A 54,201-nucleotide genomic window follows, 5' to 3' on the forward strand; every position below is an offset into this window, starting at 1 on the left:
CGCGAGGGATATCCGTTCATCGCCGGCTTTGCGGTCGTTACGCTGCTGCTTGGCCTGTTCTCGACCAGCCTGTTCTGGATCGGTGCGATCCTGACGGCGTGGTGCGCCTATTTTTTCCGCGATCCGGTCCGCGTCACGCCGCTCGACGACCGGCTGGTGATCAGCCCGGCTGACGGCGTGGTGTCGGCTGTGGGTCCCGCCGTGCCGCCGCGCGAGCTTGGCCTCGGCTCCGGCGAGATGACGCGCGTCTCGGTCTTCATGAACGTCTTCTCCTGCCACGTGAACCGCTCGCCGGTGCGCGGCAAGATCACCCGCATCGAGCATCGTCCGGGTAAATTCCTCAACGCCGAACTCGACAAGGCGAGCCAGGAGAACGAGCGCAACGGCCTGGTCATCGAAAGCCCCAACGGCGTGATCGCCTGCGTGCAGATCGCCGGCCTTGTGGCGCGCCGCATCGTCTGCTGGGCCGAGACCGGCGGCAACATCGGCGCCGGCGAGCGCATCGGCCTGATCCGCTTCGGCTCGCGGCTCGACGTCTTCATGCCGACGGATGCGACGGTAAAGGTAGCGGTCGGCCAGACCGCCGTCGCGGGGGAGACGGTGATGGCGGAGTTCGGCGGTGGCGCGGTTACACCGCTTGTGCGGATCGACTGATGCTGTTCCAGCCCTTCCAGCCGCATGGGCGCGGCGGACCCCGCATCCGCGAGATCCCGCTTCGCATGGTGCTGCCCAATCTCGTCACGGTGCTGGCGATCTGTGCCGGCCTTTCCGGTATTCGGCTGGCCTTCGAGGGCCGTTTCGAGACCGCGGTCGCCATGGTGCTGATCGCGGCGTTTCTCGACGGCATCGACGGCAGGCTCGCCCGCATGCTCAAGGCGACGTCGAAATTCGGCGCGCAGATGGATTCGCTGGCCGACATCGTCAATTTCGGCGTCGCGCCGGCGCTGGTGCTCTATGCCTATCTGCTGGACCGGGCGGGCTCGCCCGGCTGGATCGCGGCGCTTCTGTTCGCCATCGCCTGCGGGCTGCGGCTCGCACGCTTCAACGTGCTCGACGAGGACGTCGACAGGCCGGCCTGGCAGGCCGAGTATTTCGTCGGCGTGCCGGCCCCGGCGGGAGCGGTCATCGTGCTGCTGCCGATCTATCTCGTGCTGGCGGGCGGGCTGGTGCCCGACCGCACGCTGGCCTTCGCGGCCAGCGCCTTCACCATCATGGTGGCCTTCCTGCTGGTCAGCCGCCTGCCGGTCTATTCCGGCAAGAAGCTGAAGGTCCCGGGCGATCGGGTGCTGCCGATGATCCTCGGCTGCGTGCTGCTGCTCCTGCTGCTGTTCTCGTACCCTTGGCAGACGCTGTCGGCCTCGGTGATCGCCTATCTCGTCTTCCTGCCGCTGTCGGCGCGCGCCTATGCCAAACGCGCCAGGATCGAGAGCGAGAAGGGCGAGGGGACCGGCGAGGCCAGCGCGCACGACGCGTCCGAACTCGAACCCTGAGACGAGCGGTCAGGCCGCGATGTCGAGGCCGAGGCGCTCCAGCGCCAGGCGCCTGGTCGACACGTAATCGGTCTTGCCCGAGCCGAGCATCGGTATCTCGCCAACCTTGACGATGTCGTGCGGCACCATGAGGTCGGCAGCGCCCGCCTGCCGGCCGTACTGCCGCAGCTTGTCGGGATCCGCGTCATGCGCCGTGGTGACGAGCACGATGCGCTCGCCCTTGCGCTTGTCGGGCACGGAGACGGCGGCATGGTTCTCCTCGGGCCATAGCGCCTTTACCAGCATCTCGACGGCGCCGAGCGACACCATTTCGCCGGCGATCTTGGCGAAGCGCTTGGCCCTGCCGCGGATGGTGAGGAACCCTTCGCGGTCGACCGAGACGATGTCGCCGGTGTCGTGCCAGTTGTCGGCGAGCGGCTGCAGCTCACCAGGCCTGTCGGCGGTGATGTAGCCGCTCATCAGGTTGGGGCCCGACAGCCAGAGCCTGCCACCCTCGGGAATGCCTTCGACCGGTTCGAGCCGCATCTTCATGCCAGGCAGCAGTCGCCCGACCGTGCCGTCGCGGCCATGCGTGGCGGTGTTGACCGCGACCACGGGTGCGGCCTCGGTCAGCCCGAAGCCCTCGATGATCGACGCGCCGAAACGCTCGCGCCAGGTGGCGCGCGTCTCGGCCCGCACGGCCTCGGCGCCCGCAACGGCGAAGCGCAGGCTGGAAAAGTCCTCGTCCTTGGCGGTGCGCGCATAGGCGGCGAGAAAGGTGTCGGTGCCGAACATCACCGTCGGACGGATCTTGCGGGCGATTTCCGGGATGATCTTGTAGTGCAGCGGCGAGGGGTAGAGGAACAGGCGCACGCCGTTGACGAGCGGCAGGATGGTGCCGCCGGTCAGGCCGAAGGAATGGAACACCGGCAGCACGTTGAGCAGCTTGTCGGCCGGCGAGAAGACGATGCGCGCCTCGGCCTGCATGGCGTTGGCGAGCAGGCTGGCATGCGACAGCACGACGGCCTTGGGCGTACCCTCCGACCCTGACGTGAACAGGATGATGGCCGGCGCGGCAGCGTCCTGGCGGGCAAGCGGCAGCCGCCACAGCAGCGCCGCCTTGAGCTTCTCGACCGTACCGACTCCGGCGCGCAGGTCTTCCAGCCAGAGAAACGTAGCACCGGCCTTTTCGGCCGCGGCGACGATGTCGGCAAGCTGCGCCTTCTCGATGAAGGCGCGCGACGAGACGATGGTTCGGATGGCGGCAGCACCGATCGCCGCGCTGACGCTTGCCGGGCCGGCCGTATAGTTGATCATCGCGGCGACGCGGCCGCCCGAGACCAGCCCGAGCAGCGAGAGGACGACGGCGTTGGCGTTGGGCAGGAGCACGCCGACGGCCTCGCCGGGACGGCTGACGGCGGCAAAGCGCTGGCCAAGCACGCGCGCGCCGATGAACAGCCTGCGATAGCTGAGGGCGCCGGTGACGACGTCCTCGACGATTGTACGGGAGGGGCCGAAGCGGTCGGCGGCGTCGCGGATGGCCACGAACAGGCTGCGGTCGAGCCCGGCCCCGGCAAGGCGCACCTCCGCCATGCGGTCGAACAGGGCGTTGGCGGCCGTGGTGGTCGCCGCCCCGCCGGCACGCTCGACGAGCTGCTGCACCGTCTGCGGCTCCAGCGTCGCGATCGAGAGCTTCTGGAACATGTGGCGCGGCGCCCGGTCGGGCGGCGTCAGGGAGGAGGGCAGGTGGCGTCCGCCGGCGACGAAGATCGGCACGATCGACGCGTCGGCCTGCATGGCGATGCGCGCCACGGCGCGGAACAGCCGGAATGCCTTCAGGTCCGGCTCGATGGTGTCGGGGAAGTAGACCGCGATGCGGCCATTGCCCTTGAGCACCCGCACGAGGCGACGGCTGACGAAGACGTGCTCGGCCTTGAAGGCCACGGTACGGGCCAGTTCCCGCCACGGCTCGAGCCAAAGCGATTTCGACGAAGCTTCGTCAAGGATGTGGAGCGTGTCGTCGGGCAGCAGCGAGAGCATCAAGGCCGGGTCGATTCGCGACTGGTGCCAGATCGCGTAGATCACGGGCGCCTTGGCGCCAGCAGCCTCGCGCATCGGCGAATCGTCGATGCGATGGAGCAGCCTGAAGGGAATGTAGAGCAGCGCCTGGCGCAAGCCTGTGCCGAGCCTGAACGCGGCGTAACCGGCCAGGGCCAGCCAGACAACCAACAGGCAGAGCAGGATCGCTCCGGACACCATCATGCCGCGTCTCCCAGCCCCGCCGCCAAGCGGCCGAAGCGAGCCGCTATCAGGGGAAGGGTAGCGGATGCGGCCCGAACGTCAATGGCGCGTACGGGCGAAGAGGCAGATCAGGAAGCGGGACGCGCCGGGCGTGCGGCGGCGTTCGGCATGACCTTCTTCTTCGGCGCCGGCAGCAATCCGTCGCGCTGGGCCTGCTTGCGGGCGGCCTTGCGCGAGCGGCGAATGGCTTCGGCCTTTTCGCGGACGCGCTTTTCGGACGGCTTTTCGTAGGACTTGCGTGCCTTCATTTCACGGAAGACGCCTTCGCGCTGCATCTTCTTCTTGAGCACGCGCAGTGCCTGTTCGATATTGTTGTCGCGGACGAGTACCTGCAATTTGCTTCCTTCATGAATACATGCCGTGTCGCCTGAAGCGTGATGTCGGGCATGCGCTGGAGAGAGATGGAGGTTCGGCACGGTGCGCGAACCTGCGATTTGGTGCGCAACCTAGTGCCTGCCCCTCCGATATGCAACCGCTTGGCGGTTTCTTTTTTGTTCGCGCGGCGGCCGGAAGCTGGCAAGAAGGCTGGCGATATCCTGACAGCACGGTGGCAGGACCGCATGCCTAGGGTGCCGACGGGGAGCCTCGTTCCGTGAAGGATTTCGCGCCGATGAACGACATACCCGAACAGTCGGCCGAACGGATGCTCGGCGTCCTGCTTGTCGCACTGTCTGCGGCGGTTTTCGGCCTGGCGGGCGTGCTGACCAAGTCGATTGCCGCCGACCCGCTGGTCATCACCTGCTGGCGCGGGCTGTTCGGCGGGATCTTCATCGGCATCTACGTGCTGTGGCGGCGGTCGCGCAATGGCGCGAGCCTCGCCCTCGGTTGGCAGGGCTGGCTGCTTGCCCTGATCGGCGCCACGGCCAGCATCGCCTTCATCGCGGCCTTCAAGGCCGGCATCGTTGCCAATGTCGCGATCATCTACGCCACGGTTCCCTTCGCCGCGGCGCTGTTTGCACGCTTCCTGTTCGGCGAGCGCTTCCGGCGCCAGACCATGCTGGCCGCGCTCGCCTCGCTGGCCGGCGTCGCCGTGATGGTCTCTGCCGGAATCGGCGGCGGCAGCGTGAGAGGCGACGCGCTGGCGCTGGTCATGATGATGCTGAGCGCGCTCTACATGGTCCTGGTGCGGCGGTTCAGGGCAACGCCCGCGGTCTGGGCGGCAGCGGTCTCGGCGTTCCTGCTCTTCGGATTCGGCTGGCTGGCGGCCGATCCGCTGGCGGTAAGCGCGCGCGACATGGCGCTGTGCGTCGCCTTCGGCCTGTCCTTCGCGTTCGCGGTGATTCTGTGGACCGAGGGTGCGCGGCTGATTCCAGCGCCGGAGGCCGGGCTGATCGGCTCGGCCGAGGTGCCTTTCGCGATCATCTTTGCCTGGCTGATCCTGGCCGAACAGCCGCCGCTGGCAAGCGTGGCGGGTGGCGCCATCGTGCTGGCGGCCGTGTTTGCGCATGGCTATTTCGACTGGAGGCGGGGCCGCAGCGGCGCAAGACAGGCGCCGGTGGTGCGCGAGCCGGCCTGACGGACAGCGTTGAATCCGCGCCGCCCGTCAGGCAGAACGCTTCCGCACGAACGGAGATTTTCGCATGGCCGCCCCGCGCCTGACCACGATCGGTTTCGATGCCGACGACACGCTGTGGCAGAACGAGCATTTCTACCAGCTTACCCAGGCCCGCTTTGCCGAGCTCCTGGGCGATCATGCCGACCCGCAGGACCTGTCCGCCCGCCTGCTGGAGGCGGAGAAGCGCAACCTCAGGCTCTATGGCTTCGGCATCAAGGGTTTTACGCTGTCGATGATCGAAACGGCGATCGAGGTGACGGGCGGCAGGGCGCCGTCCTCGGTGATCGCCGCAATCCTCGCCGCCGGCCGCGAGATGCTGGAGCACCCCGTCGAGACGCTGCCGCATGCGCGCGAGACGCTGGAGGCGCTGGCCGCCACGCACCGGCTGGTGCTGATCACCAAGGGCGACCTGTTCGACCAGGAGCGCAAGGTGGCGCAATCGGGTCTCGGCGAATTGTTCGAGGCGGTCGAGATCGTCAGCGACAAGACGCAGTCGACCTATGAGCGGATCTTCGGCCGGCATGGCGACGGGCCGGAGGCCGCCATGATGGTCGGCAATTCCATGAAGTCGGACGTCCTGCCGGCGATCGGGGCGGGAAGCTGGGGCGTCTACGTGCCGCACGACCTGACCTGGTCGGTCGAACATGGCGAGGCGCCGCAGGATTCGCCGCGCTTCAGGCAGATTGTCGATCTCGGCGAGTTGCCGGCGCTGGTCGAGGCCATCGCAAGGGGGTGAAGGCAGGGCCCACGACGGGCCTGTCCGCTATTCGGGTTGGCGGTACGCGACGAAGCGGTCTTGGCTGGCCTGGTAGATCAGCCCCGTCTCGGTGAGATCCGGGCTGGCGAGCGGCAGCAGCTTGGCGGCGACCTCCGAGGGATGCGGCAGCGTGTTCGGATCCTCGCCGGGCACTGCCTGGGCGCGCATGGCGGTGCGGGTGCGGCCGGGATCGAAGGCGTTGACGCGCAGCGCCATGTTGCGGGACTCGTCGGCCCAGGACCGGGCGAGCGTCTCGACGGCGGCCTTGGAGGCGGCGTAGGGCGCCCAGAAGGCGCGGGCCGAATGGGCGGCGTTCGAGCTGACGATGATCGCGCGCCCGGCGTCGGAAAGGCGCAGCAAGGGATCGACCGAGCGGATCAGCCGCCAGGTGCCGGTGACGTTGACGGCCATCACCTTGTCGAAGGTCTTCGCCTCGACATGGCCGATCGGCGAGATTGTGCCGAGCACGCCGGCATTGGCGACGAGGATGTCGAGCTTGCCCCAGCGTTCGTGGATGGCGCCACCGAGGCGGTCGATGCCCTGCATGTCGGTCAGGTCGAGAGGCACCAGCGTGGCGTCGCCCCTGCCGGTACGGGCATGCTCGGCCTTGATCTCGTCGTCGAGCTCCTCGAGGCCGCCGACGGTGCGGGCGACGGCGATGACATGGGCGCCGGCCGCGGCCATCTGCCTGGCGACGAAATAGCCAATGCCGCGCGAGGCGCCGGTTACGAGCGCGATCCGGCCGGAAAGATCTGGGGTCATTTCAGAAACGGCAATCCTAATGTCCGCCGGTGGCCAGCAGCGAGAGCGTACGGACATTGTCCGAACCCTCGTGATCGGCCAGCCGCGTCGGGTACTGGGCGGTAAAGCAGGCGTCGCAGAATTGCGGCTGCTCGTTGTTGCGGGCGGTTTCGCCGACCGCGCGGTAGAGGCCGTCGATCGACAGGAAGCCGAGCGAATCGACGCGGATGAAATCGGCCATGTCCTCGACCGTCATGCGCGAGGCGAGGAGCTTCGACGTTTCGGGCGTATCGACACCATAGAAGCACGAGGAGCGCGTCGGCGGCGAGGCGATGCGCATGTGCACCTCACGGGCGCCGGCGTCGCGCACCATCTGAACGATCTTCTGGCTGGTGGTGCCGCGCACGATGGAATCGTCGACCAGCACGACACGCTTGCCCTCGATCATCTTGCGGTTGGCATTGTGCTTGAGCTTGACGCCCATGTGGCGGATCGAATCCGACGGCTGGATGAAGGTGCGCCCGACATAGTGGTTGCGGATGATGCCGAGCTCGAAGGGCAGGCCGGCGGCCTGCGCGAAGCCGATGGCGGCCGGCGTGCCTGAGTCGGGGACGGGCACGATGATGTCGGCGTCGACCGGGCTTTCCAGCGCAAGCTCGGCGCCGATGCGCTTCCTGACGTCATAGACGTTGCGCCCCTCGACCGAGGAGTCGGGCCTGGCGAAATAGACATATTCGAAGACGCAGAAGCGCGGCTTCTGCGGCTCGAAGGGGAAGAAGCTCTCGATGCCCTTGCCGGTCACGACGACCATCTCGCCGGGCTTCAGGTCGCGCACGAAGCGCGCGCCGATGATGTCCAGCGCGCAGGTCTCGGAGGCGAGGATCCAGGCGCCGTCGAGGTCGCCCAGCACCAGCGGGCGGATGCCGAGCGGGTCGCGGCAGCCGATCATCTTCTTCGACGTCAGCGCGACCAGCGAGAAGGCGCCCTCGAGCTGGCGCACCGCCTCGATGAAGCGCGAGTTGACATCCTTCTCGCGGCTGGTGGCGACGAGGTGGAGGATGGTCTCGGTGTCGGAGGTCGAGGAGAAGATCGAGCCCTGCTTCTGCAGGGTCCGCTGCACGGTCATGGCGTTGGTGATGTTGCCGTTGTGCGCGACGGCGAAGCCGCCGTCGGCGAGTTCGGCAAACAGCGGCTGCACGTTGCGCAGCCCGGAACCGCCGGTCGTGGCGTAGCGCGTATGGCCGATGGCGCGGTTGCCCTTGAGACTGTCGATGACGGCCTGCGTGGTGAAGGTATCGCCGATCAGGCCGATATGGCGTTCGACGTGGAATTGCGACCCGTCATAGGAGACAATGCCCGCCGCCTCCTGGCCGCGATGCTGCAGCGCGTGCAGGCCGAGCGTGACGATGGCGGCGGCGTCCTGACGCCCGAATATGCCGAACACACCACATTCGTCGTGGAAATGATCGTCGGCCTCGGCCAGCAAGGGAGCGTTTGCCATTGGGCGTTCTCGCGTCAGAAAGGACGACATATAGTGCAGCGCGGTCCGCCGCGCCACCTTCTGTCACATGCCGACAGACAATATTCGGTGTTTGCCGCCTAGTTGGCGGGCTGATCTTCCGCCGGTGCTTCGGCCGGGGCCTCGTTGGACGGGGTTTCCAGTGCGGCATCCGGGGGCGAAGAGCCCGGGGTCAGGCGTTTCAGGATCGAGTTCTCCGGATCGTCCGGCAGCATTCTCTCGAGGGTCGCGCCGATTGATTCCAGCAGCGGGCGCGACTTGGCCTCGGCGATCCATGCCGGCGGGTTGGTGCCGACCAGCCAGTTGAAGAAAAGCAGCGCCACGGCGACGACGAGAATGCCGCGTGCCGCGCCGTAGAGGAAGCCGAGCGTGCGGTCGAGCGCACCGATCCGCGAATCGATGATCCAGTCGGCGATCTTCATGGTGATGACGGTGACGATGATCAGCGCGATGATGAACACCACGCCCGCCGCGGCGACGATCGCGATCTGCTTGTTGTCGATGTAGGGCTGCACATAGGGCAGGACCAGCGGGTAGAGCAGGTAGGCGGCAACCGCCGCCGCCGCCCAGGATGCTATCGACAGGACTTCGCGCGACAGGCCGCGCACCATGGCGAGCATTGCGGAGACCAGGGTGAAGCCGACGAGAATTCCGTCAAGCAGCGTAATCGGCATGTTTGCGGCCCCACTCCATGATGACCGGTGTCAGTCGATCTCTTCAGCGCGGCTGCGCTTCGACCCGGCTATTCGAATTACGAGGTCCGTCAGTGTCGCAGGCTGGAAGGAGCGCCCAGCCATCGCACCTGTCGGTTCCTCGCCCCCCTGCGGCAAGATCGCTTGCCCGAACCCCAGCTTTTCGGCTTCCTTCAGGCGTTGCTGCGCATGCGCTACAGGCCTGATGGCACCCGAAAGGCTGATTTCGCCGAAATAGACGCAATCGGCGGGAAGGGCAAGGCCGGTGAGCGACGAAACCAGCGCCGCGGCCACCGCGAGATCGGCGGCCGGCTCCGAGATGCGGTAGCCGCCGGCGACATTGAGATAGACATCGTGGGTGGCGAAGCGGACGCCGCAATGCGCTTCGAGCACGGCAAGCACCATGGCGAGCCGCGGCTGGTCCCAGCCGACGACGGCGCGGCGCGGCGTGCCGAGCGGCGAGGGGGCAACGAGCGCCTGTATCTCGACCAGCACGGGACGCGTGCCCTCCATGCCCGCGAATACCGCAGCGCCCGGCGCCTTGGCGTGGCGCTCGCCGAGAAAGAGTTCCGACGGATTGGCGACCTCGCGCAGGCCCTTGTCCGACATTTCGAAGACGCCGATTTCGTCGGTCGGGCCGAAGCGGTTCTTGACCGCGCGCAGGATGCGGAAGTGATGCGCGCCTTCGCCCTCGAAATAGAGCACGGCATCGACCATGTGCTCGACGACGCGCGGACCGGCAATCTGGCCTTCCTTGGTGACATGGCCGACCAGCACGACCGCGGCACCCGTCGATTTCGCGTAGCGGATGACGCTTTGCGCCGAGGCGCGCACCTGGGTGACGGTGCCGGGCGCCGAATCAGCGAGGTCCGTCCACAGCGTCTGGATCGAATCGAGGATGACGAGGTCGGGCCTGCGCCCTTCCGAAATGGTCGCCAGAATGTCCTCGACATTGGTTTCGGCGGCGAGTTCGACAGGCGCGGAGGCCGCGCCAAGGCGCTGGGCGCGAAGCCTGACCTGCGCCACGGCTTCCTCACCCGACACGTAGACGACCCTGTGCCCGGCCTGGGCCAGAGCGGCGGCCGCCTGCATGAGGAGCGTCGATTTGCCGATGCCAGGATCGCCGCCGACGAGGATGGCCGATCCGCGCACGAAACCGCCGCCGGTGGCGCGGTCGAGTTCGGCGATGCCCGAGGCGATGCGCGGCGCGTCCTCGATGTCGCCGGACAGCGTTGTCAGCGCGACGATCCGGCCCTTGCGCGCCGACCGAAGGCTCTGCGGCCCGCCGCCGATACCGCCGGTGATGCCTTCCTCGACCAGCGTGTTCCACTCGCCGCAGGAATCGCACTTGCCGGCCCAGCGCTGGTGCGCCGCGCCGCAACTCTGGCAGATGAACTGGGTGCGCGATTTAGCCACGACGTGCTGCCGCCACCATGGCTACCCAAGTTCTTACGTGGCGCAACTTCTACGCAGCCGTCGGTTCGGCAGTTGAAAAGGGGTCGGGCTCATCAATGACTGGGATCGACTTTTCATCCGGCAAGATTTCGATTCTAAGTGGAGTCCGAGCAAATTGTGTTCCAGCGAACGTTTCACTCACCCCCGTCGGCCACAGCGATGTGAACACCTCACGAAGCGGTGTTTCCGCGCTCAACGTGAATGATCTCACGACTGAAGGCTCACCGGCGTAGTGCGCCATTACGACAAACGACGTGGCTTTTTGCGAATACTTATGCATTTCGGCGCTCCATCAATGCTACTCAAAGCGGTCCGGCAGGTGGTGCTCCTCGGCCAGGTCCGAGAACTGCGTGAACTCGCCGACGAAGGCCAGGCTGACGGTGCCGGTGGGACCGTGGCGCTGCTTGGCGATGACGACCTCTGCCTTGCCCCGCGCCTCGTTCATGTCGTTCTCCCACTGGACATATTCCGGCGTGCCGGGCTTCGGCTCCTTGTTCTTGAGGTAGTACTCCTCGCGATAGACGAACAGCACCACGTCGGCGTCCTGCTCGATTGAGCCGGATTCGCGCAGGTCGGAGAGTTGCGGGTGCTTGTCGTCGCGGCTTTCGACCTGACGCGACAGCTGCGAGAGCGCGATGATCGGCACGCCGAGTTCCTTGCCGAGCGCCTTCAGCCCGGTGGTGATCTCGGTGATTTCCTGGACGCGGTTCTGCGAATTCTTCGAGGAACCCTGCATCAGCTGGATATAGTCGATGATCATCACGTCGAGGCCGCGCTGGCGCTTCAGCCGCCGCGCGCGTGCCGCCAGCTGGGCAATCGAAATGCCGCCCGTGGAATCGATGTAGAGCGGGATTTTCTGCAGCATCTGCGTGCAGTGGACCAGCTTCTCGAAATCCGTCTCGGTGAGGTCGCCGCGACGGATTTTCGAGGACGGAACTTGCGCCTGCTCCGAGATGATGCGGGTGGCGAGCTGTTCCGACGACATTTCGAGCGAGAAGAAGCCGATGACGCCGCCGTTCTTAGCCTTGATGGTGCCGTCCGCCTGCTGGTCGGGTTCGTATGCGTTGGCGATATTGAACGCGATGTTGGTCGCAAGCGACGTCTTGCCCATGCCCGGCCGGCCGGCCAGCACGATCAGGTCGGAGGGCTGCAGCCCGCCCATCTTGGCGTCCAGATCGCGCAAGCCCGTCGAGATACCCGACAGATGGCCATCGCGCATGTAGGCGGCGCTGGCCATGTCGATCGCCATCTTGACCGCGTCCGAGAAGCTCTCGAAGCCGCCATCGTAGCGGCCGGTTTCGGCGAGCTCGAACAGGCGACGCTCGGCGTCCTCGATCTGCTCCTGCGGCGCCATGTCGACCGGCGCGTCATAGGCGATGTTGACCATGTCCTCGCCGACGGTGATCAGCGCGCGGCGCGTCGCGAGGTCATAGATCGCGCGGCCGTAGTCGCCGGCATTGATGACGTTGACCGCCTCGGCGGCAAGGCGCGCGAGATAATGGGCAACCGTCATGTCGCCGACCTTCTCGTCGGCCGGCAGGAAGGTCTTGATGGTCACCGGGTTGGCCATCTTGCCCATGCGGATGAGCTCGGCCGAGACCTCGAAGATCTTGCGGTGCAGCGGTTCGTAGAAGTGCAGGGACTTCAGGAAGTCGGAGACACGGTAGAAGGCGTCATTGTTGACGAGAATTGCGCCAAGCAGCGCCTGCTCGGCCTCGATGTTGTTGGGAGCCTCGCGATAGAGCGGTGTCTCCGCGACCTCGAATTTTCGCGCTGCTTCTGCCATGTCGTCCCCGTCTTGTGCCCGGACCATGCCGTATCAGAGTCGGCATGTGGCGGGTGAAGAAATACCCGCCGTGCCCGCGATTCACAGCCCGGAGATTTCGGTGGAAAGAATCGCGGTTGACTCGAATCGCAAAACTACACCAGCGCGAAATGGAACAAAACGGGAAAATGCAGCGCGACGCGCCTCAGCGCCGTTCGCCGCGGATATAGCGCCTGTACCAGCCCGACATGAGGGTGCGGGTGCGCGTGCGGGCCGACATCGGCATGATGAAATAGAGATATTTGTGCTTCGGCCCCGTCATCAGGGCGGGCGGTGGGGGCTCCTGCCGCGCGACCGCCTCGAAAAGCTCGCTCATCAGCGCGGCAAGATCCGGCAGCTCCAGACGATTCGCCAGGCCGATCAGCCGGTCGCCGATGGTGGAGACTTCGTCGGTTACCCAAGAGGCGTCGCCGAAATAGAGCACGCTCTGGTCGAGATACTTTTCGCAGTAGTCGGCGAGTTCCAGGGCAAGCAGGTAGCGGTCAGTCTGACCGAGGCCGTCGAATTCGGCCTCCATCCTGGCGATGCTCTTGCTGGTGATCCGGCGGTCCCTGAAGCGCTTGACCAGATCGGCTACATCCGGCCCGACGGCGTCGACAATGACCGCGTTGCGGTAGGTCGAGTAGACATGGCTGCGCCCGTCGCCGAAATTGCCGTTGCTGTAGACATTGTGAACGAGGCCGAGCGCGATGATCTCGGCGGGCATGCGCAGCAGCGCCAGAATTCCGGCCACTCCCACCGTGTGCAGCACGAAGGGCCGCCCGTCGCTCTGGTAATAGCCGCTGTAGAGCCTCGTTGCGAGCTCGTAGGCCGCCTTGACGAGCGCCAACTCTTCTCCGCTGCGGCCCTGTCGCCGCAACTCATTGTAGAGTTGCAGATTGTTACGAGCAATCGCCTGCATGTGCATTGGCGCCGACGCCCTCATTCCGGACGAGGCGGGCCTGGCAGCGTCATCCGGTTCTGGGTACGAACAGGATCACGGAAGCCCCGGCGATGCAAATCAGGGCGCCCGTGAGGTCCCAGCGATCGGGGCGGATGCCCTCGACCATCCACAGCCAGCCGAGCGACGCCGCGATGTAGATGCCACCATAGGCCGCGTAGGTGCGTCCGGCCGCTCCGGTGTCGACCAGAGCCAGCAGCCAGCCGAACAGCATGAGCGAAAGCGCGCCGGGAACCAGCCACAGCGCAGAGGCATCGAGACGCCACCACGCCCACAGGGCGAAGCAACCCGCGATTTCGGCCAGAGCCGCAGCGGCGTAGATCGGTAGGGTCAAGGTCCGGTCCTCGTGGTTTCGAGTGCCAGACTTCAGGCAAAACGCGGCCGATGCAAGCCGGCTGGCGCTACTTTGCAACCTTGCGGCGACGGGCGCCGACCGGCTTGTCCTTCTTCGGCTGGGCCCGCGCCGGCTGCTCGTGCAGGGCGAGGGCCTTTTCACACTTCTCGATGTAGCCGCGCGTCACCGGCAGGGTGTCGTTGCGGCGCGTCAGCTGGACCTGGAAGACGACGAGATCCTGCCACCGGAATGCGGCTTCGGAAGCGGCGAGGTAGAAATCCCACATGCGGCAGAAGCGCTCGTCGTATATCTCCTTCACGCGCTCGCGGTTCTCGAGGAAGCGGCGGCGCCAGTGCATCAGCGTGTCGGCATAGTGCAGCCTGAGCACCTCGACGTCGGTCACCACGAGGCCGGTCTTTTCGATGGCCGGCATGACCTCCGACAGCGCCGGGATATAGCCACCCGGGAAGATGTATTTTCGGATGAAGGCGCTGGTCGCGGCCGGTGGGCCACTGCGACCGATGGTGTGCAGCAGCATGACGCCGTCGGGCTTCAGCAGCGTGGAGCATTTGTCGAAGAAGGTGCGGTAGTGGTTGATGCCGACATGCTCGAACATGCCGACCGAGACGATCCGGTCGAAACGCTCCGACAGGTCGCGGTAGTCGCGGATTTCGAAATGCACGTGGTTGTCGAGACCCTCCGCCTGGACGCGCTCGCTCGAGACGGCGTGCTGTTCGGTGGAGAGCGTGACGCCGAGCACCTCGGACTCGAAGGTGCGGGCGAGGTAGAGGCCGAGCCCGCCCCAGCCGGAGCCGATATCGAGAACCGACAGGCCGGGCTTCATCTTGAGCTTGGCCGCGATGTGCCGCTTCTTGGCCGCCTGGGCCTGCTCGAGCGTCATGGAGGGCCGCTCGAAATAGGCACAGGAATACTGCATGTCCTCGTCGAGGAAGAGGCGGTAGAACTCGCCGGAGAGGTCGTAGTGGCGCTGCACGTTGCGCTTGGCGCGGCCGGCGGTGTTGACTTGCTGCAACCGGCGGAACGCGGTGCGCGCGGCCTCGATCGCCTTGGTCCAGACCGCATCGACGCCGCCCGGCCCCATGTTCTGGAAGACGATGCGCAGAAGGCCGAGCGTGTCGCCCACGGTGATGTCGAGATCGCCGTCCATGAAGGCTTCGGGGGCGGCCAGCATCGGGTCCAGGGCAATCGCCCGTTCGGCGCGCGCGCTCTTGACGACGAGGTGAACCGGGTCTCCGCTGCCATCGCCGAAAGAGTGTGTCCGCCCATCCGGCCCGGTGATCGAAAGGTTCCCGGTGCGGACCAGGCCTGCGACAACGCGTTGTAAAAGTGAGTTCATGACAACAAACTCCACCATGTGAACGGCGGCATATTGTGACGAACTTCAACCGTTTTGAAAAGTTCCGGCTGGTCCAATATGTCTCGAGTTCGTCGGACCAGACGGCTATTGCGCAAGGATTCCGGGCGAATTCGTAACCTTGTGCGGAGGGGAAGGCGCCTCGGCGGAGCACAAAAAAAGCCCGGGCTGTGCGCCCGGGCTTGGATATCGTCGGCGAAAAGCCGAGCTATCAGTTCTGCTCGTCTTCGCTCCCGGCGGCTTCAACTTCCTCACCGGTTTCCCCGGCGCCGTCGTCTTCCTCGCCCTCTTCGTTAGGATCGAAGAAGGCGTCGGGACGGGCGTTCTCGTTGATGTCCTCGCCGTAGATGGCCTCGGCGGTGGTGAGCGTCTCGCCACGTGCCTGGCGCTCGGCTTCGTCGGCCGTGCGGGCAATGTTCAGCGTGATGGTCACGTCGACTTCCGGATGAAGCGCGATTGCCACGTTGGTGACGCCGATGGTCTTGATCGGGTGGTTGAGCTGGATCTGGTTGCGGTTGATCGAGAAGCCTTCGGCCGTGATCAGATCGGCGATGTCGCGCGTCGAGACCGAACCGTAGAGCTGACCGGTCTCGCCGGCCGAGCGAACGGCGATGAAGGACATGCCGTCGAGCTTTTCGGCGACCTGGCTGGCTTCCGCCTTGCGCTCGAGGTTGCGGGCCTCAAGCTGGGCGCGCTGGCCTTCGAACTTCTTCTTGTTGGCTTCGTTGGCGCGCAGCGCCTTGCCCTGCGGCAGCAGGAAGTTGCGGGCGAAGCCGTCCTTGACCTTGACGGTGTCGCCCATCTGGCCAATGCGGGAAATGCGTTCGAGAAGAATGACTTCCATGGTCTTTTCCTTTCAGTGCCCGAATGGGCTGATTCAAAGGACGAGGTCAGGAAGCAGTGGCGTTGCCGCCGATGTCGCTGTCCTGCCTGTCGCGGCAGTTAGGGTCGTTGCCGACCCAACCCGGGATTTCTGGTCGCCCCGTCCCGCGCCCGTCGCGGAGGGGTAGGTGCGGCGCGGACAGGGCCCGCGCCGCGAAGGGTGCTACTTGACGATATAGGGCAGCAGGGCAAGGAAGCGGGCGCGCTTGATCGCCTTGGCGAGCTCACGCTGCTTCTTCTGCGAGACTGCGGTAATGCGCGAAGGCACGATCTTGCCGCGCTCGGAAATGTAGCGCTGCAGAAGGCGTACGTCCTTGTAGTCGATCTTCGGGGCGTTGGCGCCGGAGAACGGGCAGGTCTTGCGACGGCGGTGGAACGGGCGCCGCGTTGGCATCTGGCTGACGTCGACCATTATTCCTGTCCTCCTTCGGCACCTTCACGCGGACGGCGCGGGCCACGGTCTCCACGATCACCGCGGTCGCGGTCGCCGAAGCTGCGCGGACCACGGTCACGATCACCGAAATTGCCGCGATCGGAGCGCTCTTCGCGCTTCTGCATCATGGCGGAGGCGCCTTCCTCGTGGGCTTCGACCTTGACGGTCATGAAGCGCAGGATGTCTTCGGAAAGACCCATCTGGCGCTCCATCTCGTTGAGCGCTGCCGGCGGGCAATCGAGGTCCATCAGCGTGTAGTATGCCTTCCGGTTCTTCTTGACCCGGTAGGTGAGGGACTTCAGTCCCCAGTTCTCGACCCGACCGACCGAACCGCCATTAGCGGAGATGACGCCCTTGTAGCTTTCTACAAGCGCATCGACCTGCTGCTGCGACAGATCCTGTCGGGCGAGAAACACATGTTCGTATAGAGCCATAGTTTCTGCCTTTCGTTTCACTCATCTGTCCGGACCCGCGGCAAAAGCCTCTGCAACTTGTCTGATCCGTGAGGGGCCAGTTGGCCGCCCAGGAGAAGAAAGGCGCAAATTCGAGACGGTCGAGAGCGGAGACACGGGAAGCGGAAGCATCTCTTGGCTTCACACGAAGGCATCCTGCGACACCTCCGGCCCTCCGTTCAGCCCCCAGCAGGACCGGCAGATTGCGGCGGTCTCTACAGGGGAAGGCTCGGTAAGGCAAGTCCCATCGCAACGAGAACTTCTAGACGCCTGCCGGTTTCGGCAGGTTCGGGAAAAAGCGTCGCATCGTCCGCTGGTGGCCGAACATCGAATCGTACTGCAGCAGACGGAAGTCGTTGATCAGCGGATCGATCCTGTCCTCGCGGGACCAATCGGCAATCTGTCCCGTCCGCGAGACGAGAAGGTGACGTTCGATCACGTCGTAGCTCCTGTCGATCCGGCCGAGGAAGCCGGTGTAGTAGGGATGCTCGATGCCGGCGGCCTGAAACAGTTTCAGGGGAATGAGCGACGGGCTGATCGAGCCGACATCCTTCATGGAGCCGGTACGGTTCGACCAGATCACCAGCGGCGTCTCTCGGTGTGCGGCAAGCGCCTCGGGCGGCTCGCGTCGCTCTGGCACCGGCTCCTTGAGGAAGCCCGTCTCGGTGTAGCCCTTGTTGAGCGGGGGCAGGTGATCGCCGAAGAAGACGATCAGCGTGTGCCTGTCGCGGGTCGCCGCCCAGTCGACCAGCCGCTTCAGGCTGCGGTCGGCATCGGCAATGCCCTCTGCGAAGGAGCGGATCGACTGGCCAGTCGTATAGCTGGCGACCGTGTCGACCTTCACCGTCGCATCGCGGTAGCGGTTCGGCTCGTAGGGACCGTGCCCCTGCAGGCTGACGGCGAAGGTGAAGAAGGGGCGTTCGGTCGCATCGGCGCGCCGGATGATTTCCTCGGTCAGCGCATCGTCCGACACCAGCGGTCCGCGCGAAGCCATCGGCGGCAGCTTCTCGATGCTGAGGAAGCGGTCGAAGCCGAACGATTCGTAAACGTGCTCGCGGTTCCAGAACCAGCCTTCGAAGGGGTGGATCGCAGTCGTCTCGTAGCCCTCGGCGCGGAAGAAGCTTGCCAGCGATGGCACCGGACCGCGCACATACTGCTGATAGGGAATGCTGCCATAGGGCAGGAAAGCATTGGAGAAGCCCGTCAGCGCCTCGAATTCGACATTCGCCGTCATGCCGCCGAACTCGGGCGAGAACATCGAGCCGGAGCGCAGCGCGCGCACGGTAGGCATGGGGTCGGGCGTGACGGTGGTGCCGGGCAGGAGCGTGGGGTCCCAGAAGGATTCGCTCATCACCACGATGACATCCGGCCTCTCCTGCGGCATCGAGACGGCGCCCTGCGCCGGGCGGATCGCGTCAAGGACATCGTCCTCGTAGCTCGGCGGCGCCTTGACCTTGGCCATCGGCATGTTGAGCGCAAAGGCGATGGCAAAGCCGTTGGAGGCGTAGTTCTCCTTCTGGTCCCACATCATGGGAATGATCTGCAGCCTGTCGCGCGTCCACGAGAAGGTGGCGAAGTCCATGATGGAGACGAAGAAGGCGAGCGCCGGCAGCACGACCACCAGGCGGGCGAGGCGAAGTCGCGGCCGGATCGGCGCGAAACTGCGCGCATGGCGCCAGAGCGCGACCAGAAGGATGACGGCCGCGATGCCGCCGATTGCGAGAAGCACGGCAAGAAGCGGACGCTCGGCGACAAGCAGCGGCATCAGTTCCAGTATCTGTCGCGCATAGAGGAAGTCGGCCGGATAGAGCGGGTCGCCGAGATAGAGCGACTTCTGATGGCCGATCGCCGCGAGCAGCAGCACGACGGGCGCAACGAGCAGGATGCCGTTGTGACGCCGGCCGAGCAGGGCATCGAGGCCGGTCAGGAGCAGCGTGAACAGCGCAATGGTCGTCCAGCCCGGCCGGAACGGCTGGCTGAAGAACTCGACGGTCGAACCCAGCGATCCGCGAAAGATCCACTCGACCGTAAAGACCAGCAGCGCTGAAAAGAGGATCGTGACGGCAAGCGATAGCGTGCAGCGCACGAGCGGACTCCGGGCAAGACGCCCGGCGCCCTTGCGTGCATCAGGCGCGCAAACAATCCCTGCCTGCGTGACAGCGTTATGCTTTGCCAACTCAAAACCCTCGATACGCGGAAGAACTGTCATGCCTGTGTCATGGTTCCGTCACAAAAAGCCAGAGCCTGTGGCGAAAGTGAGAAGCTTTGGCCGCCTTGGAGGGTATTTTTTCAGTGTGGCGCTGCGGCAGCTGTTTCCCATGCCGCCCTTGACTTGAGCCGCCGGCTTGGCCAGAGGGCAGTCGCAAACCAGACCGGAGACCCGCAAATGGCCATCGCATTCACCTTCCCGGGGCAGGGCAGCCAGGCCGTCGGCATGGGCAAGGATCTTGCCGACGCCTTTCCAGAGGCCCACGAGGTCTTCGCCGAGGTCGACGATGCGCTGGGCGAAAAGCTGTCGCAATTGATGTGGGATGGCCCTGAAGAGACGCTGACGCTGACCGCCAACGCGCAGCCTGCACTGATGGCAGTGTCGATGGCGGCGATGCGGGCGCTCGAGGCGCGTGGTTTGGTGCTGCAGGACAAGGTCGCCTATGTCGCCGGGCATTCGCTCGGCGAATACTCCGCGCTCGCGGCCGCCGGCATGTTCTCGATCGGCGATGCGGCCAGGCTGCTGCGCATCCGCGGCAACGCCATGCAGGCCGCCGTGCCGGCAGGAGAGGGCGCTATGGCGGCGATCATCGGATTGGACGAGGCAGAGGTCGAGGCCGCCTGCGTCGAGGCCGCCGCCGGCTCCGTCTGCCAGATCGCCAACGACAATGGCGGCGGGCAGCTGGTGATCTCCGGCGCCAAGCCTGCCGTCGAGCACGCGGCGCGGCTGTGCACCGAAAAGGGCGCAAAGCGCGCCCTGATGCTGACGGTTTCCGCCCCCTTCCATTCGCAGATGATGTCGCCCGCCGCCGAGACGATGCGCGAGGCGCTCGCGGGCGTGCAAAAGAACCGGCCGGCGGTGCCGGTGGTGGCGAACTTCGTCGCCCAGCCGCTCTCCGACCCGGATGAAATCGCGGCCCGGCTCGTCGACCAGGTGACCGGGCGCGTTCGCTGGCGCGAAACGGTCGAATGGTTCGGGGCCAATGGGGTGACTTCGCTTTACGAGGTCGGCGCCGGCAAGGTCCTGTCGGGGCTGGCGCGCCGCATCAACCGTGACATTTCCACCGCGGCCGTCGGCACGCCCGCCGAGGTCAAGGCTGCACTGGCAGCTCTTTCCTGATACATCAATCGCCATTCCGCCCCCATCGGGCGTTCTCTGGAGTCTGAACGAATGTTTGATCTGAACGGCCGCAAGGCGCTGGTAACCGGCGCAACCGGAGGCATCGGCGAGTCGATCGCGCGCGTACTTTACGCCAGGGGCGCAACGGTCGGCCTGCACGGAACGCGCGTCGAGAAGCTCGAGGCGCTGGCCGGCGAACTCGGTGAACGCGTCAAGATCTTCCCCGCCAACCTTTCGGACCGCGACGCGGTCAAGGAACTCGGCCAGAAGGCCGAGGCCGAACTCGAAGGCGTCGACATCCTCGTCAACAATGCCGGCATCACCAAGGACGGGCTTTTCGTGCGCATGTCGGACGCCGACTGGGATGCCGTGCTGGAGGTCAACCTGACCGCGGTTTTCCGCCTCACCCGGGAACTGACCCATCCGATGATGCGCCGCCGCCATGGCCGCATCATCAACATCACCTCGGTCGTCGGCGTGACGGGCAACCCGGGCCAGGCCAATTACTGCGCTTCCAAGGCCGGCATGATCGGCTTCTCAAAGTCGCTGGCGCAGGAGATCGCGACGCGCAACATCACGGTCAATTGCGTGGCGCCCGGCTTCATCGAGTCGGCGATGACCGACAAGCTGAACGACAAGCAGAAGGAAGCGATCATGTCGGCAATCCCGGCCCGGCGCATGGGTACGGGCGACGAAGTCGCCTCCGCCGTGGCCTATCTCGCGTCGAACGAGGCGAGCTACGTGACCGGCCAGACCATTCACGTCAACGGCGGCATGGCGATGATCTGATTGCCGGCGGGCACGCCACAAGTGCCCGGTTGCAGCGCAAACATGCGTGGATGAGCCCGAAAATTGGGCCGTTTTCGCCTTGGACGCGCGGGATTTTTCGTGTAATGCGCCAGCAACCCGGGGTTCAAGACCGGATTCCCGCCGGCTTCACTGGAACCGGCAATGAACATCTTTCAGCTTGATTAGCGCCATTCCGGCGGCTAACGAAGGCAGATAAACACAGGACGAGGATGCCCAAATGAGTGACACCGCAGAGCGCGTCAAGAAGATCGTTGTCGAACATCTCGGTGTCGATGCCGAGAAGGTTACCGAGCAGGCGAGCTTCATCGATGATCTTGGCGCAGACAGCCTCGACACGGTCGAACTCGTGATGGCTTTTGAAGAAGAGTTTGGCGTCGAGATTCCCGATGATGCCGCTGAGACCATTCTCACGGTCGGCGACGCCGTGAAGTTCATCGACAAGGCTTCGGCCTGACCGCCACGCCTATCGCCGGCAGATCGGGAGGACCAGCGATGCGGCGTGTCGTTGTGACAGGCATGGGGCTGGTTTCGCCCTTCGGCGTCGGTGTGGAACATGGCTGGAAACAGCTTCTTTCGGGGCGCAGCGCTGCGTCCCGAATCACTGCGTTCGACGTCGAGGACTACGCCAGCAAGATCGCCCACTCGATCCCGCGCGGCGACGGCTCGAATGCGACTTTCAATCCTGAAGCGTTTCTTGAACCCAAGGAACTGCGCAAGATCGGCGACTTCATCCTGTACGGGATTGCGGCTGCCGACGAGGCGCTGAAGAATTCCGGCTGGGAACCGAAGACCGAAGAGGAACGCTGCGCGACCGGCGTCATGATCGGATCGGGCATCGGCGGCATCGAAGGCATCGCCGAAAACGCGCTCATCCTGCAGGAACGCGGCCCGCGCCGCATCAGTCCTTTCTTCATCCCCGGCAACATCATCAACCTCGTCTCCGGCCAAGTCTCGATCCGGCACGGCCTCAAGGGTCCGAACCATGCCGTGGTGACGGCCTGCTCGACCGGCGCGCACGCCATCGGCGACGCGGCCCGGCTGATCATCTTCGGCGACGCCGACGTGATGCTGGCGGGCGGTACGGAAGCACCGGTCACGCCGCTGGCGCTTGCCGGTTTCGCGGCCTGCCGCGCGCTGTCCACCGGCCGCAACGACACGCCCGAGAAGGCTTCGCGCCCCTATGACGCCGATCGAGACGGCTTCGTGATGGGCGAGGGCGCCGGCGTCGTCGTTCTCGAGGAACTCGAGCACGCCAAGGCACGCGGCGCCACGATCTACGCCGAGGTGACCGGCTACGGCCTCACGGGCGACGCCCACCACATCACGGCACCCGCCGAAGACGGCGACGGCGCATTCCGCTGCATGACGGCCGCGCTGAAGCGGGCAGGCCTGTCGGCCGCCGACATCGACTACATCAACGCGCACGGCACCTCGACGATGGCCGACACGATCGAACTGGGAGCGGTGGAGCGTCTCGTCGGCAATGCGGCCTCGAAGATCTCGATGTCCTCGACCAAGTCGTCGATCGGCCATCTGCTCGGCGCCGCGGGTGCGGCAGAAGCGATCTTCTCGGTCCTCGCCATCCGCGACAATATTGCGCCGCCGACCATCAACCTCGATAATCCAGAGCGCGAGACGGCTATCGATCTGGTGCCCAACAAGCCGCGAGAGAGGCAGATCGACGTCGCTCTTTCCAACTCTTTCGGCTTTGGTGGCACCAACGCGTCGCTGATCTTTCAGCGCTACAACGGCTGAAGCCGCGGCAGCGCCGCGAATTTTGCCACATTCGAACTTAGTCTCGCGGCAGTTCTCTCAGCGCAGAGTTCGTCCGGAAGGCAATGTTGAGGCGACATGAACATGAACCCGGGAGATCGCGATTTCGGCCGGCGGGACGCACCGCCACAGCCGATTGTGCCCAAGACCGCCAGCGAGGCGCTGCGGCCCGAGAAGGGCACGCCGCCGCCGAAGCGCTCGCGCCGCTCGCGCAGCCAGATCATCGTGTTCATGAATTTCGTGGTCTCGTCGGTGATCCTCGTGGTGCTCGCCGCGGGAGTCGCGGTGTTTCTGGGCAAGTCCGAATTCGACGGACGCGGACCGTCGCAGACCACGGCCAACTTCCTGGTCAAGCCGAGCACCGGCGTCGCCGAGATCGCCGAGCAGCTGGAGCGGCGCGGCCTGATCAGCGACCAGCGGATTTTCCGGCTCGGCGTGCGCGCCTACGGTCATGACGCCAGCCTGAAGGCCGGCGAATACGAAATCCAGGCCGGCGCGTCGATGCGCGACATCATGATACTGCTGGAGAGCGGCAAGTCGGTGCTGGCCTCGCTGACCATCCCGGAGGGCATGACGGTCGAGCAGGCCTTCCAGAGGATCGCCGAGCACGAAGCGCTGACCGGCGAAATGCCGACTGAAATGCCCCCCGAGGGCAGCCTCATTGCCGATACGCAGCGCTTCACGCGCGGATCGACGCGCAAGCAGATCGTCGAGAAGATGCTGGCCGACCAGCAAAGGCTGGTCGAGAGTATCTGGAACCGTCGCGTGCAGGGGCTGCCCCTTGCCAACGTCAATGAGTTCGTGACGCTGGCCTCGATCGTGGAGAAGGAGACCGGCCGCAGCGACGAGCGCTCGCGCGTCGCCGCCGTCTTCATCAACCGCCTGAACAAGGGCATGCGCCTGCAGTCCGACCCGACCATTCTGTACGGTCTGTTCGGCGGCAAGGGGAGGCCGGCCGACCGGCCGATCTACCAGTCGGACATCGACAAGCCGACGCCCTACAACACCTATGTCATCGACGGCCTGCCGCCCACGCCGATCGCAAATCCGGGGCGCGCGGCTCTGGAAGCCGTAGCGAACCCTTCGAAGACCAAGGACCTCTACTTCGTTGCTGACGGCACGGGAGGGCATGTCTTCGCCACGACGCTCGACGTCCACAACGAGAATGTTGCGCGCTGGCGCGCTGCCCAGCGCAAGCTGGCGCAGGAAGCAGCCAAGGCCGAGGCTGAGAAGGCGGCATCCGGCGAGCCGGCGACCAGCGCCGAGTAGGCGCCGGCAGTCTGCGCGGCGTCAGGGGATGAGTTTTGAGGCCGGCGCTTTCCGCGCCGGCGCAGGGGGCGCGCCGACAGATGAACCTGCAAAGCATGACCGGCTTCGCGCGGGCCACGGCGGACCATGACGGCGTTTCGATCGCCTGGGAGCTGAAGTCCGTCAACGGCAAGAGCGTCGAACTGCGGCTAAGGCTGCCGACGGGCTTCGATCGCCTGGAAGCGTCGCTGCGGCAGGCAGTTCAGAAGCGCTTTGCGCGCGGCAATTTCCAGGCAACCCTGACCATTGGACGCGCGCCTGGAGCGCAGGCGCAGCCCGTCGTCAACGAGGCCTTCCTGAAGGACGTCGCAGGTCTTGCCGTCAGGCTGCAGGAGCAGTTTGGCGTGACGGCGGCGAGCGCCGACGGTCTGCTTGCTTTACGTGGCGTGCTCGAGGTGCCGGAAGCGATCGAAAGCGAGGAGACGCGTGCCGGGCTGGACGCAGCCATCGTCCAGGCCTTCGCCGAAGCGCTCGACGGGCTTGAGGCCGCCCGCCAGAGCGAGGGCGAGGCGCTGCGTGCGCTGCTGCTCGGCCACATCGACACCATCGAGGCCCTGGTAGTTCGAGCCGAGGCGGATCCGTCGCGTGAGCCGGCCGCGATCCGCGACAGGCTTGCCGGCCAGGTCAGGCTGCTTCTCGACGCCGCGTCCAATCTCGACGAGGCGCGCCTGCTCCAGGAAGCCGCCCTGCTCGCCACCAAGGCCGATATCCGCGAGGAGATCGACCGGTTGAACACGCATGTCGCTTCCGGGCGCGCCCTCCTGCAGAATGGCGGTGCAATCGGCCGGAAACTCGATTTTCTTGCGCAGGAATTCAACCGCGAATCGAATACTCTGTGTTCCAAGTCCAACGCAGCGGCCATTACGGCGATCGGCCTGGAACTGAAATCGGTGGTCGACCAGTTTCGCGAACAGGTCCAGAATCTGGAGTAGCGCATGAGCGCCGATACGAGCCCGATCCGCATCCGCCGTCGCGGGCTGATGCTGGTCCTGTCGTCGCCCTCGGGGGCCGGCAAGTCGACGATTGCCCGCAACCTGCTCGAGACGGATCCCGGCCTCGAGCTCTCCGTCAGCGTCACGACGCGACCCAGGCGCGGCAGCGAGATCGACGGCGTGCACTACCATTTCCAAACGCAGCGCGAATTCGACCGGCTGCGCGACTCCGACGCGCTGCTGGAATGGGCCGAAGTACACGGCAATTGCTACGCCACGCCCCGTGAGCCGGCGGAAGCCGCGCTGGTCGACGGGCGCGACATGCTGTTCGATATCGACTGGCAGGGCGCGGCTCAGCTCCGGGAAAAGATGCCGGTCGACATCGTCTCGATCTTCATCCTGCCGCCCTCCATGCGGGAACTTCGGGAGCGGCTGAAGCGGCGCGCCGAGGACCAGGATGCAGTGATCGACGCGCGGCTGAAGAACGCCAGGGACGAGATCGAGCACTGGCGCGACTACGACTATGTCGTCATCAATGACGACCTTGACCGTTCGTTCGCAGAGGTACGCTCGATCGTGACCGCCGAACGGTTGCGCCGCGACCGCAGGCCGGGCCTGTTCGATTTCGTCTCGGGATTGCTCGACGAAAAGGCCGGCTAGCTCAGGCTCCGGTGCCGGGCGCGGGGGTCCCTGCGGGCGCGTGGTGTTCGATCACCTGGACGATGTCGCCCCATTCGATCTCGGGATAATGCTCGCGCATCCCCTCCAGCATGACCTCGCGCGGCCACTCCGCCTCGCGGCCGAGAAACCGCGCAGCCTCCGACAGGGGCATGTCCGTGCAGCGGACGACCTCGACGATGACGGTGCGGTCCGGGTCGCCTGCGCAGACATAGCGCATCGGGCCGGGCGCGATGCGCGCCTCGCCAAACCGGACCGTCGCGGTCTTTTCGCCGCTGAGGATGAGGGGAAAGAGCCGGGCCACGACCGCCAGGCTCTGGATCGGAGGCGCTTCAGATGGCATTGGCGAGCGCCACGAACTCCGCGATCTCGAGCGTTTCGGCGCGCCGCGTGGGATCGATGCCGACCGCGGCGAGCAGTGCCTCGCCGCCCAGGCTCTTGAGGCTCTGGCGCAGCATCTTGCGGCGCTGCCCGAAGGCGGCCTCGGTGACGCGGGCGAGCTTGCGCACTTCGGCCGGCAGCGGCGCCGGGCGGGGCATGATGTGCACCACGGACGAGGTCACCTTCGGCGGCGGCGTGAAGGCCTGCGGCGGGACGTCGAAGGCAATGCGCGCTTCGGTGCGCCAGCCGGCGAGAACGCCCAGCCGGCCGAAGGCGTTGTCCGAGGGCTTTGCCACGATCCGCTCGGCAACCTCGCGCTGGAACATCAGCGTCATCGACTCGTAGAAGGGCGGCCACGCCGGCACGGTCAGCCAGCGCACGAGGAGCTCGGTGCCGATATTGTAGGGCAGGTTGGCGACGATCTTGACCGGCTGGCCGGCCGCGAGCGCCGCGAAGTCGGTTTTCAGCGCATCGCCCGACACGATCTCGAGCCGGCCCGGATAATGGTCGGAGACTTCCGCGAGCGCGGCCAGGCAGCGCTCGTCACGTTCGATGGCGACGACCCGCCGCGCGCCGTTCATCAACAGGGCCCGCGTCAACCCGCCGGGGCCGGGGCCGACCTCGATGACGGTCGTCTGCGAAAGGTCGCCTGCCGTGCGCGCGATCTTTCCTGTGAGGTTGAGGTCGAGCAGGAAATTCTGGCCGAGCGATCTCTTGGCACGAAGCTCATGCCTTTCGATGACCTCGCGCAGGGGTGGCAGGCCGTCGAGGCTCATGCGGCGAAGCTCCCGGTGTCGGCCAGCATACGCGCCAGTCGCAACGCGGCAATGAAGCTGTCCGGTTGCGCCGTTCCCGTGCCGGCAATCGCGAATGCGGTTCCGTGGTCGGGGGAGGTCCTGACGAAGGGCAGGCCGAGTGTCACATTGACGGCTTCGTCGAAGGCCAGTGTCTTGGCCGGGATCAGCGCCTGGTCGTGATACATGCAAATGGCCGCGTCATAGCCGGCGCGGGTGCGCGGGTGAAACATCGTGTCGGCCGGGAGAGGGCCATAGGCATCGATGCCTTGGGAGCGCAGGCTTGCGACCGCGGGTGCGACCAACGCCTCTTCCTCGCCACCCATCGCACCGCCTTCGCCGGCATGCGGGTTGAGGCCGGCAACCGCAAGCCGCGGATTGGCAATGCCGAAGCGCGCCGCCAGATCCCGCGCTACGACTTGCGCCGTTGTGACGATCAGTTCGATGCTGAGCGCGGCTGGCACCTCGGCCAGCGGGATGTGGATGGTAACCGGCACGCTGCGCAGGTCAGGACCGACCAGCATCATCACGGGGGTCTGCGCAAGGCCGGTGGCCTCGAAGGCGAGATGCGCGAGATATTCGGTATGGCCGGGAAAGCCGAAGCCCGCATCGTAGAGCGGCTTCTTGGCAATGGGGCAGGTGACGACGGCGGCAGCGCGGCCCGACATGACGTCGGCCACGGCCCTGTCGATCGCTTCGATGATGCCTGGCGCATTGGCGGCCGACGGCAGGCCCGGCGTATCGACGAAGGCAGCCTCCAGCGGGACCACCGGCAGGGCATCGGAAAATGCGGCCGCGGAGCCGGAAGGCGAGGTCTCGGCCAGCGGCGTGTCCAAGCCGATTTGACGGGCGCGTGATGAAATCAGCGCGGGGTCGGCAAGCAGGTAGAAGGGGGGCAGGGACAGCTCGACGCGCCGCTGCCAGGCGGCAAGCGCTATCTCCGGGCCGATGCCTGATGGATCTCCCACCGAGACGGCAAGCGGCAGCGCCGCGGCTGGATGACGCGGCATGTGCTGTCAGCGCTTGACGATATTCGCCTTCTCGCGAAGCTCTTCGGTGTATTTCTTGCTGAGGTCTTCCGCCTTGTCGTCCGTGGCGCCCTCCAGCTGGAACACCATCTTGGCGACACGGTCGTCGGAGACTTCGCGGCTGGAACAGATGCCGATGAACTCGACGCCGAGGTTGGTTTCCCGCACGCCCGTCGCGCCCCCGACCTTGGTCTTCTTGATCTGCTCGGCCCATTCGGGCGGCAACTCGGGTCCGAACTTGCGGCCGAGATCGCGGACCGTCACGTCGACCAGGCCCTTGGCGAAGTCACGCGTGCGTTCGCAGCCGGAAAAGCGGGCGCGCATGGCCTCTGCTTCGCGCTTGCGGCTCGCCATCTTGCCGCGCTCACTGGCCGGAACCACGAAGATGATATGCTGCAGCATGTATTCGGTGGCGGTAGGCTTCGTGCCGCCCTGCTTGAGCATGCGCTGAACGACGTCCTGCTCGCTCATGCTGCGAACTTCGCTGCGGTTGCGCGCCGCGAGTGCCTGGTTCCAGGCCATCTGCGAGCGGATGAATTCCTTGAAGTGCGCCTTGGTCACGCCGGACTGGGACATGATGCCGTCAAGCTGCTTGACCGTCATCTTGTTGCCTTTGGCGAAGCGGTTGTAGGCTTCCGTCACCGCGTCGTCGGTAATCCGGACACCGAGCCGCTGGGCTTCGGCATTGTGCAGCGCCTGATCGACCATGGCCTGTTCGGCCTCAGCGTTGAGGTTGCCCTTGCGGCGCTGCAGCTTGAGGAAAGCGACACGGCGCTGGATGTCGTAGGTGGTCACCGGAACCCTGTTGACGATCAACTTGATTTCGCTAGCCGCCGCCGGACCCGCCAGCGTCGTCAGTGACCCTATTGCCCCGACGGCGAAGAGCGCGAGGCTCGTCGATATGAGGCATTTCCTAACCGAAAGCATCCGATCCAATCCCGTCCTTTACCCTTCTGCATAGAATAGCGACGGATTCCTGCCCCCGCTATGCGGCGAAACGATGTCGGCACCTGCCCCGCCTCAGAGGTCGGCGGCAACAGAATTGCTGGAGGAGCCGAAATCGCCGATCGTGCGGAACGAAAGGTTGAAGCCGATGCTCTGCGACCGCTCGCGTGACTCGACATCGGTATTCTGGCTGTAGGTCATCAGATAGGTGAAGCACTCGTCGTCATAGGCAAAGCCGATCGAGTTCTTGACCATCACGTCCGACTCGAAGTCGTAGGTGCCGGAGCCGAAGACGCGCCAGGTTTCGAACAGCCGGGCCGAGGCGCCGAGCGAGAGTTCCCTGCGATCGTGGTCGAAGCCATAGAGCGGCTGCGCCTGGATGTAGGTGTAGCTGCTGGTCAGCGAGAAGATGTCGGTCGAATAGCCGGCCTTCAACTCGCCGCGGCGCATTTCCAGCGTCTGTTCGTCAAGCCGCGCGCTCAGCGAGGCAGAAACGCCATTGGGCGACGCGAAGCCGAACAAGCCGACGAAATCCGACGTATCCGTCTCAAGGCCCGAAGAGGCGCCGACATTGACGAGATCGGGCTGGGCAAACGAGTTCTCGCCCGCCACGTGATAGGACTGGCCGACGAGGCCATTGGTGGTCCAGCCGTTGGCGAAGGATCCGGAATAGCGGAAGCCGAAATTGGCGCGCGTCCCGCCCTCGATCCGGTCATAGCCGGAGAACTTGTCGCGCTCGAAAAGGGTGGAGGCGTCGAAGACGAAGCTCTGCGCATCCTCGTTGGGAATGCCGAGCGTGCTCTGATAGGCCGGATCGTTGCGCGCGAAGATCTGCGCCATCGGCTCGAGAACGTGGTTGGCGCTGGTCGAGGAGAACAGCACCGGGAAGCGCAGCTCCAGCCCGGCCGTCGCCAGGAAGCGGTGATAGGCCGAGCGGATATCGGAAGCGACGCCGATATCGGGGTTCGACGCCATCGAGTTGATGGCCGTTACGGAGTCAGAGCTGTAGTTCACCTGCATCGTGTCGGCCTGGAAGGCCAGGAGCGGCGTCATCACGAGGCCGCCATCGGTGGTGAAAGAGCGCTTCCATTCGGCTTCGGCCGTGATGCGGCTCGACGTTCCCTCGATGCCGCCAACCCGCTCAACGTTGGGGTAGGTCTCGGAGTAAGTCTCGTCCAGCGTGCCGCGGTCGATGACGCGGGCGTTGACGTCGAAATTCAGCTCGCCGCCGAAGACCGACTGGTCCGGCGTATAGGCGTAGTCGAAGCTCGGCAGCACCCAGGGCTGTTCGTCTGCGCGAGCGCCGGGCTCGTCGTCGAAGGCCTCTTCCTGCACCTCGAAATGCATGGCGCGCAGGTCGAAGAAGTTCCGGTCGTCGAGGCCGGTCAGGTAGACCTGCGAGGTGTGCACGTAATCATTGTAGCCGGCGATGCCGTAGGTGTGGGAAAAGTTCTTGTCGGACTGCAGCAGGACTTCCCAGCCAAAGTCCCAGCGTTCGTTGATGGCGAACTGGCCCTTGGTGCCCATCATGCCGCGCAGCCGGTTCAGGTCGCCATCGCGTCCGCGGTCAACCGTATCGACGTCGAAAGCCTTCGGATCGATTTGGTTGATGCCGGCGAAGTGAATGCTGTACTCGCCGTTGTTGAAACGCTGGCGCCATTCAGCCTCGGCCAGGAAACCCTGGGTGGTGAAGCCGGTGCCGGTCAGCGTCAGGTCGTAGGTCGGCGACAGCGCCAGATAGTAGGGGATCGATACGCCGACGCCGAGATTGCTGCCGTACCGGATGCCCGGCATCAGGAAGCCCGACTTGCGCTTGACCGTCGGGTCCGGAATCTCGAATGCCGTGATGTTGCCGAGCGGAACGCCGAGGAACTCGAAGGCGGAGTTCTCGAAGCGGATCGTCTTGGCCTTGCTGTTCCAGATGATTCGCTTGGCCTTCAGGCGCCAGACCGGGGCCTTGTCCGGCTGTTCCTCGCAGGGCTCGCAGGCAGTGTAGACGCCGTTGTTGAAGGTCGTCAGGAAGCCTTCGCGGCGCTCGGCGCTTTCAGCCGCGAAGTAGGTCTTGTCGACCGTCTCGACGCGCAGCGCATTGACGAAGCCGTCGCCGAAATCGTCGGTGACGTCGATCCTGTCGGAATAGATCTTGGTGCCGTCCGACTGCACGATCTCGACGTTGCCGATGGCGACCAGCCGGCGCGACGGACGATCATAGGTGATCTGATTCGCCACCAGCTTGTTGCCGCCATAATTGATCCGGACACCGCCGGTTGCGGTCACGCTGTCGTCGTTATTGTCATAGATGAGGGTGTCGGCTTCGAGCAGCATCTCGGAACCTTCCGGGATGCTTGGCGACAGATCGGCGATGGACTGGGCGAAGGAGGGTGCAGGGCTGAAAGCGCACGCAAGGACGCATGCGAGCGCTGTTGCGCCCATCAATTGCGTCACCCTTGTCGTTCTGCGGTCCAGCAATGCCGCAACCCCCACCTAACCGTCCTCCTTATAAAGCAGGAACGTCACACCGAAAAACATTGCCACTACGACTGGGATCCAGACCACGATGAATGGCGGCACGAATCCCGCGTTGCCGAACGCCTTCACAAGCACCGAGACCACATAAAGCAGAAACCCGGCCAAGACGCCACCCAGAATCATCGTCGCCGACTGGCCCATGCGCGCGAAGCGCATCGACACGGTTGCTGCGATCAGCGTCATCGCGACGAGAAGGAACGGCAACGCAAGGAGCGTATGGAACTGCGTGGCGAAGCTGTTCGCCCGCAGGCCGAACGATCGTGCGACCTCGATCTTCGCGGGCAATTCGTAGAACGGGATCGTATCCGGCCGCGCCAGCCGCTCCTGAACGAATTCGGGCCGCAGATTGGTGTCGATTCGGTCGGTCGCGACGACCGGCAACTGCTTGCCGTCGACGAGGCGACTCACAGTGTGGAGTTCCCAGTAGCCATCGCGCAGATACGCGCGGGCGGCGTCGCGACGCTCGACGATGTTGCCCTCCGCATCGAGCGAGAAGAAGACCACGTCGGACAGTTGCAGTCCGTTGTCGAGAACCGCCCGCGCACCGATGATGGTATCGCCGTCGGCGGTCTTCTGGCGCAGCCAGGGCGCCGTGAACGCCGAGACGGAATTCGAGTTGCCGGACCTGAACTGCGTTTCCAGCGCCTCCGACCGGGAGAAGGCATAGGCGGCGAGGGGGTTGAGCACGCCGACGGTCAGAATGCCGAACAGCAGGGCGCCGATCATGCACGGAAGCAGGAACTGCCATGCCGAGATGCCGGCCGAGCGGGCGATGACCAGCTCGTACTTGCGGTTCAGCGAAACCAGTGTGGCGATTGCCGAGAGCAGCCCGATGAAGGGCACCGTCTGCTGCATGATCATCGGCACCCGGAGCGCGGAAACCGCGAAGGCGAACTTTACCGTGAAACCGGGAAGTCCCGAGGTCCGGCTGGAGAACTCGGTGAAATCGATCAGCATGACGAGGGCGTAGATGCCGACGAAGTACCATGCCGTGATGGCGGCGTAGCGGGAAAAGAAATAGCGTCCGAGGGTCCAGCCCATTAGAGCGCGCCTCCCGACGAGGCGTCGCCGCCGGATCGCCAAAGGCGCATGAACATCATCCGGTCGCCCAGCCGGCGCAGCGTCGAAACCAGGCGGTCGACCAGCGCGACCGGCAGTTCCATTGTCCGGTTCGTCCTGATGAACCATGCCGATATCGCCATCGCCGCGAAGGGAATGGCATAGACGGCCGGCCACAGCCAGGCGCGTGTCTGCACCTGATTGGCCGCGAAATAGCCCATCCACCGGACGATCAGCGCGATGCCGATTGCCGTTACCAGCGGATTGATCCGGGCTTCCCGGTGAGAGCGGGCGTCACCGGCGACGGAGAGCGCGATCAGAGCAAATACAAGGGGATAGATCCATTCACTGAATCGACGGTGCAACTCGGCCCTGAAGGATTGCGGAGCGCGCTTGTAGACCGGGTCGTTGATATCCGGGTCCAGCAGGTAGCCGATCGTCTGGTCCTTGGGATAGAGCCGCGTCGCGCCGGACGCGGCCGAGAAGACAGAAAGATCGAAGGCGTAGGAATCGAAGTGGATGATGGATATGTCGCCGCCGGCAAGCTTCCGCTGGATTTCGCCGTCATTCATGACGAGCACGTCCTGGTCGTTGCGTTCGACCACCGCACCGGTCTTTGCATAGTAGATCAGGTCGGTTCCCTCGACGCGGGAATCGGCGACGAAGATTCCGCCGAGCCGGCCATCGGCCATGCGCTCGCCGATCTGGATGAACAGGCCATCCTCGATCTTGCGGAATGTGCCCTCCTGGATGACAAGCGAAAGCAGGTCGCCGCGCGCCGATGCCACCATTTCGCGGCCGCGCTGGCGCGCATAGGGATCGACCCCGTTGTCGACCGCGAAGGACACGATGCTGGCCAGCAGCGCGAGGACCACGACGGGGCGGATCGTCGTCCAGCGCGACGCACCGGAGGCGCTGATAACCACCAGTTCCGAATCGGTGTTCATCACGGAGAGGGTCTGCGCCACGCCGATGATGATGGCGAATGGCATGACGATCGGCAGCACCGAGGGCAGGATCAGCGAGGCGATCTCGAAGAAGGCGAGTGCCGACTGTCCGCTGTCGGTGACGAGATTGATTCGGGCCAGCACCTGGGTGGTCCAGACGATCGCCAGCGTCCAGATCAGCGACGCAAAGAAAAGGACCAGCGCGCGACGGAAAATATAGCGTTCAATGATTTTCATGAAGTCCGGACTTCGTCCCGGGGCTGTCGTGCCCGTTCGCACTGTTCACGCAAAGCGACCGAATGCAAGTAACCGCCCGGCGCCGCCGAGACAACCCGAGGCGGCCGATGCGGCACTCGTCGAGCAGATCGAATGTCGCCCCGAATGGCTAACGAAGCGGTAACGGGCGCGGTTAACAGTTCCTTGCCGCAGCCTGCGCTGTCCGTTTGCCGGCTCGTGCCTTGCAAAACAAGACAAAACCGCCAAATGTCCGTCAGCTACCACCTCATCCAGCAACGACAGGTCCGCAGATGACGCCGCAACCATCCATCAGTTTTGCCAAGATCGCTCCTTCGAAGAAAGGCAGCGCTGTCCTGCTCGCTGCCGAGAAAGGGGCAGTTAGCGATGCGGCCAAGGCCTTCGACCCATCCGGCGCGCTGAAGCGTGCTTTCGCGATAACGGCGTTTTCCGCGAAGCTCGCCTCGGTCGTGGAGGTCCTGGCGCCTGAAGGCTCGCCGCTCAATCGGCTGGTCGCGGTGGGCGTCGGAAAGGCCGACACCATTTCCGAACACGACTGGCTGAAGCTCGGCGGCGCCGTTGCCGCGCATTTTCGCAAGGCCGACGAAGTCGCTGTCGTCGTCGACCTGCCGGGCGCCAAGGCGAGTGCCGAGGACGCCGCGCGCCTTGCCGCCGGCATCAGGCTGCGCGCCTACACTTTCGACAAGTACAAGACCAAGAAGGACGAAAGCGACGGCAAGACGGACGACAACAAGGCGTCGAAGTTTACGATATTGTGCGCAAATCCGAGCGCGGCGAAGAAGGCGTTCGCAGCGATGGACGCCGTCGTGGATGGCGTGATCCTGGCGCGTGATCTCGTCAACGAGCCCGCCAACAAGCTCGGGCCGGTCGAATTCGCCGCGGAAGCCAAGGCGCTCGAGAAGCTCGGCCTGAAGGTCGAGATCCTGACCGAGAAGGAGATGACAAAGCTCGGCATGGGCGCCCTGCTGGGCGTCGCGCAGGGTTCGCCGCGCGGTGCCCGCATGGCGGTGATGCAGTGGAACGGCGGCAAGGCCAAGGACAAGCCGATCGCCTTCGTCGGCAAGGGCGTCACCTTCGATACAGGCGGCAACTCGATCAAGCCCGCTGCCGGCATGGAAGACATGAAGGGCGACATGGGCGGCGCGGCCGCCGTCGTCGGGCTGATGCGGGCGCTTGCCGGCCGCAAGGCCAATGCGAATGTCGTCGGCATCGTCGGCCTGGTCGAAAACGCTGTCGACGGCAACGCGCAGCGTCCAGGCGACATCGTCACGTCGATGTCCGGCCAGACGATCGAGGTGCTCAACACCGACGCCGAAGGCCGTCTCGTGCTGGCCGATGCGCTCTGGTACTGCAACCAGCGTTTCGAGCCTAAGTTCATGATCAACCTGGCGACGCTGACGGGGGCGATCATGGTCGCGCTTGGCCAGAGCCATGCCGGCTTGTTCTCCAACAATGACGAGCTCGCCGGACGGCTGACGGAGGCCGGGCAGCTGACACAGGAGAAGGTCTGGCGCATGCCGCTCGGACCCGAATATGACAAGCTGATCGATTCCAAGAATGCCGACATGAAGAACATCGGCGGGCGCTACGGCGGCTCGATCACGGCGGCGCAGTTCCTGCAGCGCTTCGTCAAGGAGACGCCGTGGGCGCATCTCGACATCGCCGGCACCGCGATGGGGTCGCCGACAAACGAGATCAGCCAGTCCTGGGCATCCGGCTACGGTGTCCGGCTGCTCGACCGGCTGGTCCAGGATTATTACGAGGGATAGCGCATTGACGCATTGGCGCAGCGATCCGGGGCAGCCAGGCCATGGCTGAGGTGCTGTTCTACCACCTGACCGAGTCGACGCTCGAGGACGCCTTGCCGGGCCTGCTCGAGCGCAGCCTTGCGCGCGGCTGGCGCGCCGTCGTGCAGTCCGGCACGGAGGAGCGGCGCGATGCGCTGGACGTTCACCTCTGGAGTTTTCGCGACGACTCCTTCCTTGCGCACGGCACCGACCGCGAGCCGCATGCTGCCGAGCAGCCCGTGCTGCTGACCATCGGGGCGGAGAACGCCAACGACGCGCAGATCCGCTTCTTGGTCGATGGCGCGGTCCCGCCCGACATCACCGGCTATGAAAGGGCCGTCTTCCTGTTCGACGGGCATGACGCATCGCAGGTCGAGGCGGCACGCGGCCATTGGAAGACCATGAAGGCCGGCGGCAACAGCGTGACCTACTGGCAGCAGACGCCCGAGAAGAAGTGGGAACGCAAGGCGTGACAGGCTTTAAGCGTAGCCGGACGGCCGGGCAGGGCTGACAATGCGGACGATCTTTCTCATCATCCTGCTCGCAGGCGTCGGCGCCGGCCTCGTCTATCCCTGGGCCGTGTCCAACTTTTCGGGCAGCGAGATCGGCAGCTGGCGCGTCCATGATCGCGGCGAGGGTTTCAAGCCTGTCGTGGTCCGGCTTTCGCCTGATATGGAGCCTGTGCGGGTTCTGGTCGACATGACCGCGATTGCCCCGCCGGAATTCGCCGCGGCAAGCACGGTTCTCACCCTTACCGCCACCAACGGTACTGGCACGGTGCTGGCCGACCGGCTGACCTTCGCTGAGGCCAAGCCGCAGGAGAGAAACCCGCAATTGCGCGAGAGGATCTACCGCGACGAGGCAGGCGTGATCGACGGGATCGAAGCGGGCGAATACACCTTCGTGGTCGGGCAGGGCGATGCCGAGGACATCCAGATCAAGTCGGTCGACCTCATCCTGCGTGGTGGCGCGGCAAGGCTCGACGCGCGGGTGCAGCCTGTCGGTTTCACCCTGGCCGCGGTCGGCTTCATAGGCCTGGTGCTGGCAATTCGCCGGCGCCGGCGCGTGCGCCGCCCAGCAGCTCCCGCGGCGACGCGCTGGGGCCGGAACGGCAATGGCGATGCCTGAGTGCGCGACATGAACTACCGCCACGCCTACCATGCCGGGAATTTCGCCGATGTGGTGAAGCACGTCGCGCTGACCCGGCTGGTCGAGTATCTGAAACAGAAGGACAAGGCGTTTCGCGTCCTCGACACGCATGCCGGCGTCGGGCTGTACGACCTGTCCTCCACTGAGGCCCAGAAGACCGGCGAGTGGCGCGACGGCATCGGCCGCATCCTGGATGCCACCCCCGGCCCGGCCGCCGCGGCGCTGCTTGCTCCCTATCTCGACGCCGTCCGGCAGCAGAACCCCGGCGGCGGCCTTGCCCGATACCCGGGATCGCCGAAAATCGTGCGCAGCCTGCTCCGGCCGCAGGATCGGCTATCGGCGATCGAACTCCATCCTCAGGATGCCGCCAGGCTCAAGGACAATTTCGCCGGCGACTTCCAGGTGCGTGTCATAGAACTCGACGGCTGGCTGGCGCTCGGCGCGCATCTGCCGCCGAAGGAAAAGCGCGGCCTCGTGCTGATCGATCCTCCCTTCGAGGAAGGCGGCGAACTCGAGCGCATGGTTGAAGGCCTTGTCCGGGCGTACCGGCGATGGCAGGGCGGGACCTACGCGCTGTGGTATCCGATCAAGGACCGCCGGGCCGTCTCTCATTTCAGGCAGATGCTCGCCGAATCAGGCGTGCCGAAAATCCTCGACCTCGCTTTTTCGGTCCGCGCTCCGTCGCATGAACCGCGCCTCGACGGCTGCGGGCTGGTCGTGGTCAATCCGCCCTATACGTTCGAGGCCGAGATGCGCGCCATTCTGCCGGTGCTGAAGCCTTTGCTCGCAGAGGGGCCGGGCGCCGGCTGGCGGCTCGACTGGCTGGCCGGTGAGCACAGGCCAGCTTGACCGCAACCTGGTGATTCCGCACAGTGGATTCCCTGATCAGACGAGGCCGACATGAAACGATTCCTCTCTTCCGCTCTTGCAGCCTTGATCGGCATAGGCGGGCTGTCCATCACGACCGTGACGAGCAGTGCGGCCGATCTGGGTACATATCGCGACGATTCGGGCATATGCGGCGAGCGCTGGGTGCTGAACAAGATCAGCAACCGCTTCAGCTATCAGGTGCGCCACGTGCCGCATCTGCCGCAGGTCCGCATCGACGACTTCTACTCGATCCACCAGCACCGCTACCTTCCGGCCCAGGACGACCGGCCGATCGGTCGCCGCTATTGCGGCGCCAAGGTTGCACTGTCGGACGGCCACAGCCGTGACATCTGGTATCTGATCGAGGAAGGTCTGGGGTTTGCGGGCGTCGGCGACAACGTTGAGTTCTGCGTCTCCGGCTTCGACCGCTGGCACGTTTATAACGGCCGCTGCCGCATCCTGCGCTGACCGGCCGGATGTGGCGCAGGGCTGCACGGGCCGCAGCCTTTCAGCTGGTTCTGCTCGTCGCGGCCGGCTGTGCGCCGGACGCGCAGGCGCCTGCCCAGGCGTCCGCCGGCGACGTCGGTCATCCGGTCGGTTCCGGCTTCGATTTCTACGTCCTGTCGCTTTCCTGGTCGCCGAGCTACTGCGAGGCCGAAGGCGAGGAAGCCAACCGGCAGCAATGCGGATCGGCTAGGCCCTACGCCTTCATCGTGCATGGCCTGTGGCCGCAGTTCGAGCAGGGCTATCCGGAAAGCTGTCCGACAGCCGAGCCAGACGTCGACAGGGCTACCCTTCGAACCCTCTACGACATCATGCCCTCGTCCGGGCTGATCCGCCATCAATGGCGCAAGCACGGCAGCTGCGCGGGCCTGGCGCAGCCCGACTACTTTTCCATGCTGCGGGCTGCGCGCAATGCGGTCGCCATACCGCCGGCCTATGAGCGGCTTGCCGACTACAGCTCGCCCGATCCGGACGATGTTGAAGCCGCCTTCATCACCGCCAATCCGGGACTGCCGCCCGACGGCGTGGCCGTCACCTGCGACCGGCGCTATCTGCGCGAGGTCAGGATCTGCCTGACCAAGGAGCTCGAGTTCCGATCCTGCCCCGAGATCGATCGGCGGGCGTGTCGCCGGGACAAAGCGGTCATGCCGCCGGTTCGTGGCGGATAGAATTTCACCGGCCTGTCCATTGTGGCTGCAATGGTCGTCGCCTAGCTTTCCCGGGCAAGCCTGCCCCTTATCCATGGAAATCAGTTCATGCCCAGACTTCTCTACGCTCCTGCCTCTCCCTACAGCGCCAAGGTCCGGATGGCGGCACACTATGCCGGCATCCCGCTGGACGCCGTCACTGTCGAAACGTCGGCGGAACCGGCCGAACTGATCGGCGCCAACCCGCTCGGCAAGATACCAGTCCTGGTCACCGACGAGGGGGAAGCGGTCTATGACAGCCGCGCCATCGTGCAGTATCTCAACCGGGCGTCGGGCGGCCGCCTGTTTTCGCGCAGCTTTGCCAAGCGGACCGAGGCCGAACGCCTCGAGGCGCTGGCCGACGGCATCGCGGACTGCGCACTGGCGCATGTCTATGAACGCCGCTCGCGGCCGGAGGCGGTCGTCCATCAGCCATGGCTGGACAAGCAGTGGACAAAGGTCCTGCGGGGGCTCGATCACCTCAACGCCAACCCGCCCTCGCTCGGCAAGAAGCTGACGGCGGGACACATCGCTCTTCGCTCGACGCTGGCCTATCTCGACCTGCGCTTTGCCGGAAAATGGGAGAAGGGCAGGGGTCGCCTGCGCCGCTGGGCGGCACGTTTCGACCAGAAGTTCCCGGAACTGAAGGGCCTGTTGCCGTCCTGACCGGAGGCCGAAAAAAAAAGCCCGGGCGATGCGCCCGGGCTTTTTTGCAAAGTGCTGATCGTTCAGATCAGAACTTCATGCCGAGACCGAGAAGGACGCGGTTGTCCTTGTCGCTGACCTCGGAGCCGTTGAAGGTGTCGCTGCCGAAATCGGTGTAGCGATACTCGACGCGGCCGAAGACATTGTCGGTGACCATGATGTCGGCACCGCCGCCGGCCGTCCAGCCGATCATGGTGTTGCTTTCGCTAACGCCACCGGTGGTGACTTCCAGGTCCTTTGCCGCGCCACCTGCCGTTGCGTAGAGCAGAACGGTCGGCGAAACGACGTAGCCGAGGCGAGCGCGCAGCGAGCCCTCGACGCCCGAATCGGAGGTCGTGCCGGCATTGGCGCCATCCGCCCAGCTGTAGCCGATGTCGGCTTCGGCACCGGCAACGATGTTGCCGACCTGGTAGTTGTAGCCAACGAAGCCGTTGAGTAGGAAGCCATCGGTGTTGATGGTGTTGGGGACGCTTTCGTCTTCGGTGCGGCCCGAGAAGGCATAACCGCCGGTCAGACCGGCATAGGCACCCGTCCAGGTGGCGACGGGCGGCTCTTCCATCGGTGCGGCCGGAAGCGGTGGCTCTTCCATCATGACGTCGGCTGCGTAGGCGGGCATTGCGCCCATCAGGGCAACGAGCCCAATCGCCGCTGCCACGGGTCGCAAGTTCTTGAGGTGATCGTACATTCGTTTACTCCATGGCCACAAACACAGTGTGGGTTCGATGAGACGCCCCATGCCGTCCGGGAGGGTGAACGGCATGGTCGCCTGACAGTTCCGAATGTCGTGCTGAAATGTGGCTCGAGAGCACCTGAAATTGGGTCTTTGGCCGGCGCCAATGAGGCTGAATGTTGACGTTGCCATTCGGCCACAGGCGATGTCAGGAGTATGGCTGTCTGATCCCGCCAAGCCGCTTGGTATATGGGGCGGAGCGCCCTATATCTTTGCTTCGGGTGCGGTGCGGCCGGAACCACGGGCGGGTCGCCACGACGCGATCGCCACAATGTTGCCCGAAGCGCGAACGGATCTTAACGAAGCTGCCGCCACCAAAGCGGTCGGCGCCTTCCGGTCGAACAAGGAACGCTGATGACGCAAGCCGCTGGTACGGCGCTGGTTACGGGTGGGGCAAGGCGGATCGGCGCGGCAATCGTCGAGGATCTGGCCGCGCACGGTTTCGCCGTGGCGATCCACTGCAACAGCTCACGGGACGACGCCGACCGCCTTGCCGCGAAGATCACCGAATCCGGCGGCCGCAGCGCCGTGGTGCAGGCGGACCTGACGGACATGGAACAGGTCGACGCGCTCGTCGCCGAAGCGGCGGCAAAGCTCGGTCCGATCGACCTTCTCGTCAACAGCGCGTCCGTCTTCGAGGACGATGCCCTCGAAAACTTCGACCCTGTCGTCTGGGAGAGGCACTTTGCCGTGCATCTCAAGGCGCCGGCGCTTCTGTCTCGGCACTTCGCGGCGGGTCTGCCCGCCGGCGCAAGGGGCCTGATCGTCAATGTCATCGACCAGCGGGTGTGGAAACCGACGCCGCGCTACTTCTCCTACACGCTCTCGAAATCGGCGCTGTGGACCGCCACCCAGACGATGGCGCAGGCGCTCGGCCCCGATATTCGCGTCAATGCGCTCGGACCGGGGCCGACCCTTCCCAATGCCCGGCAGGGCAGCCAGGACTTTGCCGCGCAGGTGGACGGGCTGATCCTCAAGCGCGGGCCGGACCTCGCGGAGTTCGGCGCCACGATCCGGTACCTGTGGCAGGCGCAGTCCGTGACCGGCCAGATGATCGCGCTCGACGGCGGCCAGCATCTTGCGTGGCGCACGCCCGATGTGACAGGCATGGTGGAATGAGCGGAGAGGACGCAAAGAAGCTGCAGGGCGCCGGCGCCGCGGACGACGATGTCGCGGGCTTCGTCGAGGGCGACGGGGCCGACGACGACGCCGTCCAGCCCGACGAGGCCCCGGAGGCGCTCGCGCCCGCGCCGGACATGCCTTTCACGGCGATCGACTGGACGGCGCATGTCGGCGATGCCGACGGCATGGTCGGGGCCGAGGTCATCCAGACCCTTGTCAAGCAACTGCCCAATGCGCCCGGCGTCTACCGGATGATGAACGCCGCCGGCGACGTGCTCTATGTCGGCAAGGCGCGCAGCCTGAAGAAGCGCGTGACCAACTATGCGCAGGGCCGCTTCCACACCAACCGCATCGGCCGCATGGTGCGCCAGACGGTGACGATGGAGTTCGTCGTCACCCGCACCGAGATCGAGGCGCTGCTTCTCGAGGCGAACCTGATCAAGCGGCTGAGGCCGCGCTACAACGTGCTGATGCGGGACGACAAGTCGTTCCCCTACATCGTTCTCACCGGCGACCATCCGGCGCCCGGCATCTTCAAGCACCGCGGCGCGCGCTCGCGCAAGGGCGACTATTTCGGTCCCTTCGCCTCGGCCGGCGCCGTCGGCCGCACGATCAATTCCCTGCAGCGGGCGTTCCTGCTCAGGACCTGTACCGACTCCGTGTTCGAGAGCCGCACGCGACCCTGCCTGCTCTACCAAATCAAGCGCTGCTCCGGCCCCTGCACGGGCGAGATCGCCGCGAAGGATTATGCCGAGCTGGTGCAGGAGACGAAGGACTTCCTGTCCGGCCGCAGCCAGAAGGTGAAGACCGAGATTTCGCAGCAGATGCAGCATGCCGCCGAGGATCTCGATTTCGAGCGCGCCGCCGTCTACCGCGACCGCCTTGCCGCGCTGTCGCATGTGCAGAGCCATCAGGGCATCAACCCGCAGGGCGTCGAGGAGGCGGACGTCTTCGCCATCCACCAGCATGGCGGCCAGGTCGGCATCCAGGTCTTCTTCTTCCGCACCGGCCAGAACTGGGGCAACCGCGCCTATTTCCCGAAGGCGGATTCGGCACTCGACGCGTCGGAGGTGCTGGGCTCGTTCCTTGCGCAGTTCTACGACGACAAGCCGTGTCCGCGCCTCCTGCTGCTGTCGCACAATGTGGACGAACAAGAGCTGCTGGAGCAGGCGCTGAGCACCAAGGCCGGCCACAAGGTGTCGATCCTGGTGCCCAGGCGCGGCGAGAAGAAGGACCTGGTCGACCATGCCGTGCAGAATGCGCGCGAGGCGTTGGGACGCAGGCTGGCCGAAACCTCGACGCAGACGCGGCTGCTGGCCGGTTTTGCCGAGACCTTCGGGCTGGACAGCCCGCCGCGCCGCATCGAGGTCTACGACAACTCGCACATCATGGGCACGAATGCCGTCGGCGGGATGATCGTTTCAGGCCCCGAAGGCTTCGTGAAGAACCAGTACCGCAAGTTCAACATCCGCTCGACCGACATCACGCCGGGCGACGATTTCGGCATGATGCGCGAGGTCATGCAGCGCCGCTTCTCGCGGCTGATCAAGGAACATGGCGACGCGCCGGCTCTGGTCGAGGGCGACGACAGCGAAGAGTCGGCATTCCCGGCATGGCCCGATGTCATCCTGATCGATGGCGGTCAGGGCCAGATGTCGGCGGTAGAGACCATATTGGCCGAACTCGGCATCACCGACAGGGTGACGGCCATCGGCGTCGCCAAGGGTCAGGACCGCGAAGCTGGTCGCGAGCGCTTCTTCGTCAGGGGCAGGCAGGCCTTCACGCTGCCGGTGCGCGATCCGGTGCTTTATTTCGTGCAACGCCTGCGCGACGAGGCGCACCGCTTTGCCATCGGCTCTCACCGCGCCCGCCGCAAGAAGGAGATGGTGCGCAACCCGCTCGATGAGATCAGCGGCATCGGTCCGGGGCGCAAACGAGCGCTGCTGCTGCATTTCGGGACCGCCAAGGCGGTCAGCAACGCGGCCATCGACGACCTGACGGCAGTCGACGGGATTTCCGCATCTGTCGCGCGGCTCGTCTACAATCACTTTCACGACAACTGACGGAAGACCGCTGGGATTCGACTGTGCCACATTCTTCAGGCAGTTGACCCTCAACAGTGCCTTCTGATTTCAGTACAACTGACAACGAGCTGCGGGAATTCATGTCCAAACACGCTTTCAACCTGCCGAACATGCTCACCTACGGACGCATTCTCGCTGTCCCGCTGGTGGTATTGTGCTTCTTTCTCGAAGGCCGGCTGCAGTCGAGCGACTTTGCCCGCTGGAGCGCCTTTGCCATTTTCGTGATCGCCAGCATTACCGACTACTTCGACGGTTACCTTGCGCGCGCCTGGCAGCAGCAGTCGAACATCGGCCGGATGCTGGACCCGATTGCCGACAAGCTTCTCGTCTCGACCTGCCTGCTGCTTCTGGCCGCCGACACGGACCGCACCATCGCCGGCTGGTCGCTGTGGGCGGCGATCATCATCCTGTGCCGGGAGATTCTCGTTTCGGGCCTGCGCGAATACCTCGCCGCACTGAAGGTCAGCGTACCGGTCACGCAGCTCGCCAAGTGGAAGACCGCGATCCAGATGCTGGCCATCGCAGCGCTTCTCATCGGGCCGGCCGGCCACAAGATCGTGCCCTACTGGACGCAGATGGGCATCGCCATGCTCTGGGTGGCCGCCATCGTGACGCTCTATACGGGCTATGACTATTTCCGCGCCGGCGCCAAGCACATCATGGACGAATGACGATGACCAAGCTTGTCTATTTCGCCTGGGTTCGCGAGCGCATCGGCAAGCCTGAGGAGGACGTGGTCGTGCCCGCCGGCGTCGACACAGTGGCCGACCTGCTGGTCTGGCTGAAGTCGCGTGGCGACGAGTACCAGACGGCGCTCAGGCATCCGGAGGTTATCCGGGTCGCCATCAACCACGAGCATGTCGACCACGCGACGCGGATTGCCGGGGCCGGCGAGATCGCGCTGTTTCCGCCCATGACGGGCGGTTGACCGCCATGGCTGGTCCGGTCCTTCCCGTGGTCCGCCTGCAGGCCGAAGACTTCGACATCGGCGAAGAGATCGCGCGGCTGACGACGGGCAATTCCGACGTCGGTGCCGTGGTGACCTTTTCCGGCCTATGCCGCGGCGAGCAGGGCTCGCTTTCGGCGCTGGAGCTCGAACACTATCCCGGCATGGCAGAGGCGGAGATCGCGCGCATCGCAAAGGAAGCCACCGGACGCTGGCCGCTGGCCGGGCTGACGGCCATCCACCGCTACGGCAAGATCAGGCCCGGCGAGAACATCGTGCTGGTCGTCGCCGCCTCCGCGCACCGCCAGGCTGCCTTCGAGGCCGCAAGCTTCCTCATGGACTTTCTCAAGTCCCGGGCGCCCTTCTGGAAGAAGGAGCACCATGCCGATGGCTCCGAGGGCGGCTGGGTCGATGCCAAGGAATCGGACGACGCGGCGGCCGCGCGCTGGAAACCCTGAAAGCGCCCACGAAGAGCCACGGAAGCGACTCAATCCTCTGGTGACTTTCGGGTCGGAACAGGAGGAACGGGTCATGCACGCAATTGCCGAACTGCTCATTTTCGGGCTCGCGCCCTTGCTCTTCGGAGGGCTCGTCATGCCGCAGCCCGTTTCCGCCGAGGAAAAGACGATCGTCGGCGAGGTTACCTATGACGAGCGCATGGCGCCCCCGCCGGGAGCCGTGCTGACCGTCCGGCTGACCGGCCTGGCCGGCGCGGACGAGGCGGAAACGGTGGTGGCGCAACAGACGATCCGCGACTTCGGCGAGGTGTCGGCCGGTTTCGCCGTCACCTTCGATCCCGCCACCCTGCAGCCGGGTGCGCGCTACCGGCTCCATGCCGAGGTGAGCGTCGACGGGCGCGTCCTGCTGTCGGAGGATCTGTCGGACCCGGCCGAGTTGCAAGGGACCGGCCCGCTGCGGCTGAAGCTGGTGCGGGCGCAGGCCTGAGGCATAGCCGGCGACGAAAAGAAAAAGCCGGGCATGACCCGGCTTTTCTTTTGAACTCAGTCGCTTGAGGCGACCGGCGGACTCTTTGTCTCAGCCGACGATTTCGGTATCCGAGAACCAGTACTTGATCTCTGCGGCAGCGGTCTCCGGCGCGTCGGAACCGTGCACGGAGTTCTCGCCGATCGACAGGGCGTGGACCTTGCGGATGGTGCCTTCCTCGGCGTTGGCCGGATTGGTGGCGCCCATCACTTCGCGGTTCTTCGCGATGGCGTTCTCGCCTTCCAGGACCTGCACGATGGTCGGCGCCGACGACATGAAGTCCACCAGTTCGCCGAAGAACGGGCGGTCCTTGTGGACGGCGTAGAAGCCTTCCGCCTCGCGGCGGCTCATCCAGACGCGGCGCGATGCGACGACGCGCAGGCCGGCGTCTTCCAGCATCTTGGTGATGGCGCCGGTCAGGTTGCGCCGGGTTGCGTCCGGCTTGATCATCGAAAAAGTGCGTTCGAGCGCCATGGTCATTCCTTCTGGGGATTTGGGATTGGTTCGTGGCGCGCTCTATACAAGCGGGCTGCGGCCTTGCCAAGGCCCGGACGGCTGACCGCCACCCGAACGCTTACGCGGCCTCCACCCGGCGGCCGAGGCCACCGTGCAGATCAAGGCAGCGCTCGAACCAGTCCAGCACCGGGTCGTCGGATGCCAGCAGCGCGAAGGGCGAGACGACGCGGACCCACTGGAAGGCGCCGAAAACGATGTAGTCGGCAAACAGCGGCGATGTGCCGCCGATGTACGGCTGGTAGTCGAGCATGCTCCTGAGCGGCGCCAGGGAGGCGCGGAACGCCTCCAGACCCGCCTCGCGCGCCGCCGGAACATCTTCCAGGCGCCTGCCGAACCTCCTTTCGCGGCTCTCCCGGAAGTAGGCCTGGTCGACCGGCGCCAGGCTGTCATGAATATCCACGAGGGCCGCAGCTCCGAGATAGCCGTGGATCGTGCCCTGCGACCAACGCTCGATGAAGCGTGCCATGGCCTGTCCGCCGGGCCCCCCGAACAGCGACGGCCGGTCCGGGTAGGTCTCGTCGAGATAGACCGCTATGTCGAAGGAATCGGCGATCACCCTGTCGCCGTCGCGGATCACCGGCACCGTTCTCGAAATGCTGCCCTCGACCTCCGGGACACCGGTGAAGGGGACCGGCACGCGGTCGAAATCGAGTTGCTTGTGGGCCAGCGCCATCGCTGCCTTCCAGCAATGCGGGCTGAAGGGTCGCGCCGGGTCCTTGCCGACGAGTTCGTAGAGCACAATGGTCATTGGCGCATCATCCGGTTGCGGTTAGGTAGTGGCCATATTCCGCAGACGATCGGCGAAGGGAAGTCCTTGAAACAGCATTTCATGATGTTCGCGGCCTATAATGAGTGGGCCAACCAGCGTGTCTACGAGGCGGCTGAAAGTCTGACCCCGGACGAGTGGCACCGCGATATGGGCGCCTTCTTCGGGTCGATGATGGCCACGCTGAACCACGTGCTGGTCGCCGACCGTATCTGGATGAAGCGCTTCACCGGCGAGGGCCAGGCGCCGGCGAGCCTGGACACGATCCTGTTTGCTGAGTTGGCAAAGCTGCGCGCTGCGAGGGAGGCCGAGGACAGGGGGATTGTCCGATGGGTGGGTTCCCTCGGCGAGAAGGCGCTTTCCGGACGCTTCACTTACATGACGGCGACCGACATGCGCACGATCTCGCAGCGGCTGGCGCCGGCGCTGGCACATTTCTTCAACCACCAGACGCACCACCGGGGCCAGGCGCACACGATCCTTACAGCTCTCGGAAAGCCTTCGCTGCAGCTGGATCTGATCTACTTCCAGCGGGCGGAGGAGGGCCGGGCATTCGCCTGAGCGCAGAGGCCGGCATATCGAGAACTTTCGACAGTTTTGAACGTATAAAATGATATAAAAATTCTACAGTACAGATTTACATTGAATACATAATAAAAGATTCAGAGAGCATGGGAACTGTACTCAATATCGCTGGTTGTGTTCTCAATCACCTGTTGAAAGTGAAAAGGTGAGACACAACAAAGAGGCGAAAACAATGACCTATTCCAAGAACATCAAAGCTATCCTTTCCATGGGTGCCGTGGTTGCTGCGCTGAGCATGCCGGCTTCGGCGCAGGGCATCGGCGTCGGTGCCTCGATCGGCGGCAGCGACGGCGTGAGCGCAGGCGTCGGTGCTTCGCTTGGCGGCGGCAATGGCGTCAGCGCGGGTGCCGGTGCGTCCATCGGTGGCAGCGACGGCGTCGGCGCCGGCGCGGATGCGTCCTTCGGCGGCGGCAGCGGGGTCGGCGCGGGCGTCGGCGCATCGATCGGCGGCAGCAGCGGCGTCAACGCCGGCGCAGGCGTCGGTATCGGCGGCGACGACGGCGTCAACGCCAGGGCCGGTCTTGGCGTTGGCGACGACGTTGGTGTCGGCGTCGGCATCGACACCGGAGCCACCACCTCGTCAACCGGCAATGCGACCAACAGCGGTCTTGCCGCGGTGGTGAACAACATGTCGGCGAGCGAACTGGCGCAGACGAAGAAGCGCTGCCAGCAGGTGCTCGGCAACAGCGCCCGCTTCGGCAGGGATCTGGTGGCGCTTTGCAGGCTGGTCCGGACGGCGAGCCGCTAAAGCCTCCGAACGCAGTTGGGACGGCCCGCCCCGGCGGGCCGTCCTTCGTCAGCCGGCCTTTCCACACAGCCCTTGCAGTAGGGCCCTGACCCGTGCAAAAGCCGGGCCATGCTGATCATCGACGACCTTTCCCTCCGCATCGCCGGACGTCTCCTTCTCGACCATGCCTCGCTGACCCTGCCGGCCGGCACGAAGGCGGGCCTTGTCGGCCGCAACGGCACCGGCAAGACGACGCTCTTCAAGGCGATCACCGGCGACCTGTCGTCCGAGACCGGATCGGTCAGCCTTCCCAAGCAGACCCGCATCGGCCAGGTGGCGCAGGAAGCGCCCGGCACCGAGGAGCCGCTGATCGACATCGTGCTCAAGGCCGATGTCGAGCGCACCGCGCTGATGGCGGAAGAGAAGACGGCCACCGATCCCAACCGCATCGCCGAAATCCACATGCGGCTGGCCGACATCGACGCCCACTCGGCAGAATCCCGCGCCGCGACCATACTGGCCGGCCTCGGCTTCGACGCCGAGGCGCAGCAGCGGCCGGCCTCGTCCTTCTCGGGCGGCTGGCGCATGCGCGTGGCGCTCGCCGCCGTTCTGTTCTCGCAGCCCGACCTGCTGCTGCTCGACGAGCCGACCAACTACCTCGACCTCGAAGGCACGCTGTGGCTGGAAACCTACGTTTCCAAGTATCCCCACACCGTGCTCCTGATCTCGCATGACCGCGACCTCTTGAACCGCGCGGTCAATTCCATCGTCCATCTCGACAAGCAGAAGCTGACCTTCTGGCGCGGCGGCTACGACCAGTTCGAGCGCCAGCGCGCCGAGCAGGCCGAGTTGCAGGAGAAGGGCCGCGTCAAGCAGGAGGCCGCGCGCAAGCACCTGCAGTCCTTCGTCGACCGTTTCCGCGCCAAGGCCTCCAAGGCGCGCCAGGCGCAGTCGCGCATCAAGGCGCTGGAGCGCATGAAGCCGATCGAGGCCGTTTCCAGCGACAGCGTGCGCCCCTTCAGCTTTCCCGAGCCGGTCAAGACCGTCGCCTCGCCGATCATCGCGCTCGACCACGTCAATGTCGGCTACCAGGCGGGAAAACCGATCCTGAAGAACATGACGCTCAGGATCGACGCCGACGACCGCATCGCGCTGCTTGGCGCCAACGGCAACGGCAAGTCGACCTTCGCCAAGCTCTTGGCCGGACGGCTGAAGCAGGAGACCGGCACCATCACCGTCGCGCCGGGCCTCAAGGTGGCGATCTTTGCGCAGCACCAGCTCGACGATCTGCGCCCCGACGAGAATGCCTACGAGCATGTCCGGCGCCTGATGCCCGATGCGCCCGAATCCAAGGCGCGGGCGCGCGTCGCGCAGTTCGGCCTGTCGACCGAGAAGATGAACACGCCCGCCAAGGACCTGTCGGGCGGCGAGAAGGCGCGCCTCCTGATGGGCCTGTCCGCCTTCGACGGCCCCAACCTCTTCATCCTCGACGAGCCGACCAACCATCTCGACATCGACAGCCGTGAATCGCTGATCCACGCCCTCAACGATTTTCCAGGCGCCGTGATCCTGATTTCGCATGACCGCCACCTGCTCGAGGCGACGGCCGACCGGCTCTGGCTGGTCAAGGACGGGCAGGTCAATCCCTATGACGGCGACCTCGCCGATTACCGCCAGCTGGTCACCGGCGGGGCGGGCGACCGCCGCGAGCGCCGGGAGGCGGACAAGGCCTCGAAGGCCGACCGCAGGCGCGAGGCGGCGCAGCGGCGCGCCGCCATGGAGCCGGTGGCCAAGGAAATCCGCGCCACCGAGGCGCTGATGGACCGTATCCGCAAGCGCATCGACAGCATCGAGGACGAGCTCGCCGACCCGGCCGTCTACGAAAAGGACCCCTCGACCGCGACGCAGCTCGCCAAGGAGCGCTCGAAGCTCACCGCCTCGCTCGCCGGCCACGAGGAACGCTGGCTGACGCTGTCGGCGGAATACGAGGAAGGCACGGCGGAATAGCGCGGCGCCTGTCGCAGGCACCAGCCTCAGGGGAATCCGGGCCATGGCATGGAAACTTGACGAGACAGTCGAAACCTCGGCCGGTCCGGTCGCCGCCGGGTCCGCCGGCTCCGGCCCCGCGCTGGTGCTGGCGCATGGCTGGCCATGGTCGTCCTTCTCCTGGCATCGCGTCATCCCGGCGCTCGCCGAACGCTACAGCGTCCACTGGTACGACATGCCGGGCTATGGCCGTTCCGGCAAAACGCCCGATCAGCGCACGTCGCTCGACGTGCAGGGCAAGATCTTTGCCGAGATGCTCGCCCACTGGCGGCTCGACCGGCCGTCCGTCGTGGCGCATGATTTCGGCGGCGCCACCACGCTGCGCGCGCATCTGCTGCATGGCTGCGACTTCGCGCGCCTGGTGCTCATGAACGTCGTCGCGCTGCGGCCATGGGGCTCCGACTTCTTCGACCATGTCGGCCGCCACGTCGAGGCCTTCTCCGGCCTGCCGCCGCACATCCACAAGGCGGTCGTGGAGGCCTACATCCAGGGCGCGCTGGTCTCCGATATCGACGCGAGGGATTTTCGCGGGCTGGCCGATCCCTGGCTCACCGGGGAGGGGAGCGCCAGCTTCTACCGGCAGTTCGCGCAGGCCGACGAGAAATACACCGCCGAGATCGAGCCGCACTTCGGCGAACTGCGCTGTCCGGCGCACATCCTCTGGGGCGAGGACGATCCCTGGATACCGCTGGCGCGCGGCAGGGCGCTGCATGCGCTGATGCCGGGTTCGACCTTCGAAACCCTGCCCGGCGTCGGCCACCTGCCGCAGCTCGAGGCGCCCGAGCCATTGCTCGAGAAATTGTTCGCCCACTTGTCGCCGCGGCGCTAGGGCAATCCGCGCGCTGGCGTGTCGAGACAACTCCCCGCCATGCGGTACCGGAGTGCCTTGCCTTGTCCGGTCGCTTGGCTACGATCTCCCGGATACGAAGACCGGAGGGGATGCGGACGATGGATTTTCAAACCTTCAAGGACACGCTGGAGGACAGCGCCCCGCCGGCCAGCGTCGGCCTTGCGCTCGAGGCGCTGTGGTGGGACGCCCGGGGCGACTGGGAGAAGGCCCACGAATGCGCCCAGCAGCGCGATGATGCCGCCGGCGCCCATGTCCACGCCTATCTGCACCGTAAGGAGGGCGACCAGCCCAACGCCAACTACTGGTACCGCCGCGCCGGGGCCACGCCGTCGACCCTGACGCTGGACGCGGAATGGGAAGAACTGGTGCGCAAGCTTCTGGCCACGGCCACGTGAGCAGCCGGAGCCACCGCGATGCGACCTCTTCTCTACTCGATCAACGTGACGCTCGACGGGTGCGTTGACCACAACGCCATACCGGCGGACCCGACCCTCGCTGATCGGCACCTGCGGGCCGTGCACCGCCACGCCACCGAGAGCATCGGCCGGGCCGACACCCTGCTGTTCGGCCGCGTCACCTATCAGATGATGGAGGACGCCTGGCGGCTCGACACGCGCACCGTGACGATGCCCGATTGGACGGACCCCTTCGCCCGCACCATCGATGCGATGAAGAAACACGTGGTGTCGAGCACGCTCGACCGGGTCGACTGGAATGCCGAACTGGTCCGTGGAGATCTGGCCGAGGCCGTCCAGGCGCTCAAGCAGCAGCCGGGCAGGGCGCTGTTCACCGGCGGCGTCACACTGCCCAGGGCGCTGGCGGAACTGAACCTGATCGACGAGTACGAGTTCGTCGTTCAGCCGCTTGTCGCGGGCCATGGTCCGACCCTGTTCGCCGGCCTTTCCAGGTCAGTCGACCTGGAACTCACCGACCGGATCGAGCTGGACTCGGGTGCGATGGCGTTGCGCTACAGGCCGAGAGGCTAGGCCCGCCCGCCGCGGCCCGCATCGAGACATCGTGCGCCGTCCTCTCCGCCGGCCGATCTCCCCCTTGAGGGGGGTGAGCAGCCGGTTCGCGGAACGCGAAGTCACCATGCCGGTGGCATAGTGAAAGGCCGGCGAACGCCGGGACGCTGCGCAGCAGCGGGGACCCGGCCGGGCCCGGCAGGGCAGAGGGGGGCGCTGTCCCGCTGCGTCTTAATTGTCCTCGTCTTCGCGCGGTTGCCTCAGAACTTGGGTTCCTCGCCCCCACAAGGTGGGGGAGCGGTGCCGAGCGCAGCGAGTTGGTGAGGGGGCTCTCACGGACATCGTTGTTGGCGGCGAGGCCGGACGTTGAGCCGGTTTGCGACGTAACCGAAGGCCGTCGCATCTTAGCAAGTGTTGAGTGGCAGCAAAGGGGTGGGAAGCGGACAGTCAGCTCTTGGTGAAAAGTCTGGCAGAGCAACTGAATGAGCCGGGATTTCGGACTGGCGCTGTAGTGACGGCCTAAAAGACTCGGAAGCTACTTGGCTGCAGCATCGTCATAGATCTCCGTGCCCTGCCAATTTCTCCAGTCACCGCGACGACACGCCCATTACGATGCGCGTCGACGGCAAGAAGATAGTCCTCAGCGGAAAGACGGACCCTCAAGACGATCGAGCCAATCTCGCTGCTCGTGCCTTCAAGGCCGATCTCATATCGCCCTTCATCCAGCAAATTCGCGGGTATCTCCCTCGTCTCGAGGCGCACCACTTGCCCCACCACCGTAATCAGGGCCGGGCCTGCTGTCGGCCTAAGCTGAGAAATGGCGCTATCGAGAAAGGGAAGTGCCGCGTCTTCGATCTCAGCGCTCAAACGGATGTCTGGAGATGGTGCCCACGCCGGCGTAAGCGTTATGTCATATTTGATTTTGCTCGATGACGTGTCTGCTACCCACGTTGTGAAGTCGTTCAGCATATTGAAATTGAAGCCCTCGGCAGCGCCAATCAAAAGCGGCTCAGCGCTCTTCAAGGTGGTGGCTTTCTCCACGATCGTAAGGCCCCGTGCAATTCGTTCGATGACACGCCTTTCAAGCGGCGCAGGTGGAATATCGCCGTCCAAAGTCTTCACCCCAGGTCCCGCTGGCGACTCGATGGTGAACCCGAAACTGCCCTTAAACGTGTGTCCAAACCGACAGCTGTTCGCGTACTCTCCGCCTGCGCTTTGGTTGTCCGAAACCACCAAGGTCTTACGAATTTCGGCAGCAGCCGCAGAAGTCAAAAATTTGCGGGCATTGACGATGAATTTTTCGGCGACACGTATGTGGATGGATTCTCTAAGCACCACGCTGTCAGGCAACGTGGCGCGGAGCAGATCAAAATCATACATGGAAATGTCGCGAGCGAGCCGTTCGACCTCCATTCCGGTTACGGTGGAAAGCGTTCGTAATGCCTGCAATATCCGCCGCTCGATATCCTCGGACTCACGATTGCTTAGCACAATTTCTGGCGAACTATCTTTGTCAGGACCGAGTGTGAAAAGTTCCAGCGCGCCGCCACGGAGGCTCGACATTTGCCACCGGTTCGCAAGCAGATAACGGCGCATAAGTCCTAGAGGCGGGAGAGAAACAGCGTGGGGGTCAGACATAATCTTGTTCGCCCCGCTGGTAAGCCTCAGCGCTGTTCAAAAGCGCTGTTAGCCCCGCCGCATTGAGGTGGTTGCCCCGCGGGATGCGAACCCTCTTTTTCGAAGAATTGGCAGTAGGGTTGCCGGGCGCTTGCCAGTACCAATAGCACGATCGCGTAAGTAGCAGCGCCCGTTCATTCTGGCGTAGCCATGAAATTTCCTGCGCGGGTAGACACAGCAGGATCAGCACGAGCGGGACAGCGGCAGGGTCTCGCAGCGCCATTTTGTTGAAGGCAGTTGCCTCCATGTCGTACACTATGAAGCGGTCATCGACTGTCCAATTCACCGTAGCCTTGAGTTGGTATTCCAGAGTGAACCCCGTTTCGGTGCGCCCTGCGATCGTGTCTTTCACCGGATGGAAGGTGCCGTCGACGCCGTAATCATGCAGAGCGCGAGTCACATTAATGCCCACACGCCCCGCGATTGCGTCGACGTAGGCCATGGACAGCCTTTCCTTTATGTGCGGTTCGAGTATCACGAAAAAGACGCTTCCCAAAAGCTCTAGCATTTTGAGGATACTGGCTGAGAGGAAGTCAATACTTCGTTGAGCATCCCATGAAGCCTTTGCCGCACCCGTTCCAATTGATATTTGGGTAGCGTGTCAACGTCAGCCTTTAGGAACCTGCGGAGTCTTAGCGGATGACCGCAATGGGGTCGCAACCCGCCATGTCAGCGATTCCTGAATGCGTCCGTTTTTCGATTGCCCCCCATTTCATCCACACCCTCCGCACCCGCGCTAAAATCCCGCCGCCCTTAACGGAGGGACGGCGATGGACTGGGACCTGGCAATCGAGAAGAACCGAGCGGCGCTGATGCGCGTGCTCGCCATGCTCGTCGCCATGGCCGGATGCCTGACCTCTCCCCTTGCGGGCTTCGAGGCCCGATCTTTCGGTCGAGCCAGTGGCTCGACCGTCGGCCGAGAAGGCCGGGGAGATTGCGAAGCAATCGGGGTCCCCGGCAATGTGCGCGAAGCCGAGGCGCCGGCCGATCCTGGAGAGGGGGCCT

58 protein-coding genes (2 of these 58 cut by a window edge) are annotated in these 54,201 nt (G+C 65.0%); 31 read left to right on the plus strand and 27 right to left on the minus strand.

Going from position 1 to position 54,201, the window contains the following annotated elements; all coding sequences use genetic code 11:
- A protein-coding gene (locus ACT2BZ_RS15245) for a phosphatidylserine decarboxylase (RefSeq protein ID WP_457935980.1) crosses the window boundary here: on the plus strand, positions 1-654 show its 3' portion. Its footprint begins 45 nt before the window's first position; the window shows 654 of its 699 coding nt (coding positions 46-699); its start codon lies beyond the left edge, outside the window; the stop codon is at positions 652-654.
- Positions 654-1,490, plus strand: coding sequence for a CDP-alcohol phosphatidyltransferase family protein (locus tag ACT2BZ_RS15250; protein WP_457935981.1), 837 nt, complete (start codon positions 654-656; stop codon positions 1,488-1,490). The genes ACT2BZ_RS15245 and ACT2BZ_RS15250 overlap by 1 nt, the downstream gene beginning before the upstream one ends.
- A gap of 9 nt (positions 1,491-1,499) precedes the next feature.
- Here ACT2BZ_RS15250 and ACT2BZ_RS15255 read toward each other — a convergent pair whose 3' ends face one another.
- Complete coding sequence (locus ACT2BZ_RS15255; protein ID WP_457935982.1) at positions 1,500-3,731, minus strand: AMP-binding protein; 2,232 nt, start codon at positions 3,729-3,731, stop codon at positions 1,500-1,502.
- 107 nt (positions 3,732-3,838) lie between these two features.
- Positions 3,839-4,105, minus strand: a complete 267-nt coding sequence (gene rpsU / locus ACT2BZ_RS15260) for a 30S ribosomal protein S21 (RefSeq protein WP_457935983.1) — start codon at positions 4,103-4,105, stop codon at positions 3,839-3,841.
- 275 nt (positions 4,106-4,380) lie between these two features.
- On the opposite strand from rpsU, the gene ACT2BZ_RS15265 reads away from it, so the two are divergent.
- Both ACT2BZ_RS15265 and ACT2BZ_RS15270 read left to right on the plus strand, forming a co-directional pair.
- Positions 4,381-5,286: a DMT family transporter gene (locus tag ACT2BZ_RS15265; protein WP_457935984.1), complete on the plus strand. Its 906-nt coding sequence runs from the start codon at positions 4,381-4,383 to the stop codon at positions 5,284-5,286.
- 64 nt (positions 5,287-5,350) lie between these two features.
- Positions 5,351-6,061: an HAD family hydrolase gene (locus tag ACT2BZ_RS15270; protein ID WP_457935985.1), complete on the plus strand. Its 711-nt coding sequence runs from the start codon at positions 5,351-5,353 to the stop codon at positions 6,059-6,061.
- Between the two features lie 27 nt (positions 6,062-6,088).
- On the opposite strand, the gene ACT2BZ_RS15275 is transcribed toward ACT2BZ_RS15270, so the two are convergent.
- From ACT2BZ_RS15275 to ACT2BZ_RS15335, 13 genes are all read right to left on the minus strand, one after another.
- Positions 6,089-6,844 (minus strand): SDR family NAD(P)-dependent oxidoreductase, encoded by a 756-nt coding sequence (locus ACT2BZ_RS15275; RefSeq protein ID WP_457935986.1) that lies wholly within the window; start codon positions 6,842-6,844, stop codon positions 6,089-6,091.
- A gap of 16 nt (positions 6,845-6,860) precedes the next feature.
- The gene (gene purF / locus ACT2BZ_RS15280) at positions 6,861-8,324 is read right to left on the minus strand and encodes an amidophosphoribosyltransferase (protein WP_457935987.1); all 1,464 of its coding nucleotides are present in this window, start codon (positions 8,322-8,324) and stop codon (positions 6,861-6,863) included.
- A gap of 98 nt (positions 8,325-8,422) precedes the next feature.
- On the minus strand, positions 8,423-9,016 hold the full coding sequence (locus ACT2BZ_RS15285) for a CvpA family protein (RefSeq protein WP_457935988.1): 594 nt from the start codon (positions 9,014-9,016) through the stop codon (positions 8,423-8,425).
- A gap of 30 nt (positions 9,017-9,046) precedes the next feature.
- On the minus strand, positions 9,047-10,450 hold the full coding sequence (radA, locus tag ACT2BZ_RS15290) for a DNA repair protein RadA (protein ID WP_457935989.1): 1,404 nt from the start codon (positions 10,448-10,450) through the stop codon (positions 9,047-9,049).
- A gap of 49 nt (positions 10,451-10,499) precedes the next feature.
- Positions 10,500-10,769 (minus strand): hypothetical protein, encoded by a 270-nt coding sequence (locus ACT2BZ_RS15295; RefSeq protein ID WP_457935990.1) that lies wholly within the window; start codon positions 10,767-10,769, stop codon positions 10,500-10,502.
- A gap of 18 nt (positions 10,770-10,787) precedes the next feature.
- Positions 10,788-12,275 (minus strand): replicative DNA helicase, encoded by a 1,488-nt coding sequence (locus ACT2BZ_RS15300; protein WP_457935991.1) that lies wholly within the window; start codon positions 12,273-12,275, stop codon positions 10,788-10,790.
- Positions 12,276-12,459: 184 nt separating this feature from the next.
- The gene (locus ACT2BZ_RS15305) at positions 12,460-13,215 is read right to left on the minus strand and encodes an HD domain-containing protein (protein WP_457935992.1); all 756 of its coding nucleotides are present in this window, start codon (positions 13,213-13,215) and stop codon (positions 12,460-12,462) included.
- 49 nt (positions 13,216-13,264) lie between these two features.
- Positions 13,265-13,588 (minus strand): YnfA family protein, encoded by a 324-nt coding sequence (locus tag ACT2BZ_RS15310; RefSeq protein WP_457935993.1) that lies wholly within the window; start codon positions 13,586-13,588, stop codon positions 13,265-13,267.
- A 67-nt stretch (positions 13,589-13,655) separates the two neighbouring features.
- Positions 13,656-14,945, minus strand: coding sequence for a class I SAM-dependent methyltransferase (locus tag ACT2BZ_RS15315; RefSeq protein WP_457935994.1), 1,290 nt, complete (start codon positions 14,943-14,945; stop codon positions 13,656-13,658).
- 229 nt (positions 14,946-15,174) lie between these two features.
- On the minus strand, positions 15,175-15,807 hold the full coding sequence (rplI, locus tag ACT2BZ_RS15320; RefSeq protein WP_457935995.1) for a 50S ribosomal protein L9: 633 nt from the start codon (positions 15,805-15,807) through the stop codon (positions 15,175-15,177).
- 201 nt (positions 15,808-16,008) lie between these two features.
- Complete coding sequence (rpsR, locus tag ACT2BZ_RS15325; RefSeq protein WP_457935996.1) at positions 16,009-16,257, minus strand: 30S ribosomal protein S18; 249 nt, start codon at positions 16,255-16,257, stop codon at positions 16,009-16,011.
- Positions 16,257-16,712, minus strand: a complete 456-nt coding sequence (gene rpsF / locus ACT2BZ_RS15330; RefSeq protein ID WP_457935997.1) for a 30S ribosomal protein S6 — start codon at positions 16,710-16,712, stop codon at positions 16,257-16,259. Before rpsF ends, rpsR begins: the two co-directional genes overlap by 1 nt.
- Before the next feature lie 280 nt (positions 16,713-16,992).
- The gene (locus ACT2BZ_RS15335; protein WP_457935998.1) at positions 16,993-18,939 is read right to left on the minus strand and encodes an LTA synthase family protein; all 1,947 of its coding nucleotides are present in this window, start codon (positions 18,937-18,939) and stop codon (positions 16,993-16,995) included.
- A 177-nt stretch (positions 18,940-19,116) separates the two neighbouring features.
- Here ACT2BZ_RS15335 and fabD point away from each other — a divergent pair, with 177 nt between their 5' ends.
- The 7 genes from fabD (at position 19,117) to gmk (ending at position 25,541) form a co-directional block, all read left to right on the plus strand.
- Entirely contained in the window at positions 19,117-20,058 is a 942-nt protein-coding gene (fabD, locus tag ACT2BZ_RS15340; RefSeq protein ID WP_457935999.1) for an ACP S-malonyltransferase, read from the plus strand.
- Between the two features lie 51 nt (positions 20,059-20,109).
- Positions 20,110-20,847 (plus strand): 3-oxoacyl-[acyl-carrier-protein] reductase, encoded by a 738-nt coding sequence (gene fabG, locus ACT2BZ_RS15345; protein ID WP_457936000.1) that lies wholly within the window; start codon positions 20,110-20,112, stop codon positions 20,845-20,847.
- Positions 20,848-21,085: 238 nt separating this feature from the next.
- Positions 21,086-21,322 (plus strand): acyl carrier protein, encoded by a 237-nt coding sequence (locus ACT2BZ_RS15350; protein ID WP_457936001.1) that lies wholly within the window; start codon positions 21,086-21,088, stop codon positions 21,320-21,322.
- A gap of 38 nt (positions 21,323-21,360) precedes the next feature.
- The gene (gene fabF, locus ACT2BZ_RS15355) at positions 21,361-22,623 is read left to right on the plus strand and encodes a beta-ketoacyl-ACP synthase II (RefSeq protein ID WP_457936002.1); all 1,263 of its coding nucleotides are present in this window, start codon (positions 21,361-21,363) and stop codon (positions 22,621-22,623) included.
- Positions 22,624-22,719: 96 nt separating this feature from the next.
- The gene (gene mltG / locus ACT2BZ_RS15360; protein ID WP_457936003.1) at positions 22,720-23,910 is read left to right on the plus strand and encodes an endolytic transglycosylase MltG; all 1,191 of its coding nucleotides are present in this window, start codon (positions 22,720-22,722) and stop codon (positions 23,908-23,910) included.
- Between the two features lie 80 nt (positions 23,911-23,990).
- Positions 23,991-24,881 carry a YicC/YloC family endoribonuclease gene (locus tag ACT2BZ_RS15365; RefSeq protein ID WP_457936004.1) on the plus strand — a complete coding sequence of 297 codons (891 nt, stop codon included), beginning with the start codon at positions 23,991-23,993 and terminating at the stop codon, positions 24,879-24,881.
- 3 nt (positions 24,882-24,884) lie between these two features.
- On the plus strand, positions 24,885-25,541 hold the full coding sequence (gene gmk, locus ACT2BZ_RS15370) for a guanylate kinase (RefSeq protein ID WP_457936005.1): 657 nt from the start codon (positions 24,885-24,887) through the stop codon (positions 25,539-25,541).
- Position 25,542: 1 nt separating this feature from the next.
- On the opposite strand, the gene ACT2BZ_RS15375 is transcribed toward gmk, so the two are convergent.
- From ACT2BZ_RS15375 to lptF, 7 genes are all read right to left on the minus strand, one after another.
- Positions 25,543-25,902 (minus strand): ASCH domain-containing protein, encoded by a 360-nt coding sequence (locus ACT2BZ_RS15375; protein WP_457936006.1) that lies wholly within the window; start codon positions 25,900-25,902, stop codon positions 25,543-25,545.
- Entirely contained in the window at positions 25,892-26,716 is an 825-nt protein-coding gene (rsmA, locus tag ACT2BZ_RS15380; RefSeq protein ID WP_457936007.1) for a 16S rRNA (adenine(1518)-N(6)/adenine(1519)-N(6))-dimethyltransferase RsmA, read from the minus strand. The genes ACT2BZ_RS15375 and rsmA overlap by 11 nt, the downstream gene beginning before the upstream one ends.
- Positions 26,713-27,744 carry a 4-hydroxythreonine-4-phosphate dehydrogenase PdxA gene (pdxA, locus tag ACT2BZ_RS15385; protein ID WP_457936008.1) on the minus strand — a complete coding sequence of 344 codons (1,032 nt, stop codon included), beginning with the start codon at positions 27,742-27,744 and terminating at the stop codon, positions 26,713-26,715. The genes rsmA and pdxA overlap by 4 nt, the downstream gene beginning before the upstream one ends.
- Positions 27,745-27,750: 6 nt before the next feature.
- A complete protein-coding gene (locus tag ACT2BZ_RS15390) occupies positions 27,751-28,689 on the minus strand; it encodes a peptidylprolyl isomerase (RefSeq protein WP_457936009.1) in 939 nt (312 codons plus the stop codon).
- A gap of 93 nt (positions 28,690-28,782) precedes the next feature.
- Positions 28,783-31,140 carry an LPS-assembly protein LptD gene (locus ACT2BZ_RS15395; protein WP_457936010.1) on the minus strand — a complete coding sequence of 786 codons (2,358 nt, stop codon included), beginning with the start codon at positions 31,138-31,140 and terminating at the stop codon, positions 28,783-28,785.
- A 51-nt stretch (positions 31,141-31,191) separates the two neighbouring features.
- Positions 31,192-32,277, minus strand: a complete 1,086-nt coding sequence (gene lptG, locus ACT2BZ_RS15400; protein WP_457936011.1) for an LPS export ABC transporter permease LptG — start codon at positions 32,275-32,277, stop codon at positions 31,192-31,194.
- The gene (lptF, locus tag ACT2BZ_RS15405) at positions 32,277-33,479 is read right to left on the minus strand and encodes an LPS export ABC transporter permease LptF (RefSeq protein WP_457936012.1); all 1,203 of its coding nucleotides are present in this window, start codon (positions 33,477-33,479) and stop codon (positions 32,277-32,279) included. Before lptF ends, lptG begins: the two co-directional genes overlap by 1 nt.
- 290 nt (positions 33,480-33,769) lie before the next feature.
- Between lptF and ACT2BZ_RS15410 the strand changes: the two genes are divergently transcribed.
- The 7 genes from ACT2BZ_RS15410 to ACT2BZ_RS15440 all read left to right on the plus strand — a co-directional run bounded on the left by ACT2BZ_RS15410 (position 33,770) and on the right by ACT2BZ_RS15440 (position 39,159).
- A complete protein-coding gene (locus tag ACT2BZ_RS15410) occupies positions 33,770-35,266 on the plus strand; it encodes a leucyl aminopeptidase (RefSeq protein WP_457936013.1) in 1,497 nt (498 codons plus the stop codon).
- A gap of 41 nt (positions 35,267-35,307) precedes the next feature.
- The gene (locus ACT2BZ_RS15415; protein ID WP_457936014.1) at positions 35,308-35,757 is read left to right on the plus strand and encodes a DNA polymerase III subunit chi; all 450 of its coding nucleotides are present in this window, start codon (positions 35,308-35,310) and stop codon (positions 35,755-35,757) included.
- 40 nt (positions 35,758-35,797) lie between these two features.
- Positions 35,798-36,412, plus strand: coding sequence for a hypothetical protein (locus ACT2BZ_RS15420; RefSeq protein WP_457936015.1), 615 nt, complete (start codon positions 35,798-35,800; stop codon positions 36,410-36,412).
- A gap of 9 nt (positions 36,413-36,421) precedes the next feature.
- Positions 36,422-37,282: a 23S rRNA (adenine(2030)-N(6))-methyltransferase RlmJ gene (locus ACT2BZ_RS15425; protein WP_457936016.1), complete on the plus strand. Its 861-nt coding sequence runs from the start codon at positions 36,422-36,424 to the stop codon at positions 37,280-37,282.
- Positions 37,283-37,333: 51 nt separating this feature from the next.
- Positions 37,334-37,771 carry a hypothetical protein gene (locus ACT2BZ_RS15430; protein WP_457936017.1) on the plus strand — a complete coding sequence of 146 codons (438 nt, stop codon included), beginning with the start codon at positions 37,334-37,336 and terminating at the stop codon, positions 37,769-37,771.
- An 8-nt stretch (positions 37,772-37,779) separates the two neighbouring features.
- Positions 37,780-38,475 carry a ribonuclease T2 family protein gene (locus ACT2BZ_RS15435; protein WP_457936018.1) on the plus strand — a complete coding sequence of 232 codons (696 nt, stop codon included), beginning with the start codon at positions 37,780-37,782 and terminating at the stop codon, positions 38,473-38,475.
- Positions 38,476-38,562: 87 nt separating this feature from the next.
- Entirely contained in the window at positions 38,563-39,159 is a 597-nt protein-coding gene (locus tag ACT2BZ_RS15440; protein ID WP_457936019.1) for a glutathione S-transferase, read from the plus strand.
- Positions 39,160-39,226: 67 nt separating this feature from the next.
- Here the strand turns inward: ACT2BZ_RS15440 and ACT2BZ_RS15445 are convergent, their stop codons facing one another.
- Entirely contained in the window at positions 39,227-39,883 is a 657-nt protein-coding gene (locus tag ACT2BZ_RS15445; protein WP_457936020.1) for an outer membrane protein, read from the minus strand.
- Positions 39,884-40,282: 399 nt separating this feature from the next.
- Between ACT2BZ_RS15445 and ACT2BZ_RS15450 the strand changes: the two genes are divergently transcribed.
- From ACT2BZ_RS15450 to ACT2BZ_RS15475, 6 genes are all read left to right on the plus strand, one after another.
- Positions 40,283-41,047, plus strand: coding sequence for an SDR family oxidoreductase (locus ACT2BZ_RS15450; protein WP_457936021.1), 765 nt, complete (start codon positions 40,283-40,285; stop codon positions 41,045-41,047).
- Positions 41,044-43,113: an excinuclease ABC subunit UvrC gene (gene uvrC / locus ACT2BZ_RS15455; protein WP_457936022.1), complete on the plus strand. Its 2,070-nt coding sequence runs from the start codon at positions 41,044-41,046 to the stop codon at positions 43,111-43,113. Before ACT2BZ_RS15450 ends, uvrC begins: the two co-directional genes overlap by 4 nt.
- Before the next feature lie 101 nt (positions 43,114-43,214).
- The gene (gene pgsA / locus ACT2BZ_RS15460) at positions 43,215-43,805 is read left to right on the plus strand and encodes a CDP-diacylglycerol--glycerol-3-phosphate 3-phosphatidyltransferase (protein ID WP_457936023.1); all 591 of its coding nucleotides are present in this window, start codon (positions 43,215-43,217) and stop codon (positions 43,803-43,805) included.
- A gap of 2 nt (positions 43,806-43,807) precedes the next feature.
- The gene (gene moaD / locus ACT2BZ_RS15465) at positions 43,808-44,062 is read left to right on the plus strand and encodes a molybdopterin converting factor subunit 1 (protein ID WP_457936024.1); all 255 of its coding nucleotides are present in this window, start codon (positions 43,808-43,810) and stop codon (positions 44,060-44,062) included.
- Positions 44,063-44,067: 5 nt separating this feature from the next.
- Complete coding sequence (locus tag ACT2BZ_RS15470) at positions 44,068-44,538, plus strand: molybdenum cofactor biosynthesis protein MoaE (protein ID WP_457936025.1); 471 nt, start codon at positions 44,068-44,070, stop codon at positions 44,536-44,538.
- 73 nt (positions 44,539-44,611) lie between these two features.
- Complete coding sequence (locus ACT2BZ_RS15475) at positions 44,612-45,025, plus strand: YbaY family lipoprotein (RefSeq protein ID WP_457936026.1); 414 nt, start codon at positions 44,612-44,614, stop codon at positions 45,023-45,025.
- A 90-nt stretch (positions 45,026-45,115) separates the two neighbouring features.
- On the opposite strand, the gene ndk is transcribed toward ACT2BZ_RS15475, so the two are convergent.
- Complete coding sequence (ndk, locus tag ACT2BZ_RS15480) at positions 45,116-45,538, minus strand: nucleoside-diphosphate kinase (RefSeq protein ID WP_457936027.1); 423 nt, start codon at positions 45,536-45,538, stop codon at positions 45,116-45,118.
- A gap of 100 nt (positions 45,539-45,638) precedes the next feature.
- Positions 45,639-46,328, minus strand: a complete 690-nt coding sequence (locus ACT2BZ_RS15485) for a glutathione S-transferase family protein (protein ID WP_457936028.1) — start codon at positions 46,326-46,328, stop codon at positions 45,639-45,641.
- Positions 46,329-46,394: 66 nt separating this feature from the next.
- Between ACT2BZ_RS15485 and ACT2BZ_RS15490 the strand changes: the two genes are divergently transcribed.
- The 6 genes from ACT2BZ_RS15490 to ACT2BZ_RS15515 all read left to right on the plus strand — a co-directional run bounded on the left by ACT2BZ_RS15490 (position 46,395) and on the right by ACT2BZ_RS15515 (position 51,540).
- Positions 46,395-46,907 (plus strand): DinB family protein, encoded by a 513-nt coding sequence (locus ACT2BZ_RS15490; protein ID WP_457936029.1) that lies wholly within the window; start codon positions 46,395-46,397, stop codon positions 46,905-46,907.
- Positions 46,908-47,103: 196 nt separating this feature from the next.
- Complete coding sequence (locus tag ACT2BZ_RS15495) at positions 47,104-47,679, plus strand: hypothetical protein (protein ID WP_457936030.1); 576 nt, start codon at positions 47,104-47,106, stop codon at positions 47,677-47,679.
- Between the two features lie 108 nt (positions 47,680-47,787).
- The gene (locus ACT2BZ_RS15500; protein WP_457936031.1) at positions 47,788-49,665 is read left to right on the plus strand and encodes an ABC-F family ATP-binding cassette domain-containing protein; all 1,878 of its coding nucleotides are present in this window, start codon (positions 47,788-47,790) and stop codon (positions 49,663-49,665) included.
- 43 nt (positions 49,666-49,708) lie between these two features.
- Positions 49,709-50,533 (plus strand): alpha/beta fold hydrolase, encoded by an 825-nt coding sequence (locus ACT2BZ_RS15505; protein ID WP_457936032.1) that lies wholly within the window; start codon positions 49,709-49,711, stop codon positions 50,531-50,533.
- Positions 50,534-50,643: 110 nt separating this feature from the next.
- Positions 50,644-50,949 carry a hypothetical protein gene (locus tag ACT2BZ_RS15510; protein ID WP_457936033.1) on the plus strand — a complete coding sequence of 102 codons (306 nt, stop codon included), beginning with the start codon at positions 50,644-50,646 and terminating at the stop codon, positions 50,947-50,949.
- A gap of 18 nt (positions 50,950-50,967) precedes the next feature.
- Positions 50,968-51,540: a dihydrofolate reductase family protein gene (locus tag ACT2BZ_RS15515; RefSeq protein WP_457936034.1), complete on the plus strand. Its 573-nt coding sequence runs from the start codon at positions 50,968-50,970 to the stop codon at positions 51,538-51,540.
- Between the two features lie 498 nt (positions 51,541-52,038).
- Here ACT2BZ_RS15515 and ACT2BZ_RS15520 read toward each other — a convergent pair whose 3' ends face one another.
- Positions 52,039-53,115: a hypothetical protein gene (locus ACT2BZ_RS15520; protein ID WP_457936035.1), complete on the minus strand. Its 1,077-nt coding sequence runs from the start codon at positions 53,113-53,115 to the stop codon at positions 52,039-52,041.
- 34 nt (positions 53,116-53,149) lie between these two features.
- Positions 53,150-53,638: a DUF4365 domain-containing protein gene (locus tag ACT2BZ_RS15525; protein WP_457936036.1), complete on the minus strand. Its 489-nt coding sequence runs from the start codon at positions 53,636-53,638 to the stop codon at positions 53,150-53,152.
- A 328-nt stretch (positions 53,639-53,966) separates the two neighbouring features.
- On the opposite strand from ACT2BZ_RS15525, the gene ACT2BZ_RS15530 reads away from it, so the two are divergent.
- Positions 53,967-54,201: the 5' portion of a hypothetical protein gene (locus ACT2BZ_RS15530; protein ID WP_457936037.1), read on the plus strand. 623 nt of this gene lie beyond the right edge of the window; only the first 235 of its 858 coding nucleotides appear in the window; the start codon lies at positions 53,967-53,969; its stop codon lies off the right edge, out of view.

Source organism: Mesorhizobium sp. 10J20-29 (genome assembly GCF_054130485.1).

What these genes read in the sequence shown, in the direction of transcription:
- pgsA (WP_457936023.1), top strand. Translation starts at nt 43,215, where the DNA reads ATGTCCAAACACGCTTTCAACCTGCCGAACATGCTCACCTACGGACGC.
- ACT2BZ_RS15515 (WP_457936034.1), top strand. Translation starts at nt 50,968, where the DNA reads ATGCGACCTCTTCTCTACTCGATCAACGTGACGCTCGACGGGTGCGTT.
- ACT2BZ_RS15300 (WP_457935991.1), bottom strand. Translation starts at nt 12,275, where the DNA reads ATGGCAGAAGCAGCGCGAAAATTCGAGGTCGCGGAGACACCGCTCTAT.
- ACT2BZ_RS15390 (WP_457936009.1), bottom strand. Translation starts at nt 28,689, where the DNA reads ATGCTTTCGGTTAGGAAATGCCTCATATCGACGAGCCTCGCGCTCTTC.
- ACT2BZ_RS15520 (WP_457936035.1), bottom strand. Translation starts at nt 53,115, where the DNA reads ATGCGCCGTTATCTGCTTGCGAACCGGTGGCAAATGTCGAGCCTCCGT.
- ACT2BZ_RS15505 (WP_457936032.1), top strand. Translation starts at nt 49,709, where the DNA reads ATGGCATGGAAACTTGACGAGACAGTCGAAACCTCGGCCGGTCCGGTC.
- lptG (WP_457936011.1), bottom strand. Translation starts at nt 32,277, where the DNA reads ATGGGCTGGACCCTCGGACGCTATTTCTTTTCCCGCTACGCCGCCATC.
- ACT2BZ_RS15275 (WP_457935986.1), bottom strand. Translation starts at nt 6,844, where the DNA reads ATGACCCCAGATCTTTCCGGCCGGATCGCGCTCGTAACCGGCGCCTCG.
- lptF (WP_457936012.1), bottom strand. Translation starts at nt 33,479, where the DNA reads ATGAAAATCATTGAACGCTATATTTTCCGTCGCGCGCTGGTCCTTTTC.
- mltG (WP_457936003.1), top strand. Translation starts at nt 22,720, where the DNA reads ATGAACATGAACCCGGGAGATCGCGATTTCGGCCGGCGGGACGCACCG.
- ACT2BZ_RS15250 (WP_457935981.1), top strand. Translation starts at nt 654, where the DNA reads ATGCTGTTCCAGCCCTTCCAGCCGCATGGGCGCGGCGGACCCCGCATC.
- ACT2BZ_RS15350 (WP_457936001.1), top strand. Translation starts at nt 21,086, where the DNA reads ATGAGTGACACCGCAGAGCGCGTCAAGAAGATCGTTGTCGAACATCTC.
- purF (WP_457935987.1), bottom strand. Translation starts at nt 8,324, where the DNA reads ATGGCAAACGCTCCCTTGCTGGCCGAGGCCGACGATCATTTCCACGAC.
- ACT2BZ_RS15305 (WP_457935992.1), bottom strand. Translation starts at nt 13,215, where the DNA reads ATGCAGGCGATTGCTCGTAACAATCTGCAACTCTACAATGAGTTGCGG.
- rpsR (WP_457935996.1), bottom strand. Translation starts at nt 16,257, where the DNA reads ATGGTCGACGTCAGCCAGATGCCAACGCGGCGCCCGTTCCACCGCCGT.
- pdxA (WP_457936008.1), bottom strand. Translation starts at nt 27,744, where the DNA reads ATGCCGCGTCATCCAGCCGCGGCGCTGCCGCTTGCCGTCTCGGTGGGA.
- ACT2BZ_RS15450 (WP_457936021.1), top strand. Translation starts at nt 40,283, where the DNA reads ATGACGCAAGCCGCTGGTACGGCGCTGGTTACGGGTGGGGCAAGGCGG.
- ACT2BZ_RS15335 (WP_457935998.1), bottom strand. Translation starts at nt 18,939, where the DNA reads ATGACAGTTCTTCCGCGTATCGAGGGTTTTGAGTTGGCAAAGCATAAC.
- ACT2BZ_RS15375 (WP_457936006.1), bottom strand. Translation starts at nt 25,902, where the DNA reads ATGCCATCTGAAGCGCCTCCGATCCAGAGCCTGGCGGTCGTGGCCCGG.
- fabF (WP_457936002.1), top strand. Translation starts at nt 21,361, where the DNA reads ATGCGGCGTGTCGTTGTGACAGGCATGGGGCTGGTTTCGCCCTTCGGC.
- uvrC (WP_457936022.1), top strand. Translation starts at nt 41,044, where the DNA reads ATGAGCGGAGAGGACGCAAAGAAGCTGCAGGGCGCCGGCGCCGCGGAC.
- fabG (WP_457936000.1), top strand. Translation starts at nt 20,110, where the DNA reads ATGTTTGATCTGAACGGCCGCAAGGCGCTGGTAACCGGCGCAACCGGA.
- rsmA (WP_457936007.1), bottom strand. Translation starts at nt 26,716, where the DNA reads ATGAGCCTCGACGGCCTGCCACCCCTGCGCGAGGTCATCGAAAGGCAT.
- ACT2BZ_RS15255 (WP_457935982.1), bottom strand. Translation starts at nt 3,731, where the DNA reads ATGATGGTGTCCGGAGCGATCCTGCTCTGCCTGTTGGTTGTCTGGCTG.
- ACT2BZ_RS15425 (WP_457936016.1), top strand. Translation starts at nt 36,422, where the DNA reads ATGAACTACCGCCACGCCTACCATGCCGGGAATTTCGCCGATGTGGTG.
- ACT2BZ_RS15420 (WP_457936015.1), top strand. Translation starts at nt 35,798, where the DNA reads ATGCGGACGATCTTTCTCATCATCCTGCTCGCAGGCGTCGGCGCCGGC.
- ACT2BZ_RS15440 (WP_457936019.1), top strand. Translation starts at nt 38,563, where the DNA reads ATGCCCAGACTTCTCTACGCTCCTGCCTCTCCCTACAGCGCCAAGGTC.
- ACT2BZ_RS15500 (WP_457936031.1), top strand. Translation starts at nt 47,788, where the DNA reads ATGCTGATCATCGACGACCTTTCCCTCCGCATCGCCGGACGTCTCCTT.
- ACT2BZ_RS15395 (WP_457936010.1), bottom strand. Translation starts at nt 31,140, where the DNA reads ATGGGCGCAACAGCGCTCGCATGCGTCCTTGCGTGCGCTTTCAGCCCT.
- ACT2BZ_RS15365 (WP_457936004.1), top strand. Translation starts at nt 23,991, where the DNA reads ATGAACCTGCAAAGCATGACCGGCTTCGCGCGGGCCACGGCGGACCAT.
- ndk (WP_457936027.1), bottom strand. Translation starts at nt 45,538, where the DNA reads ATGGCGCTCGAACGCACTTTTTCGATGATCAAGCCGGACGCAACCCGG.
- fabD (WP_457935999.1), top strand. Translation starts at nt 19,117, where the DNA reads ATGGCCATCGCATTCACCTTCCCGGGGCAGGGCAGCCAGGCCGTCGGC.
- ACT2BZ_RS15510 (WP_457936033.1), top strand. Translation starts at nt 50,644, where the DNA reads ATGCGGACGATGGATTTTCAAACCTTCAAGGACACGCTGGAGGACAGC.
- gmk (WP_457936005.1), top strand. Translation starts at nt 24,885, where the DNA reads ATGAGCGCCGATACGAGCCCGATCCGCATCCGCCGTCGCGGGCTGATG.
- ACT2BZ_RS15285 (WP_457935988.1), bottom strand. Translation starts at nt 9,016, where the DNA reads ATGCCGATTACGCTGCTTGACGGAATTCTCGTCGGCTTCACCCTGGTC.
- ACT2BZ_RS15495 (WP_457936030.1), top strand. Translation starts at nt 47,104, where the DNA reads ATGACCTATTCCAAGAACATCAAAGCTATCCTTTCCATGGGTGCCGTG.
- ACT2BZ_RS15435 (WP_457936018.1), top strand. Translation starts at nt 37,780, where the DNA reads ATGTGGCGCAGGGCTGCACGGGCCGCAGCCTTTCAGCTGGTTCTGCTC.
- ACT2BZ_RS15475 (WP_457936026.1), top strand. Translation starts at nt 44,612, where the DNA reads ATGCACGCAATTGCCGAACTGCTCATTTTCGGGCTCGCGCCCTTGCTC.
- rpsF (WP_457935997.1), bottom strand. Translation starts at nt 16,712, where the DNA reads ATGGCTCTATACGAACATGTGTTTCTCGCCCGACAGGATCTGTCGCAG.
- ACT2BZ_RS15295 (WP_457935990.1), bottom strand. Translation starts at nt 10,769, where the DNA reads ATGCATAAGTATTCGCAAAAAGCCACGTCGTTTGTCGTAATGGCGCAC.
- ACT2BZ_RS15485 (WP_457936028.1), bottom strand. Translation starts at nt 46,328, where the DNA reads ATGACCATTGTGCTCTACGAACTCGTCGGCAAGGACCCGGCGCGACCC.
- ACT2BZ_RS15445 (WP_457936020.1), bottom strand. Translation starts at nt 39,883, where the DNA reads ATGTACGATCACCTCAAGAACTTGCGACCCGTGGCAGCGGCGATTGGG.
- ACT2BZ_RS15430 (WP_457936017.1), top strand. Translation starts at nt 37,334, where the DNA reads ATGAAACGATTCCTCTCTTCCGCTCTTGCAGCCTTGATCGGCATAGGC.
- moaD (WP_457936024.1), top strand. Translation starts at nt 43,808, where the DNA reads ATGACCAAGCTTGTCTATTTCGCCTGGGTTCGCGAGCGCATCGGCAAG.
- ACT2BZ_RS15265 (WP_457935984.1), top strand. Translation starts at nt 4,381, where the DNA reads ATGAACGACATACCCGAACAGTCGGCCGAACGGATGCTCGGCGTCCTG.
- ACT2BZ_RS15315 (WP_457935994.1), bottom strand. Translation starts at nt 14,945, where the DNA reads ATGAACTCACTTTTACAACGCGTTGTCGCAGGCCTGGTCCGCACCGGG.
- ACT2BZ_RS15415 (WP_457936014.1), top strand. Translation starts at nt 35,308, where the DNA reads ATGGCTGAGGTGCTGTTCTACCACCTGACCGAGTCGACGCTCGAGGAC.
- ACT2BZ_RS15270 (WP_457935985.1), top strand. Translation starts at nt 5,351, where the DNA reads ATGGCCGCCCCGCGCCTGACCACGATCGGTTTCGATGCCGACGACACG.
- ACT2BZ_RS15525 (WP_457936036.1), bottom strand. Translation starts at nt 53,638, where the DNA reads ATGGCCTACGTCGACGCAATCGCGGGGCGTGTGGGCATTAATGTGACT.
- rplI (WP_457935995.1), bottom strand. Translation starts at nt 15,807, where the DNA reads ATGGAAGTCATTCTTCTCGAACGCATTTCCCGCATTGGCCAGATGGGC.
- ACT2BZ_RS15470 (WP_457936025.1), top strand. Translation starts at nt 44,068, where the DNA reads ATGGCTGGTCCGGTCCTTCCCGTGGTCCGCCTGCAGGCCGAAGACTTC.
- ACT2BZ_RS15410 (WP_457936013.1), top strand. Translation starts at nt 33,770, where the DNA reads ATGACGCCGCAACCATCCATCAGTTTTGCCAAGATCGCTCCTTCGAAG.